Below are 56,893 nucleotides of genomic sequence, written 5' to 3' on the forward strand. Positions count from 1 at the left end.
AAAGTCGTACCAGGCGTTGTCTTCGGCCGGCTCGTCGTCGATGCGCTCGATCCACAGGATCGCCTTGACGAGAGACTCGGCTGCGCTGCGATCGTCCACGCCCTCGAAGAACGCGACCGGCTGGGCGTTGTACCAGCGCAACTCCGTCAGGGTCAGCGTCTTGCCGTGCCAGTCGGACGACTCGGGCACCTGCAGCGAGAAGCTTGCCCCCGGGGTGAAGCGTCGCTCCGGCGCATCGGTATACAGCTCGAGCTTGAGGGCGCCCTTGAGGCCGTGGGCCTTCACGAGCCGACCCACCCGAAGTTGCGGACTCTCTGCGGCGGGCGCGTTCACTGATCGGTGTCGACGACGTCGACGCGCACCCGGCGGCCGTCGGCCAGCGACGAGATCACCGTGCGCAGAGCCTTGGCGGTGCGACCGCCGCGGCCGATCACGCGGCCGAGGTCCTCGGGGTGCACACGCCCCTCGAGGACCTCGCCGCGCGCAGAGCTCTGCGCGACGACCTCGACATCGTCCGGGTGATCGACGATCCCCTTGACGAGGTGTTCGAGAGTGTCAGCGAGCACGAGTCACTAGGCCTTGTCGGCCTCGGCCGCGGGGGCCTCCTCGGCGGGAGCCTCTGCGGGAGCATCCTCAGTCTTGGGCTCCTCAGCCTTGGGCTCCTCAGCGGGAGCGTCGGCAGCGGGAGCATCCTCAGCGGGCGCTTCAGCGGCCGGAGCCTCCTCCTTGGCAGGCTTCTCGGCCTTCGGCTTGAGCACCGGCTTTTTCTTCTCGTCGACGCTGAAGGCCTCCTTGGGCTCGGCGGTGCGAACGGTGCTCGTCGCACCCTTCTCGCCCTTGAAGGTGCCCCAGTCGCCGGTGAGCTTGAGGATCGCGAGCACCTGCGGGCTCGGCTGGGCGCCGACGCTCAACCAGTACTGCGCTCGCTCAGACTGCACCTCGATGAACGAGGGCTCCTCGGTGGGGTGATACTTGCCGATCTCCTCGATCACGCGACCGTCGCGCTTCTTGCGCGAGTCGGCCACGACGATGCGGTAGAACGGTGCACGGATCTTGCCCATGCGCTTGAGACGAATCTTGACAGCCACGTTTCTCCGAAATGTGTGAAGGAAGTGAGTCGCAGCCGGGTGTGTGGGGCACTCCCGACGCGGAAGCTCGTGAGGGTTGCGCGCAGCGCCAGATTAGAGGGTCGGGCGCGCGAGCACTCGACCGCCTATTCTGGCAGATTTTCGCAGACTCCGTGACCGCGCCCGGATGCTCAGCGCTGGTCGTCCCGCCAGGCGAGCCACTCGCGCACCTTCGCGAGGTCGTACCCCGGCCCCGTGATGCCCAGCGTAAAGAGCGTGGCACCCGCGGCGCGCAGCTCGTCGGCCTCCGCAGTCGTGCGGTTGCGCAGCTCGACCGAGATCTCGATCTCGCTCGTGTCCCGGCCCACGGCGCGCCCGTGCTCGGCGAGGACGCCGAGCTTGCGCTCGAGGGTCGGCACGTCGCTGAACGAGTGCCAGATGTCAGCGTGCTCGGCGACGATGCGCAGGGTCTTCTTCTCGCCACCCCCGCCGATGAGAATGGGGATCTCGCGCGTCGGCCTCGGGTTCAGAGCCTGCCAGCGCGACCGGATGATCGGCAGATCGCGGGCCAGAGCATCCAGTCGCTGCCCCGCCGTGCCGAACTCGTAGCCGTACTCGACGTAGTCGCGCTCGAACCACCCCGATCCCGTGCCGAACAGGAACCGGCCAGTGCCGCCTTTCGCGCTGATGTGGTCGATCGTGCGGGCCATATCGGCCTGCAGGCTCGGGTTGCGGTAGCTGTTGCAGTTGACGAGCGCACCGAGCTCGACCCGGCTCGTCTGCTCGGCGAGCGCGGCGAGCATGGTCCACGACTCGACGTGCAGGCCGTCGGGATCCCCGCTGAGCGGGAAGAAGTGATCCCAGTTGAAGATGATGTCGACGCCGAGCTCCTCGAGCTCGGTCGCGGTGTCGCGGATCAGCTCATACGGCGCATGCTGCGGTGCCAGCTGCACGCCCAGGCGCACGGGTCGTGTTGTCATGCTCACCACCCTACGTCGAGGCGCGCCAGCCGTCAGCGGCCGAGGAACTTCTGCAGCGCCTCGAGCTCCTCAGGCGTCGGCTGCTTCTCGCCCGTCGCGGCACCGCCACCGCCGAGCCCGAAACTGCTCCCGGATGCGCCCGCCCCCGCGCCAGAGCTCATGCCCTGCGCGCGTGCGGCCTCCTCAGCGGCTCGTTTCGCGGGATTGCCCGAACGCGACTTGCCCTTGCCCTTCTTCTTCGCCGCGGCCTTGCGCGCCGTCGCCGCACCGCCGCCGCCTCCCATGCCCGGCATCGGGCCCATCCCGGGCATCTGCGGCATGCCGCCCTTGGCCATCGTCTTCATCATCTTCGCCGCCTGCTCGAAGCGGTTCACGAGGGCGTTGACCTCGGTGACCGTGGTGCCCGAACCGCGGGCGATGCGCAGACGACGCGAACCGTTGAGCAGCTTGGGCAACCGGCGCTCGGTCGGCGTCATCGACTGGATGATCGCCTCCGTGCGGGTCAGCTCGCCCTCGTCGAAGTTCTCCAGCTGCTCCCTCATGCCGCGCGCGCCGGGCAGCATGCCCAGCATGCCCTTGAGCGAGCCCATCTGCTTGAGCTGCTGCATCTGCGCAAGGAAGTCCTCCAGCGTGAAGCTGTCGGTCGCGAACTTCTCGGCCGTGCGCTTCGCGTCCTCCTCGTCGAACGACTTCTGCGCCTGCTCGATGAGGGTCAGAATGTCGCCCAGGTCGAGGATGCGGCTCGCCATGCGATCGGGGTGGAACGGCTCGAAGTCGTCGAGACCCTCGCCGGTGGAGGCGAACATGATCGGCCGCCCCGTGATGCTCGCGACGCTGAGCGCGGCGCCGCCGCGCGCGTCGCCATCCAGCTTCGACAGCACGACCCCGGTGAAGTCGACGCCCTCCTGGAAAGCCTTCGCCGTGCTCACCGCGTCCTGACCGATCATCGCGTCGATGACGAACAGCACCTCGTCAGGGTCAACCGCCTTGCGGATGTTCGCGGCCTGCTTCATCAGCTCGGCGTCGACGCCGAGACGGCCAGCCGTGTCGACGATGACGACATCGTGCTGCTTGTCGCGCGCATGCTTCAGGGCGTTCTTCGCAACCTTCACCGGGTCGCCGACGCCATTTCCCGGCTCAGGCGCGAAGACGGCGACGCCCGCCTGCTCGCCGACCACCTGCAGCTGCTGCACGGCATTGGGGCGCTGCAGGTCGGCCGCGACGAGGATCGGCGTGTGACCGTCGGCCTTCAGCCACTTCGCCAGCTTGCCCGCAAGAGTCGTCTTGCCCGCGCCCTGCAAGCCGGCGAGCATGATCACCGTCGGCGGGGTCTTCGCGAACTGCAGACGCCGCTGCTCGCCGCCGAGAATGCCCACGAGCTCGTCGTTGACGATCTGCACGACCTGCTGCGCCGGGTTCAACGCCTTGTTGACCTCATCGCCGAGGGCGCGCTCGCGCACCGCCGCCGTGAAGTCCTTCACGACCGCCAGCGCGACATCCGCGTCGAGCAGGGCACGGCGAATCTCGCGCACCGTGCCGTCGACGTCGGCCGGGCTGAGCTTGCCCTTCGTGCGCAGGGCGCTGAAGGTCGAGGTGAGCCGGTCGGAGAGCGTGCCGAAAGTTGCCATGGTGCCCCCATTGTAGGTGCGGCGACTCTGCTTGACTGGGGCTGTCGTCGTGCGCACCGCGCGCCGGCCGCACCGCAGTCGAGGAGGACCCATGCGCCGCACGATCTTCGGCCACACGCCTGAGGTAGCCCCCACCGCGTTCGTCGCCGACAACGCTACCCTCATCGGAGACGTGCACGTGCACGCGCACGCCGTCGTCATGTACGGCGCCGTGCTGCGCGCCGACCGCGATCGCATCGAGCTCGGCGAGGGCTCCAACCTGCAGGACACCGTGACGGTGCACGGCGACCCGGGCCGCCCCACGATCATCGGCCGCGGCGTGAGCGTCGGGCACGCCGCCATGCTGCACGGCTGCACGATCGAGGACGACTGCCTCATCGGCATGAGCGCGACCGTGCTCAACGGGGCCGTCATCGGCCGCGAATCGCTCGTCGCCGCCGGTACCGTCGTGCTCGAAGGCACGGTCGTGCCGCCGCGGTCGCTCGTCGCCGGCGTACCCGGCAAGGTGCGGCGCGAGCTCACGGATGACGAGGTGGCGGGCATCCGCACCAATGCCGAGACGTACCGGATGCTCGGAGCCGAGCACGCGGCGGCGCGCGACGAGTAGTGCGCCGCGCCGCTCCCCGCCGCTCCGCTTTGTGTCAGATCTGACCCGAATGGGCGTTGGCGCGGGACGCGAACGCCCTTTCGTGTCAGATCTGACCGAAAGTGAGGCTTAGGGGACGAGGCTCGCCGCGAAGACGTGAGGCGTGAAACCCGTCAAGTCGCCGATGCCCTCACCCTGGCCGATGAGCTTGATCGGGATGCCCGTCTGCTGCTGCACGCGCAGCACGAAGCCGCCCTTCGCCGAGCCGTCGAGCTTCGTCACCACGAGCCCCGTGACACCCGCATGCTCGATGAACGCCTGTGCTTGGGCGACGCCGTTCTGACCGGTCGTTCCGTCGAGCACGAGAAGCACCTCGGCCACCGGGCCGAGCTTCTCGACCACGCGGCGCACCTTCGCCAGCTCATCCATGAGGCCCGACTTGGTCTGCAACCGGCCCGCCGTATCGATGATCGCGATCTCGGTGCCGGTGCGCGTCGCGTGATCGACGGTCTGGTAGGCGACGCTCGCCGGATCCTGGCCCGGCTGCTGCGGCCGCACCACCTCCGCGCCGGCGCGCTCAGCCCACGTGGCGAGCTGGTCGACGGCCGCGGCGCGGAACGTGTCCGCAGCGCCCACGACGACACTGCGCCCGTGGTTGGTGAGGAACTTCGCGAACTTGCCAATCGTCGTCGTCTTGCCGACGCCGTTCACGCCCACGACGAGCACGACAGCGGGGCGATCGCTGAGCGTGAGCGTGGGGTCGAAAGCGGCGAGGCGCTCCTCGAGAGCCTCGCGGAGCATCCTCTTGAGGTCTGTCGGGTCGGTCGTGCGGAACCGGTTGACCTGCTCCTGCAACTGGTCGAGGATCTCGTCGGTCACGTCGGGGCCGAAGTCGGCGCCGATGAGCGCCGTCTCGAGGTCGTCCCATGTGCCCTCGTCGATGGTCGGGCGCGTGAAGAGCCCGCGCATCGCTCCCCCGAGCCGCCAGCCCCCCGCACTCTCCGCCATGCGTCCAGCCTACCGACCCGCCCGCGCCGCGCCGGGCGGCGCAGATCTGACGCACATGGGCGTTGCGCGCAAGTGATAGCGCCCGTTCGCGTCAGATCTGGGCTCGAAGGAGGCGCATCAGGGGAGAGCGAGAGGGTGATGGGGTGGGCGCGGTGGCCGTGACGGTCGCCAGCCGCGCTGCCGGAGCCGGCGCGCGAGCGTGGCGACCAGCCGACGAGAGTTCGAGTAGAGGTCGTTCTTGACCGCGCGGACCGCCGACCACCCGGCGTCGGTGAACGCGTCGAACCGCGCGAGATCGGAGGCGAACTGCCGAGCATCAGTGCGATGGCGTTCGCCCTCATACTCGACCAGCACGCCGAACTGCGGCCACGCGAGGTCAGGATGCAGCACCCCCAGCGGCGTGCGCACGGGAGGCGCCACGTCGACCTCGGGCAGCCCCGCCGCGGCGAGCGTCAGACGGAGGTGCGTCTCGGCGCGAGAACGCACCCCCGAGGCGGACAGCGCGACAGCTCGACGCAGTGCCGAGGCGCCGGCGCGACGGGAGCTGCGCTCGAGCATCCGGTCGATGTCTTCCGTCGCCCCCACGTCATCGACCAGCCGGAGCGCGTCGATGACCGCGACAACGTCGGCGATCGAAAGCTGACAGGCGACGGTGAGTGCAAGCGCGCCGGGCGCGGCGACCCGCAACGGAACGAGCTCGCCAGCGCTGGTCGGCAGCATCAGGCGCTCGAACGCCGGGTCGGCAAGATCCCGTTGATGACCGACCACCCCCTGTCGGCGGAGGGCGCGGAGCTCCCGTGGGACAGCGACATGCAGCGGGCCGCCCTCGAGCGCGCGCGGAAGCGGCAGGGCGCGCAGTTGCGCGGCGGTGGAGTGCGAGAACCAGGCCTCCTCAGGCAGAACGTGCGCGAGCGCCCAGGCCCGGTCGACGATCGTTCGGGGCGGTGGGCCTGTGACGACGACGCCGTGGTGGGGATGATGCAGGTCGGCGCGGCGGGCGCGGTCGGCGCTCAGGCCGAGCCGGCGGGCGGCAGCCGTGGAGAGGGTCTGGTTGCGGAGGCTGTCGGGCAGTGGCTGGGCTGGTCGGGTCATGGCCGCCACTGTGCTCAGTGATCGCACAGCCGTACGCCGTTGGCGCAATCCCGTCAGAATGGGCGAAGAAGTGCGGAACTGGGGAGGGAGAGCGCCCCTTCTCGCCAGATCTGGCGCGCGGCGCGTGGCGGTTGGGGGGGTTACGCGTCGCGCAGGCGCTCGTAGATCTTCTTGCACTCCGGGCAGACGGGGAACTTCTCGGGGTCGCGCCCGGGAGTCCACTTCTTTCCGCACAGCGCGCGCACCGGCTTGCCGGTCAGCGCCGATTCGAGAATCTTGTCCTTCGGCACGTAGTGCGAGAAGCGCTCGTGGTCGCCGTCGTCGAGCTGCCGGTCCTCCAGCAGCTTCTCGAGCTCGCGGTCGAGCACATCGGTGCCGCCGCCCTGGCCGGGCTCGTCGAGTGTCGCCATACGCGTCAGTCTACGACGGCGGGACGGGAGCCGCTCAGGTGCGCATGAGGAGGCCGAGGAGCTCCGGCGCGCGGCGGCGGAAGACGACACCCCCGACGAGGATGCCCAGCACGAGCATCCCGAACCCTGTGGCCCCGGCGGCCCACCCCGCCATCTCGAGCATCTCAGCATCCTCCGCCAGCAGGCCCATGACCGCCAGGGTGAGGGAGGGCGCCATGAAGGCGAGGATCGCGAGCAGCGTGAACGACTGGGTCCACCCCGCGGCCGCGCCGAGGAGCGGCGGCTGATCCCACGGGCCCGCCCCGGGGCGCGCGGCCGGGTACGGTGCGAGTGCTGAGGAGACGCTGGAGACTCCGAGTCCGGTCGAGAGAAGGCCGATGCCGGTGCCGACCACCGCGGGGTAGACCTCCGGCACTCCCGACCACAGTGCGGCGAGCGGCGAGGCGAGCAGGATGAGCGGCGTGCCGATGAGCAGGGGCGGCACCACCCGGCCCCAGCGGTCTGAGAACCCGCGAATCGGTGCGGCCACGTGCATCCACATCGCCGAATGGTCGTAGGCAACGTCGTTGTGGGCGAACCAGCCCAGGAAGAGAGCGAACACCGGCACGGGGATCAGCCACAGCAGCGGGACGGGAGCCCCCGCGACGGCGAGCGCCACCATCATGAGCGCGGGGGCGACGGGCAGGGCGATGATGACTGCGCGGTACCGCGCATCCCTCGTCCAGTAGAGCACGCTGCGCGCCGCGATCGCCGCCGACGGCGTCGCCGGCACCAGGTCGAACCAGCCGAGACCGCGGATCGCGGGGGCAGACCGGATGCGTTGCGGCGCCTCCACGATGCGGCGCACCACCCAGGGCCACGCTGCCACCAGAACGGCGACCGCGACGGCACCCCCGAACAAGCGCCAGGCGATCTCGGTGTCGGAGCCTGCTGGCGCCGCCCACAGGAAGCCTAGGGGCGTGCTCGCCAGCACGGCGGCAACGTCCACGAGGCCATCCGGATCATCCCCGCTCTGCACGAGGAGCACGGCCGTCACCGCTGCGGCGAGGGCGAGGGCGATCGTGAGTCGAGCGGCAGCGGTGAGCGCGCGCACGGCCGCACCCGTGACGGCGAGCTGCGCCGTGACGGCGACGAGGTACTGGGAGGACATGATGACGAGGATCGCGCCGATCACCCCGGCGACGATCGCGAGACCAGCCTGCTCGGTGCCCGCCCAGGCGATCTCGACGGCGATGCCGAGCGTCACCGCGAGTGCCCCGGGCACCCCGACCGCGCCCGCGAGCATCAGGCCGAGAGCCAGCTCGCCCCGGCGCACAGGGAAGGCCGCGAAGCGCCGCGGCTCGAGTGCCGACCCGAGCCCCGCGCTCAGGGGTGCGACCACGATGCCGAGTGCGATCGACGAAGCCACCACCACGAGCGCGGCCTGATGGTCGCCGCGCTCCACGCGCACCTCCTGAGCGAGGAGGATCAAGGCTGTTCCGACGGCTCCTGCGAGCAGGAGGACGAGGAGTGCGCGCACAGCACTCGCTGCACCCCGGAACGCCGAGGCGAGCAGTGCGAGCTTCAGTCGGAGAATGTGGTCAACCACTCGAGACCCTCCACGGCGGATCGACCGCCCGCGAGCTCGACGAAGCGTTCCTCGAGAGACCGTCCGCCGCGCACCTGGTCGAGCGTCCCGATCGCGAGCACCGAGCCGTCCACGATCACCGCGACGCTGTCGCACACCCGCTCGACGAGAGCCATGTTGTGGCTCGACAGCAGAACGGTGCCGCCGCTGGCCGTGTACCGCTGCAGCAACTCGATAGCCTGCGCGGTCGAGACGGGGTCGACCGATTCGAAGGGCTCATCGAGCACGAGCACGCGGGGAGAGTGGATCATCGCCGCAGCGAGCGAGATCTTCTTCACCATCCCGATCGAGTAGTCGCGCACCGGTCGGTTCAGCGAGCCTTCGATGCCGAGCGCGACACCGAGATCCTCGGTGCGGGAGGAGGCCGTCGAGCGGTCGAGGCCGTGCAGCATTCCGCAGTAGTACAAGAGCTGCGCCCCGGTGAGGCGATCGAAGAGCCTCATGCGATCGGGCAGCACCCCGGTGACCCGCTTCGCGGCGAGAGGATCGAGCCAGACGTCGGAACCGGCGACGAGCACGGTGCCGGAGTCGGGCCGCAGCAGCCCCGTGATCATCGAGAGCGTGGTGGTCTTTCCCGCACCGTTGGGCCCCACGACCCCGAACATGGAGCCGCGGCGCACCGTCAGATCGATGTCGTCAACGGCGACCGTAGAGCCGTACGTCTTGCGCAGTGCTACGACCTCGACCACCACCGGCGGTGCGTCGGGCTGCGCTCGCGGCGTGCGCGGCGGTTTCGCCGCTGGGGTCACTGAGGAGGACGCTGCTGTGGCGCGAGGCGTGACGCGGGCTGTCTTCTTGGCGCTGGGCTTCACAACCTCGGGCTTCTCCGTGCGCCGTGTGGCAGGTTTCGCGAGCTGTCGCGGCTTTGCGGGCTTGCGGGACGCGCTTGAGCCCGAGGCAGCCGACGACGAGGAATTCACGACCCCACGCTACCAACGCGGCGCCACCCCCTCACACCCTCCCATCAGGTGAAAATCATTCGCCACTCCCGTCACGATTGGGAAACAAAGGGTGAATTCAGAGTGACGGCTGAGTGTCGCGCCGGTAGCATCGTGAGTTGCACAACGGTGTGTCTTCGTCCACCACACCAGGAGCATTCTTCATGACCACTCAGATCGTCATTCTTGCCGCGGGCATGGGCAGCCGCCTCGGCCGCGAGCTTCCGAAGCCGCTGACCGAGCTCAGCGACGGCCGCACCATCATGCGCCAGCAGCACGACAACGTTCGTGCAGCGTTCGGCACCGACGTGACCATCACCACGGTCGTCGGCTACAAGCTCGAGCACATCATCGACGCATTCCCCGACGTCGAGTACGTCTACAACGAGCAGTACGACCAGACCAACACCTCCAAGAGCCTGCTGCGCGCCCTCAAGGCCACCGGCAAGCACGGCGTGCTGTGGATGAACGGCGACGTCGTCTTCGACCCTCAGGCGCTCGTGCGCTCGGCCGAGCTCGTGCACGCCGACCGTTCCTTCGTGAGCGTCAACACCTCCACCGTGAGCGACGAAGAGGTCAAGTACACAGTCGACGCCGAAGGCTTCATCGACAAGCTCTCCAAGACCGTCGTCGGCGGGCTCGGTGAGGCCGTGGGCATCAACTACATCTCGAGCCGTGACAAGGCCGCGCTCGTGCATCACCTCACCCGATGCGCCGACCAGGACTACTTCGAGCGCGGCATCGAGCTCGCCATCGAGCACGACCGCGTGCGCATCGAGCCGGTCGACATCAGCGACCTGTACGCCGTCGAGGTCGACTTCGCCGAAGATCTCGAGCGGGCGAACTTCTTCGTCTGAGCACCTCGCGCCACCGGGGTCGCCGCCCCGAGTGTCGGCCTTCGCCGTTGCACGGGGCGGTGCGACTACCGTTGACCGCGTGACCACCGCACTCCCCCCGCGTCGCGCGCGCTCGCGCTCCGAGGCATACCGCCAGTCGCTCTGGCTTCTCACCAGCCGCGACCTGCGCGTGCGGTACTCGACATCCTTCCTCGGCTACTTCTGGTCGGTGCTCGAGCCGCTCGTCATGGCCGTCATCTACTGGTTCGTCTTCACCCAGATCGTGCAGCGCACGATCGGCGCAGAACCGTACATCGTCTTCCTGCTGGCGGGTCTTCTGCCGTGGATGTGGTTCAACGGCGCGGTCGGCGATGCCACGCGCGCCTTCATCAAGGACGCCAAGCTCGTGCGCTCGACGCGCATCCCCCGCACGGTGTGGATCAACCGCATCGTGCTCGCCAAGGGCATCGAGTTCCTCGCGAGCATCCCCGTCATCGTCATCTTCGCCCTCATCTTCGGCGCGGCGCCCACGTGGGGCGTGCTCTGGCTGCCGCTCGCGGTGCTGCTGCAGACCGTGCTCACCGTCGGGCTGGCCATGATGATCGCCCCGCTCGTGGTGTTCTTCCGCGACCTCGAGCGCGCGGTCAAGCTCATCCTGCGCTTCCTGTTCTACGGCTCGCCCATCATCTACGGGCTCTCCGACCTGCCGGACGGCCTCGAGCTCTGGGCCTCCTTCAATCCGCTCGCGGGCATCATCTCGCTCTACCGGGCGAGCTTCTTCCCCGACCAAGTCGAGCCGATCGCAGTGATCATCGCGGCCGGGATGAGTCTCCTCTTCCTCTGCGCGGGCATCCTCGTCTTCCGACGCATGGTGCGCTCGGTGCTCAAGGAGATCTGATGGAGACGACCGAGTCAACGAGCGCGCCCGTCATCCAGGCCCGAGGCGCGGGAATCCGCTTCCGCCGCAACCGCACGGGGCGGCGATCGTTCAAGGACCTGTTCGCGGGCCGCAACCGCCGCTCCCGCCCCGGCGAGTTCTGGGCGCTGCGCGACGTCGATGTCACCGTGCACGAAGGCGAGGCGATCGGCGTGGTCGGCCGCAACGGGCAGGGCAAGTCGACCCTTTTGAAGCTCGTGGCGGGCGTGATACTGCCCGACGAGGGCATTGTCGAGGTGCGCGGGGGCGTCGCACCGCTCATCGAGATCACGGGCGGCTTCGTCGAAGACCTGACGGTGCGCGAGAACGTCTACCTCACGGCGGGGCTGCACGGGATGCCCAGGGCCGAGATCGTGGCCCGCTACGACGAGATCATCGACTTCGCCGAGCTGCGCGACTTCGTCGGCACCCCGTACAAGCACCTGTCGAGCGGTATGAAGGTGCGGCTCGCCTTCGCCGTCATCTCCCGCCTCGAGGAGCCGATCCTGCTCGTGGACGAGGTGCTCGCCGTGGGTGACAAGGCTTTCCGCGCGAAGTGCTACCGCCGCATCGACGAGTTGCTCTCGGCGGGCCGCACGCTCTTCTTCGTCTCCCACAACGAGCGCGATCTGACGCGGTTCTGCACCCGCGGGCTCTACCTCGACAAGGGAGCGCTCAAACTCGACGGCCCGATCGGCGAGGTACTCGCCGCGTACGACGCCGACTACGGGAGCGTGACGTGAGCCTCGAGCCGCAGCTTGACGGGCGCCCCGACCCCGCACTCATCCGTGGACTGCGCGCGGCGATGTCGGCGCAGCGCCCCGTGGTGCTCGCGCACATCCGCAGCATTCGCCGTCAGCATCCGACGGCCTCGCCCGAGCAGGTGGTGCGGATTCTCGAGAAGCGGTTCCTCGCGAGCGTCACCCTCAGCGGCGCCGGTAGCGGGGGCGCCGCGGTCATCCCCGGTGTCGGTACGGCGATCACCCTCACCGTCATTGGCGCCGAGACCGTGCTCTTCTTCGAGATGACCGCGCTCTTCGCCCAGTCCGTCGCCGAGATCCACGGCATCGTGGTGGACGACGAGGAGCGCGCGCACACCCTCGTCATGGCGCTGCTGCTGGGCGGGCCGGGCAAGGAGCTCGTGGAGCAGTTCCTGCGCCAGGCCGGTACGCGCAGCGCCGACCGCAGCGAGTACTGGGGCGAGACCATCACCGCGACCCTGCCGAAGGCGGTCGCGAGCTACCTCAACAGGACGCTGCGCGAGCAATTCGCCAAGCGCTTCGCTGTGGCCCAGGGGGCCGGAATGGCCGGCCGCCTCATCCCGTTCGGGATCGGAGCCGTCATCGGCGGCACGAGCAACCGCGTCATCGGCGGCCGCGTCGTGACCGCGACCCGGCAGGCGTTCGGGCCGGCGCCGCTCACCTGGGCCGCCGACCTCGACCCGGTCAGTCCTCGCCGGGAACGGCGTCCTCGTCGTCCACGTCGTCGAGGGGGTCGGACTCGCTCGTGATCGGATCGGCGGCGTGTGCGGCCGCCGCCCGCTCCCATTCGTCGATGAGCGCCTGCACTGCGGCATGGAACCGCGCAGTTGCCGCACCGGGGGTGGTGTCGCCGAAGTAGCGCGTGACCCACGTGGTGAGGGCGTCGTGCGCCTCGGTGCTCGTGAGAACGTGGTCGACGAGCGGCACGATCTGGTCGGCCTGGTCGGCGGTCAGCCACTCGCACGCGCTCAGATAGCCGGTCTCGTCGATCTCGGCCTCGTCGGAGGCGGGCCGCGCGACGATGAGCGGCTTGCCGGTCGCGAGCCGGTCGTAGACCATCGCGGAGATGTCGGTGACGGCGACATCGGCGGCGACGAGCTGCCAGCCGAGCGATGATCCCGAGTCGTAGAGATGGTGGGCGCCCGGATCGGCGGCGTTGGCCTGGGCGAGGGCCGCGACGATGCGGCGATGCGCCGCGCGATACCCCCGGTCGACGACGCCGCTGCGCGGGTGCGGGCGGTAGATGACGCGATGGCGGCCGGTGGCGAGAAGAGCATCCACGAGCCTCTCGCCGTGGCTGGCGATCGAACCGTATGCGGCAGCCGGCCGGTCGCCCTCCCACGTGGGGGCGTAGAGCACGACGGTGCGATCGTCGGGCGTGTACGGCAGCTCGCCGGCGAAGTGGTCGGCCTGCGGCCGCCCGATCTCGAGCACGCGCCGGTCGAGGTCGTAATTCCACAGCTTGCGCGCGAGGCGGTCTTTGGCGGCCTGACCTGCCACGAAGGCGTAGTCGTATGCCTTGTACTGGTTCGTGGTCATGTACATCTTGTCGGACTCGCCGTGGTTGATGAACACGTGCCACATGCGGCTGTAGCGGAACATCTGGAAGTTCTTCGTGTTCTGGTTGACGTAGAGCACGAGGCGCAGCGGCTGCTCGGCGACGAAGCGCTCGAGGTCGGTCACGCGGCGCAGGTAGATGGCGGGAACAGGCGCCTCGTCGAGGAGCGTCATCATCGTGCCGGGGCTGCGGCTGATGATGGCGACCGGATGCTCGCGCGCGAGCTCGGCGAGAGGCGCGTACCACTGCCGGATCTGGTACAGGTTCACCCGCGTGTCGGCGAAGTACACGGCGATCTCGATCGAGCCGGGGGCGGGAGGCGTCACGCCCTGGAGCCGCTCGGCGAGCAGCGCGCGGTTGCGGCGCGAGCGCAGAAGGTTGCGCGCGATGCGCCGCGCTGCCTTCGCCTGCCCCCAGAGCCCCATGCGTCCATCCTCCCAGCGCCTCAGGAGCGCCCCCGACGATTCGGTCACACCGTTACCGACTTGTTCGCATCCGCGCGCGTGTGTGTTGCCCGTTCAGGAAGCCGCACTGCGGAATGAGCGACACGCCGCACTCGAGCGGCCACAGTGGGCATCCCGCGCTGTGCTTCCTGAACGGGCAACACGGCGCGAGCGCGAGGTGACAGAATCTCTCGAGATGGCCCGCTTCACGTTCAGCGCCGGCAACGCGCGCGTGCTCGCCCGCGCCCCGCTCTACGCGCTCGGGGCGCTCGCGGGTGTTCTCGTGCCGCGCAGCCCCCGGCAATGGGTGCTCGGCTCGGGCACCGGTCTCGGCGAGGGGGCGCTCGCGCTGCACGACCTCGCGCGGGAGCGCGAACCCGAATGCCGGCTCACGTGGCTGGCGTCGAGCAGCGCCGAGCTGCAGGCTGCGCGGGCGCGGGGCATGCGCGCCCTGCCCAAGCGGGGGCTGCGCGGCCTGTGGGCCACTCTGCGGGCGGGTGTTGCGGTCGTCACGCACGGCTTCGGCGACGTCAACCGCTTCGGGGTGAGCGGCGCGCGCGTGGTGCAGCTGTGGCACGGCATCCCGCTCAAGAGGCTCCACCTCGATTCGGCGTCCGTTCTGCGCCTGCCGCTCGTCGGCTCGCTGCCCGGAGTCGGGCGCCTCATGCGCGTGCTCTACCGTCGAGCCGGGGCGCAGATCGCGCTCTTCCCGGTCGCGTCGGCGCTCGTGGCGGGCCGCATCCGCAGCGCGTTCGGGCTCGATGCTTCGCGCATCCTCGTCTCGGGTGACCCGCGTGACGACGTGCTGCTGCGCGGCACAGCGGAGGCGCGTCGTCGGCGCGCCCGCGCGGCGATCTCAGACGCGGTCGGCGCTCTTCCTGACGCGGGTCCGGTCGTGCTCTACGCACCGACGTGGCGCGACGGCGACAAGGATGCCGCGATACCGAGCGCTGACGAGTGGCAGGCCATCACGGCCTGGGCCGACCGTGCCGGAGCCGTGCTGCTGATCCGCTCCCACCCGCTCGGGGCGGGCTCGTACGCGGCGGGGGCAGAGAGGTCTGCGCGCATCCGTCTGCTCGGCAGGGACCTGCTGGCTGACGTGACCCCCGTTCTGCCCGGCGTCGACGCGGTCGTGACCGACTACTCGTCGATCGCCTTCGACGCGGCGATCGCCGGCGTGCCGACCGTGTTCTTCGCTCCCGATCTCGCGCGCTACCTGGCCACGCGCGGTCTATACACGCCGTACCGCGAGTTCAGCGGAGGCGAGCCGGCCACGACCTGGGCGGAGGCGATCGAGCGGGTCGACGACGCGCTCGGGGAGGGTCGGCCCGCGGCGCTCGCCCACGCGGCCTGGCTGCGCGACGAGCACGTCGATCTGCTCGACGGGCGCGCGACAGAGCGGGTGCTCGACGCAGTGCTGGCGCTGCTCGGCGAGCGCACCACCGTGCCCCCCTCGCCCGCGTCGTCGTCGGGGCACCGCATCGTGATCGAGGAGGCTGCGTTCGTCGACGACGACGGCGTGCCGAGCGTTCGGGTGCGCGGCCGGGCATCGGTGCGGATGCTCGAGCTGAGCCTGACCGGGCCACGACTGACCCTGCAGGGCCGGCTCGAGCAGCACGGCGACGAGTTCACGGCAACCGTCCCGCTGCTCGGCGAGCGCTGGGGCGCCGCGGGCCTCCCGCCGCGGTCGGGCGACTATCGGCTCGAGTCGGTGCTCGAGGGCTCGCCGCGCACAGCACGTGCGGCGGTGCGCGCGGAGCCGGGCAGGCCGCTGGAGTCGGTCCTGCTACACGCACGACTCGTCGCCCAGGACGGCTCTCTGCTGCTGCGCGTCGAGCCTCCGCTGGCGGACGACGAGCGCGGAGCATCCGGGCAGAGGCGGCTCGAGCGCGCCTACCGCCGCCGCACCGCCAACCCTGAGCGGGCAGTCTTCTTCGAGAGCTTCTACAGTCAGACAGCGGCCTGCAATCCGCTCGCGATCGACCGCGAGCTGGCCCGCGTGCGGCCGGACGTGACGCGGTACTGGTCGGTCGTCGACCGCTCGATCGCCGTGCCCGAGGGGGCGGTGCCGATCGTCGAAGGCTCCGCCGAGTGGTGGCAGGTGCGCGCCGACGCGCGCCTCCTGGTCGTGAACGACTGGTTGCGCAAACGGTGGAAGCGTCGATCACATCAGACGGTGCTGCAGACCTGGCACGGCACGATGCTCAAACGGCTCGCGCTCGACCGGGACGGCGTCGGTCTGCGCACGCGCATCGCCGTGCGGCGCGAAAGCGCACGGTGGCAGCTGCTGCTCGCGCAGAACGAGTATGCGGCGGGCATCCTGCGCCGGGCGTACGCCTACCGCGGGCCGCTGTGGGTGGAGGGTTACCCGCGCAGCGACACGTTCGTGGCCGGCGACCGCGAGGCGGTGCGGGCCCGGTTGGGTCTGCGGGCTCAGCAGCGCGCGGTGCTGTACGCGCCCACGTGGCGCGACGACCGCACGGAGCTGGTCGACTACCTGGACCTGCCGAGCTTCGCCGCTGAGCTGCGGCAACGCGACCCGCACGCTGTGCTGGTCGTGCGGGGTCACAGCCGCACCCTGCGTTTCGGCCGCGACCTGGAGGGGCCGGGTGTCGTCGACGCGACGACCTACCCCGATGTCGCCGACCTGCTGCTCGCAGCGGATGTGGTCGTCACCGACTACTCGTCGATCATGTTCGACCTGGCGGCGACGGACACGCCGGTGATCCTCTTCACACCGGACCTCGACCGCTATGCGGACGAGCTGCGGGGCTTCTACTTCGACGTGACGGCCGACTCTCCCGGCCCGATCGTCTCGTCTCGGGATGCTCTGCTCGACGCGATCGCGGTGGCCGGCTCGGCTCCGCTCCCCCCGCAGCGCGCGGCGTGGCGCGAGCGCTTCACACCGCACGACGACGGCCGCGCGGGTGAGCGGGTCGTGGCGCGCATCCTCGCGGAGGGCCTGCTCGACTGACGTCGTCTGCGGGCGAGTACCGCGACGCCGCCGTTCGTGGCAGTCGCCGTGACCTGTTCTGCGACGTGTGCCAGACGCGGCGGCGCGGGGCCGTGCTGCCGCCGCTACGACTCGATGCGAGAGCGGTCGACGGCGTCGCGCGCACCGAACAGCACTCCACGCAGGAAGCCCGCGCCCCAGCTGAAGTGCATGACGGCGATGACGGCGGCGAAGGTCGCGCGGTCGCGCAGTCGCTCGCCGCTGGAGCGGAGCAGCAGCAGGGTCATGAGCAGTACCGCGTAGAGCACCGGCGCGAGGTAGACGAGGGAGAGGACGAGGGCGAGGGGCCCGGTGATGACCCCGGTGAGTTCGAGCACGAGCAGCACGAGGCTCACCGTGCTGGCCACGAGGAGCGCCGGCGGTGCGAAGTACCGCAGTGGGTGGCGCCCTCCGGCGCGACGCACGAGCTCGCCCCGCCAGATGCCGGTGGCGGTGAACTGCCGGGCGAGCTTCGCCCACGTGTCGCGGGGCCAGTAGACGACCTGCAGCTGCGGGTCGAGCCACACGAGCTGGTCGGCGCGGCGCAGGCGCAAGTTGAGCTCCCAGTCCTCCCCGCGTTTGAGACCTTCGTCGTAGAGCCCGACGGCTTCGAGCGGTTCGCGCCGCATCACTCCGAGGTAGGCGCTTTCGGCGGGGCCTTCGGAGGCGCCGCCGTGGTAGGGCCCGCCGCCGAGGCCGAGGCGGCTGTTGTAGGCGCGGGCGATCGCCGACTGCAGCCGCCCGCGGCCGGTCGCGACCATGACCCCGCCGACGCTGGCGGCGCGCGTGCGCTGCAGTGTGGCGACACCCATCGCGGGGTAGTGAGGGTCGAGCTCGGTGTGCGCGTCGACGCGCACGATGATGTCGTGGCTGGCGGCGCGGATGGCGCGGTTGAGACCGATGGGGATGGCCATCTGGGGGTTGTCGACGATGCGGATGCGGGCATCCTGCTCGGCGAGGGCGCGCACCCGCTCGTTCGTGCCGTCCGTCGACGGGCCGAGCGCGATGACGAGCTCCTGCTCGCCCTCGTACCTCTGGGCGAGCACGCTCGTCACCGCGTCGTCGATGTAGGCCGCCTCGTTGTACACCGGCATGACGTAGCTCACGCCGGGGTGTGCGGTGTCGGGGGGCGCCATAGCACCCGAGGCTAGCGCGTCAGCCGAGCTCGCCGAGCGTGACGGTCACCTCGTCGGCGACGCCGTCGCGCACGTACACGAGCGTCGTGGTCTCGCCTCCGGCGAGCACGCGCACTTGCGCTGTGAGGTCGATCTGGTCGGTGATGGGCACGCCGTTGAAGACCGTGATCACATCTCCGGAACGTAGCCCGGCGAGATCGGCGGCCCCTCCCGGAGACACTGCGTCGATGAGCGCACCGACGACGGTGCTGTCGGAGGCCGTGGCAGCGCTGGTCACGGTGGCACCGAGAAGACCGTGGCTGGCGGTGCCGGTGGCGATCAGCTCGGCGGCGATGCGCTGCGCGTAGTTGGCGGGAATGGAGAAGCCCACGCCGATGCTGCCCGCTTGTCCACCCGAGCCGCCAGCGGTGGCGATGGCGACGTTGATGCCGATCAGCTGGCCGTCGTCGTTGAGCAGCGCGCCTCCGGAGTTGCCGGGGTTGATGGCGGCGTCGGTCTGGATGACCGGCAGGGAGATCGTGGACGACCGTCGCTGCTGCGGCTGGCCTTGGGCGTCGGGGTCGCGCGGGCTGTCGAAGTTCCAGAAGTCGAACGGTGCCTCCCCGCCGTCGGGGAGCGGGTCGTTGGGTGTCTGCGGAACGGCCGAGGACTGCACGGTGATGGAGCGGTTGAGTGCGGAGATGATGCCGTTGGTGACGGTGTTGGAGAGGCCGAGCGGCGCTCCGATCGCGATCGCGTTGTCGCCCACATTGAGGGCGTCGGAGTCGGCGAACTCGATCGGCACGAGTGCGTCGGTCTCGGCGACCTGGATGACGGCGAGGTCGGCAAGCGGGTCGGCGCCGACGAGCGTCGCGTCGACGATGCGGCCGTCACTGAAGGTGACCCGCAGGTCGGGGTCTGAGGTGGCGCCGTCGAGCGTGGCCACGTGGGAGTTGGTGATGATGTAGCCCTCATCGCTGAAGACGACGCCCGATCCGCTGCCGCTGGCGCCGCCACCGGAGACTTGGATGGTCACGATCGAGGGCAGTGCTGTGGCGGCGACGCTCGTCACGAGTGTCGCGTTGCCCGGGTCGTTGACGCTGATGCTCAGGGGCGTGCCGGTCACACCCGAGACGACGGTGGGCGTGTTCGACATGACGGCAGCGACGACCCCGCCGCCAGCGGCACCGCCGATGAGGGCGCCCACGGCGAGCGCTGCAATGAGTGGCCCCGTGGAGCGCGTGCGCCCGCCCGGCTCGTGCGCGGCTGACGCAGCGGTCGGCATAGCCGCGGCGGTGGGCTCGGGGGCGGCGGTGGGCTCGGCCGCAGAAGGCGCTGCAGAGGGCACGGGCTCGGTCTCGCGGGCGTCGGCCTCGTGGCGGTCGTCGGGCGTGCTCGGTTCGGCGCCGGAGGGCGTGGTGTTCATGAGCTAGATCCTTTCAGCTGGGCCCAGCGTGCTCCGCCAACCTGTGCGTCGTATTTGCGCGGCCTGAACGCGACCCGGCGCTTCGCACTGCGGCGCCACAGCACTCGGGTCGCCGCCGTCAGCGGGGTGGGGTTTCAGCAGCCGGGCCCGCTCGGCGCGGTGGCGCAGTCGCGATCGACGAGCACCGTCACGGCGTCTCCCGCCGTCGCGATCAGCCGGTTGGCGGGCAGTCGCAACGCGCCGTTGATGCGCGTCCACGCTCCGTCACGGATGCGGTACTCGGCCGTGTAGTCGACGTCGAGGTCGATGACGTAGGTGCCGGATGCTCGAAAGACGTGGCTCGTCGCGGTCGTGTCGAACTCCCGCAGGCCCAGGGCGCGCCAGGTCGCCCCGCGTGTCGCCAGCACTGCGGTCGTGCCGTCGCCGTAGTTCCATCGATAGGTGACCGGGGTGAAGCGCACCGCGGCTGGCAGCCCGAGCAGCTCGCCGTTCACCGTGTGGGAGGCCGTCGTCGTGTAGAAGTTGGTCGGCAGCCCGACCACCATCCAGCCGTCCGGTTGCATGAACTGCACGGGGTTCGTGGGGCGGAACGCTTCGATGTCGCTGAGTGTGATCGGGTCGACTTCGTTCGCCGGCTCACCGGGATCTCCCGGCCGGATACCCGCGCAGAAGCCCTCGAAGATGTCGATACAGGGCTCGTAGAGGCCCGGAGTGCTCGGCACATGAATGCCCGGAGAGCCCCCAGCGCCGGCGCCGCCACCTGCGTCGTTGCCGCCGCCGGGGACGTCCAGGTCGCCGATCAGGAGGGCTTCGTCATCGCCGAGCTCGCCGCCGATGTTCGGACACCCGCCAACGAGCTGACTATCGTGATCGCAGGAAGAGGCAAGTGCAGGTTCGGCAAGCGTCAAGACACTACAGAGAGAAACGACGGCTACGAGCACAACAACTAGGCGAGGCATATCTCTTCCGAAGGCCAAAGAGATCGCGTGTGCAAGACGCCCGTCTCCGGCTCTTCGAAGCGGAGAATGAGCTCGAAAGATGTGAGTTCTTCCCGTTCATCGGCGACTTGGGATTCTCCGCCCTCGTCAATCACGTCAGTTCCCTCAGTCGTCTCGCAGACGTAGATGGAAACCTCCGCGATTCCGGAAAGGTGGTTCACTTGCTGGAGCGTCGAGTTCAACACTTGCCGAGAACCCAGCAGTCTCCAACGGCGCTCGCGAAAGCTCTCGATCGAATCTTGGGCCTCGAGCAATGCGTCTCCTGAGGCCAATCTCTCAAGAGTGCTCTGAGACCCCGAAGGATCAGCCAAGACTGCGTCCAGCGCGGCGAGGAACTCTTCATACGCCTCCGTCGCCGCGGCGAGCGCCTCCTCGTCGCTCGCGAAGAGTGGCGCCTCCTCGCTCGGTGCGCCCGCGGGTGGGAGGACGGTGGTCGGGGTGCAACCCACCACGGCGAGCACGAGCAGCGACGTGACCAGGGCGAGGGGGCGTCTCGACATGGCGCTCACGGTAGGCGTGGGCGGAGCATCCGGCTGGATGTTCTCCACAGCGGCGCACCTGAACGGGGTACACGCACCTTTCTGTCGCTCGACGTAGACTCAGCATAAGCTGAACGTCGCATCACCGTCCTGATCCTTCCCCCGACCCGTGATGAGTACTCGATGCCCCACCCCCCTGTCACCGATGTTGACCCGATCCTTTCCTCCGCCGCAGACCTGATCATCGCCGGCGGGTACGACGCTGTCACCTTCGACGCGATCGCCGAACGCTGCGGCGTGAGCGCGGAGGAGGTGCAGAGCCTCTTCGACACCCCCAACGATGTGCTCGTGAGCATGCTGAACCGCGAGTTCAGCCGCATGTACGCAGGCATCGTCGACCATGTGGAGCGTGACCCGCGTGGCGGGCTGCTCTCACGCATGTACACCTACATCCTCTCGTCGGTGTACGAGCGCCCGCTCGCCCGCACCCTGTTCGTCATCGACCGGGATGCCCTGCACGAGATCATGCGCAATGCCAACGGCTTCCTCTACCTGCCGAACATCGGAGTGCGTGCCGACCTCATCGAGAACCTGCAGAAGGCGGGCATGGTACGGCCCGATGTCGATGCGCGCATGGTGTCAAGCGTGCTCTCCGTCTGCTCGGCGGGGCTCGCCATTACGGCGCCCCACGACGACCTCGACACGACGATTCGCGCGATCGCCGATCTGTTGCACCGCTCGGTGGACGCCGACGTCGCCGACACCTCCCAGGGCAAGAGCGCCTTCTACGCGTGGGCGACGAGTCTCACTCTGCCGAAGACCACCGCCTGAGGGCGCCAGCGCTGCCCCGCCTCGGCCTCCCACCGGTGGTTAGGGTGGAACGATGAGCACCCCACCCCCGTGGCTGCGCACCGTCGACGCGGCCGGCCTCGTCGACGCGGCCGGCACGGTGCGCTCCACGATCTTCGCCGAGATCTCCGCCCTCGCGACCGTGCACGGCGCGGTGAACCTGGGGCAGGGATTCCCTGACGAGGATGCCCCGCGCGAGGTGCTCGACGCCGCCATCGAGGCGATCAATGCCGGAGTCAACCAGTACCCGCCCGGCAGGGGCATGCCCGTGCTACGTCAGGCGATCGCCGACCACCGCGAGCGCTTCTGGGGCGACACCGTCAACCCCGACACCGAGGTGATCGCGACGACGGGCGCCACGGAGGGCATCGCCGTCGCACTCTTGGCCCTCGCCGGCGTCGGCGACGAGGTCGTGACCCTTGAGCCGTACTACGACTCTTACGCGGCCATAATCGGCCTGAGCGGCGCCACGCACCGCACCATCCCGCTGAGCGGCGAGGACTTTCAGCCGAAGCCGGCCGACATCGACGCCGCCATCGGACCCCGCACCCGGGTCGTGCTGCTCAACAACCCGCACAATCCGACCGGCTCGGTGATCCGGCCCGAGCTGCTCGAGCGCATCGTCGCCCGCGCCGCCGCCCATGACGCCGTCATCGTGAGCGACGAGGTGTACGAGCACCTCGTCTACGACGACGCGCCGTTCACGCCGGCGGCGCGCATCCCCGGAGCCCGGGAGCGAACGCTGACGATCTCGAGCGCGGCAAAGACCTTTCGCGTCACAGGCTGGAAGATCGGGTGGATGACCGGCCCCAGCCGCCTCATCGAGCACGTGCTCGCCGTCAAACAGTTCACGACCTACGTCAACGGCGCCCCCTTCCAGCCCGCCATTGCGGTGGGCCTCGCGCTGCCGGACAGCTACTTCGACGACCAGCGCCGCTCGCTGCAGGCGCGCCGCGACCTGCTCAGCGACGGTTTGCGTGCCGCCGGCTTCCACGTGAGCCCGTCGAGCGGCTCCTACTTCATCGTCGCCGACGCGGGCCCACTCGGCATTGCCGACGGAGCCGTCGCCGCCCGCGAGCTGACCATCGATCCGGGTGTCGCCTCGATTCCCCTGCAGTCTTTCGCCCCGCGGTCGACCGACCCGGTCGTGCGATCGTCGCTGCGCTTCGCCTTCTGCCGCACCGAAGCGGCGATCGCGGATGCGTGCGAGCGGCTGCGGACCTTCGCCGAGCGGTAGCGCGAAGGGCGTCGGCGCTCGCGCCGGTGAGACTCGCACCGTTCAGAGCGGCGAGACTCCGAATCGCCGCAACTGCAGTGCGGGGTTGATGCGGCGCACCTCGTCGAGGTGGTCGCGATCGGGCGAGGCGAGTGCCACATCCACCTCGTCATCAAGGTAGGCCAGCCTCTCGCCCATCGGGTCGACGATGAGGCTCGCCCCCACCCCGATGGGCGGCGGGTGGTCGGCGGCGGCGAGGTACACGGTGTTCTCGATGGCGCGGGCCGTGGCGAGCGTCACCCAGGCGTGCCGCTTGCCGGGGCCGGCAACCCATTCGGCCGGCACAAGCACCAGGTCGGCCCCCGCGTCGGCCAGACGCCGCGTCACCTCCGGAAACCGCAGGTCGTAACAGGTCTGGATGCCCACCCGAAGCCCCGCGAAGTCGAACAGCTGAGGCACGCCGATCTCGCCGGGCTCCACCCACCGAGATTCCTGCGCGCCGAACGCGTCGTACAGGTGCAGCTTGGGAGACGTGGCGAGGAGGGAACCGTCTGCGCCGACGGCGACGATCGTGTTGCGGCATCGGTCGGGCTGCGACGACACCTCCAGGAAGCCCGCGACGATGATGACCCCGAGCTCCGCGGCGATCGCGGAGAGGCCGGAGACAAACGGACCGTTGAGAGCCTCCGCGTTGGCGATCCAGCCCTCGTCAGGTTTCGGTGTGAAGTAGCCGGAGTACTCGGGGAACACGACGAGCCCAGCACCGTGTTTGACGGCCCTTTTCGCCAGTTCACGCAGCTCGGCCAGATTCACCTCACGATCGGCGCCCGGGCCCCACTGGGCCACGGCGACGGCGGTGCGGGAGCTCATGCCCCCACACTACGGCCCGCCGCTCTGCGGGACGCAGTGCCAGACTGGGCGGCATGCGCGACCCGTCCACTCCTCCTGCCGGCACCGCCCCCACCGATCCGGTCACGCCGCGACCACCCGGCACATCCTGGCCACAGCGGCTGGCCCGCTGGTTGCTCGGCGCCGCTCTCCTGCTCGCCGGGCTCGGCCATCTCACCGTCGGGCGCGAAGAGTTCCTCGCGCAGGTGCCGCCCTGGCTACCTCTGGAGGGTGACTTTGTCGTTGTCGCCTCCGGCGTCGTCGAGATCGCGCTCGGCCTCGCGCTTCTCGTGCTGGGTCGCTGGCGCGTACCCGTCGGGTGGGTCGTCGCGCTGTTCTTCCTCGCGATCTTCCCCGGCAACATCGCGCAGTTCACGGAGGGGCGGGACGGCTTCGGCCTCACGACGGACGCAGCCCGGGGCATCCGTCTGCTGTTCCAGCCTCTGCTCGTCGCCTGGGCCCTGTGGTCGACGGGCGCGTGGGGGGCCTACCGCTCGTGGCGCACCGCTCGCCGTCGCGACCGCTCTGGCACGATGAGGGGATGACCGCAACGCTGATCGTCCTCGGCTCGGCCAACACCGATTTCACGGTGCTCGTCGAGCGTCACCCGCAGCCCGGCGAGACGCTCATGGGCGGGGACCTCGTGACGGCGACGGGCGGCAAGGGCGCCAACCAGGCGCTCGCGGCCGCGCGTTCGGGCGCACTGCCGGTCTTTCTCGGTGCGGTCGGCCCGGACGCGAACGGCCGCGCCATGCTCGACACGCTTGGCGCGGGCGGCGTGGATGTCTCCAGCACGCTAACCCTCGAGGATGCGCCCACCGGCGTGGCGCTCATCACCGTTTCGCGCGACGGCGAGAACACCATCGTCGTGGCACCGGGCGCCAACGGCCACCTCAGCGTCGACGCGATCCTGCCGACCGTGCGCGAGCTTGCCGGCCCGCGCACCGTCCTGCTCGCGCAGCTCGAGATACCACTCGAGGTGGTCGTCGCCGCCGCCGACGCGGTCGAGCGGGCCGGCGGTCGGGTCGTGCTCAACCTCTCCCCCAGCCGCGAGATACCTGAAGCCCTCCTGGCGCTGTGCGACCCGCTCGTGGTCAACGAGTCCGAGGCGCACGACCTCGCAGGTCTCGCCGTCGACTCGGTGGACGAGGCGAGCGCTGCCGCGAGTGCGCTGCTCGAGCGCTGCCGCAGCGTCGTGATCACGCTCGGCGGCGACGGCGCCGTGCACGCGAGCCCGAGCGGCAGCGGGCACGTACCGGCACCACGCGTCACCGTGGTCGACACGACCGGTGCCGGAGACGCCTTCGTCGGCGCCGTGTGCGCCGAGTTGGCCGAGGGCGCTGACCTGGATGCGGCGGTGGAACGCGGTGTCGCCGCGGGTGCCGCTGCCGTGCAGTGGCTCGGGGCTCAGCCGCCGCGCGACTGACTGCCGGGCTCCGTCGCGCGCCGATCTCGCAGGGCGAGGGCGAGCACGACGACGGCAGGCCACAGTGACTCGAGGTAGGCGGCGACGCGCTCGGCGAGGCCGACGAGCGCCGGGTCAGGGGACGCCTCGATCCACGCGAACGCCACACAGGCCGCGCCGACGGCGAGCGTGCTCAGGGTCGCGCCGAGCGGGCGCACGAGCCACGGGTACCGACGCGACAAGCGCATGCTCAGCACGGGCCAGAGAGCGAGCAGCACGAAGCCGGCCATCGCCGAGTACCGGTGCTCGGGGCTCGACTGCCCTACTGCGGGCAGGGGGAAGGCGGCGACCGCGAACAGGGCGACACCGGCGAGCGCGAGGGCGGCGCGGCCGGGCCACGCGAGCCCCCGCGCGAACACCGCGGTGACGAGGTGGCACACACCGGTGAGCACGAACATGAGCGTCATGAAGACCCGCGTGGGGGCATCCCCGGCGGCAAGCTCACTGATCGTCATCGCGACCGGATCGAACCCCGGCCAGGCGAGCTCAGCCGCAACCGTGCCGCCGATGAAGAAGACCGGGGCCAGAAGCGAGGAGATGAGCGCCGGGCCCGCCACGAGGGGGCGCTCGAGACGCAGATCGGCTGTCACGTGCCCACCGTACCGGGCGCGGATGCGCGGCACCCTGCTACCGTCAAGCAACAGCCCGCCACAGCCCGAAGGAGCGCCCCATGGCGAAGAAGACCTACACGCCCGAGCAGCAGATCGACCGGCTCCGCATCTACAACATCATCGCCGGCAGCCTGCACCTGCTGCAGGCCATCGGGTTCGGCATCGTGCTGACGATGCTCAGCACCCAGGTTCTGTTCGCCGTGACCGCCGACTACCTGGCCGGCCCTCCCGGCGTGCCGATCCCGCCCGAGCGCGTCACCCTGTTCGAGGTCAACATCGGCATCGGCGTCGTCGCGTTCCTCGCGCTCAGCGCCTTCTTCCACTTCCTCATCTCCAGCCCGTGGTTCTTCGGCCGCTACAAGGGCGGGCTGCTGCAGAACCGCAACTACTTCCGCTGGACGGAGTACTCGCTCAGCTCGTCGATCATGATCTGGCTGATCCTCGCCATCAACGGCGTCACCGACATCGGTGCGCTGTTCGCGATCTTCGCCGTCAACGCCGCCATGATCCTGTTCGGCGCTCTGCAGGAGAAGTACGAGCAGCCCGGATCAGGCGGTCTGCTGCCGTTCATCTTCGGCTCGATGGTCGGCATCGTGCCCTGGATCCTCGTGCTCATCTACTTCCTGCGGCCCGGCAGCGAGAGCGAGGCTGCCCCTCCCGAGTTCGTCGTGGGCATCGTCATCTCCCTCTTCATCTTCTTCAACACCTTCGCCATCAACCAGTGGCTGCAGTACAAGCAGGTCGGCAAGTGGAAGAGCTACCTGCAGGGTGAGCGCAGCTACATCACGCTCAGCCTCGTGGCCAAGACGGCACTCGCGTGGCAGGTGTTCTCCGGAGCGATCATCCCGGCGATCGCGAGCTAGCTCGCGCTATCGATGGCCGATGGGTGGCCGATGTTCAGGCAGAACCCGAATCCGTCTGAACATCGGCCGGCCAGGGTACTGACGACACAGGATCCTGAAGGGGGGCGTCGTCAGCGGAGGCGGGCCCTCGTGCCCCGGCATCACCATGCTGTCGTACGGTGAGCCCTCTGTCACAACGGCGACACTCCAGCGTGTGCGCAATGCGAACGCACTGCGCCGAACGGAACGTCTGCTGCGTCGTGGTGGGCGCCCCGCACGACGAATCCCCGGCCTCACGAGAGGACCGGGGATTCGTCGAGATGGTTGCGGGGGCAGGATTTGAACCTACGACCTCTGGGTTATGAGCCCAGCGAGCTACCGAACTGCTCCACCCCGCGGCGAAGCCACCAGTCTAGCAGTCGCCCTTCTCGCGGTCGAATCGAGCGCGGCATGGCGACGTCGAGCCCGCCGGCACGGTACCTCACGCGGGCGTAGCGAGGAGCTCCGCGGATTTCTCGAGCGACGACGCCGGGGCGTCCTGATGTCCCCCACGAGCTCCCTCGGAGAAGATCGCCCCCCAGATGGTGCTCTGAGCGGCTGTCGCAAGCTTGCGCAACACCGAGAGATCAGTCGGAGTCGTGACGTTGCGCGGGCGCGAATCGACCACGCACAGGGCACCGAAGTATCGGCCCTGCGGATCCTGCAGCGGCATGCCCGCGTAGTAGCGGATGCCGTCCACCATCGTCACGAGAGGGTTGTCCGCGAAGCGCGGATCGTGAGGCGCATCCGGAACGACGAGGGTCTCCTCGTTGCGCACGGCGATCGCGCAGAACGACTGCTCGAGAGGCACCCCCTCGAGGTCGAGGCCGTAGCGCGCCACATGCCACTGCCGATCCGGCCCGAGAACGGTCAATACGGCCGTCGGCGCGTGGAGCGCCGCCGCCGCCATCGTGACGATCTTGTCGAGAGACGCCTGCGCGCCGTGCAGCCGCTTCACGAGCTCCGGAGCATCGGCGATGCCCGAGGTCATGCGGTCCACCGCCCGCATGCGACGTCGGCCCTCGATCGAGTCGTGCTCCGAGTACGCCAGATCGAGCGGGGCCGCCAGCTCATGGGCGATGACGGCCGCCCATGACGCATAGTCGGCGGGTGTGTGCCGACCCGACGCGCCTTCGGGGCTCGGCACGGCGGGAAGCGGAAGCGTACGCACGGTGGGCAACGGGTCGGCCAACCGGTCGGTGATGTCATTGAAGCGGCGTACCAGCAGATCGGCAAGCCACCCGCCCCCTCCGACGAACGTCGGAATGGTCGTGATCGACGTCGCGCCGACAAGGAGCAGAAGGTTGCCCTGCGCGACCCTGTTGCGCCAGACCTCCAGAGCGAGGTGCATGTTGCGCCGCCACGCCCGCATCGACGTGCCCGTCAGCGCATCATTGATGCCGACCGTGGTGACGATCGCGTCGTAATCGCTCAAGCGCGCGCCGCCGATAATCGGGGCGAGGTTGGCCGACGTCATCTGCGGGGTCGCAATGACGTCGACGATGACGCCCCGTCCGGTCAGCGAACGCAGCGCACGAGCGAGCGAACCGGCGAGGGCGAGGTCGTGCGACGCGACCCCCCAGCCCACGGCGGGGCCGGAGCCGACGATGAGAATGCGGTCGGCCGACGGACCGTCGGCGACGGCGTGGGGTGCGCCCGTAGGGCGCGGCATCCAGGACAGATCCTGCTGACGCCACGACGCCCACAGTCGCATGAACGGCCTGGCGATGAACACTGCAGCGGCGAGAAGAACCGACACCTTGGGCTTCCTTCCAAGCCCCCCTTCATCGAGCGAGCCTAGAACCGCCTCACACTGCTCGCTATCCCCCGAGTGTGGGAACCTCGCTCGGGGGACAGACGAGAGTGTCTACGTGCGGTCGGAGCTCCCTCAGTCGCTCAGAGCGATCGCGCGCTCGATGGCCGCCTGCAGCCGCTCGTCAGCTTCAGCGGCCGCAACGAGGTCGTTCGCTGCGTAGGCCGCCTGACGGTCTTGCAGGGCCTGACGGGCATCCTCCAGTGCAGCCTGCAGGTCGTCCGAGGGCGGCGTTGTCGGCTGGGTCGGCTCCTCAGGGGCGTCCGGGTCCGTCGGCTCCGCAGGATCGGGCAGCGTCGGGTCGACGTCGCCGTCGCCCGCGTCGGCGCCGGAGTCGCCGCCGAAGAGCGAGTCGAGCGCCTGGTCGAGGGTGTCCTCGAAGGCGATCGAGTCGCCGAACGACACGAGCACCTTGCGCAGCAACGGGTAGCTCGTCTCACCCGTCGACTGTACGTAGACCGGTTGCACGTAGAGGAAGCCGCCGCCGACCGGGAGGGTCAGCAGGTTGCCGCGCAGCACCTCGGTCTCACCGCGCTGCAGCAGCGCGAGCTGGTTCGCCACCTCGGTATCCGAATTGAACTGGTTCTGCACCTGGCCGGGGCCGGGAATCGTCTGCGACGGCAGAGTGAGCAGAGTCAGCTTGCCGTAGTCCTCACCCGGGTCGGAGTTCGCCGCGAGGTAGCCGGTGAGCACGTTGCGCTCGTTGTCGCTCGCGGTGCGCGGGATGAAGGTCGAGTACAGCGTGAAGCCGGGCTCATCCTCGCCGGGCACCTGCATGGTGAGGTAGTACGGCGGCTGCGTCGTCGGTGCGGCGGCCGACGAGATCGGGTCGTTGGGCGTGACCCACTCGTCGTCGGTCGAGAAGAACGAGCCGGGGTCGGTCACGTGGTAGGCGCCGAGGATGTTGCGCTGCACCTTGAACAGGTCGGAGGGGTAGCGCACGTGGTCGAGCAGCTGCTGGCTCATGTCGTCCACCGAGCGCAGCGTCGACGGGAAGACCTTCTGCCAGGTCTGCAGAATCGGGTCCTCCTCGTCCCAGGCGTAGAGGATCACCTCGCCGTCGTAGGCGTTCACGGTCGCCTTCACCGAGTTGCGGATGTAGTTGATGTCGTCCACCGGGAACTGAGGCGACGGCGTGTAGGTGTCAGCGACCGCGGCCGAGAGCGGAACGGAGGTCGAGTACGGGTAGCTCGAGGTCGTCGTGTAGCCGTCGACGATCCACACGATCTCACCGTCCACGACGGCCGGGTACGGGTCGGAGTCGAGCCGCAGGTACGGCGCCGCCTTCTGCACGCGGTCGAGCGGGTTGCGGTCGTAGAGGATCTGCGAATCGTCGGTCACGGCCTCGGAGAGGAAGATCTGCTCAGACTGGAACTTGATCGCGTAGAGCAGCCGCTTGAACACGTTGTCGAGCGCGGGCCCGCCGTCGCCCTGGAACGTGTAGGTCGCGTTTCCGGCCGCGTCCTCACCCGCGCCATCGGACGGGAAGTCGAGCTCGAGGTTCTCACCACCGCCGACGATCGAGTACAGGGGCGAGAACTCGCCGAAGTAGACCCGCGGCTCGTACTCTCCGAGCGCCTCGGTGAGGGCGCCGTCAACGGGGATGCCCGACTCGAGGAACAGCGGCTGACCATCGTCGGCGCGCTGGTTGCCGTAGGCAGCGACGACGCCGTAGCCGTGCGTGAACACGATGGTGTTGTTGTACCAGTTCTGCGAGGTCTGACCGTCGGGGTTCAGCTCGCGCAGCGACAGCACGGTGTCTTGCGTCTGCCCGTCGATCACGTAGCGATCCACATCGAGGAAGTTCGGGAACTGGTAGTACTGCCGGAACTGCTCGAGCTGCGCAAAAGCCTCGCTCACGAGCGCCGGGTCGATGAGGCGGATGTTCGCCGTCGTCTCCGCATCCGCGCGCAACGCGCCCGCGGTGGCATCGGTCTCCGCGTCATAGGAGATCTCGACGAGATCGGCCACGCCGTACGCGGCGCGGGTCGCCTCAATGTTGCGTTCGATGAAGGGCGCCTCGATGGTGCGCGCGCTCGGGTCGACCTGGAAGCGCTGCACGATCCACGGGTAGACGCTGCCGATGAGCAGGCCGCTCACCAACAGTAGAGCGGTACCGACGATCGGCAGGCGCCAGCGGCCGATGATCGCCGTGATGATGAACAGCACGGCGACCAGCGCGGCGATGCCCGCGAGAATCGCGCGGCTCGGAATCGTGGCGTTGACCTCGGCGAAACCAGCACCGGCGGGCAGGAAGCCCTCGCTGGGGTCGATGACTGCCGCGTACTGGTCGAACCAGATGCTGACACCCTGGAGGGCGATGTACACCGCGCCCGTGAGGGCGAGCTGGATGCGCGCGGTGCGGGAGATGCGGATCTCGCGACCGTTGACGCGCAGCGCCCCGTACAGGTAGCTCGTCGCGAGGGCCGCGAGCAGGGAGAGAAGGACGGCCGCGGAGGCGAACGCGATGATGCCCCGGTAGAAGGGCAGCTCGTACACGAAGAACCCGATGTCGAAACCGAACTGCGCGTCGGTCGCACCGAAGGGGGTTCGGTTGAAGAACTGCAGCACCTGCGTCCACTGCGCCGAGGTGGTGACGCCAGCGAACAGTCCGAGCACGGCCGGGATGCCGATCATGGCGGCGCGACGCAGTGGCTCGATGGCCTCCTGGTAGCGGTCGAGCTGCGAGTTGAGCTTCGCGTACACCGGCCGGGAGCGGTAGGCGATCTGAAGGCTCGCCCACACCGGCAGGAACATGCCGACGAATCCGATGAGGAACATGACGCCGGTGGCGATCCACTGCGTTGCGAGCACGGGAAGGTACCCGAGCTGGTCGAACCAGAGGATGTCGGTGTAGACGTTCGCGAAGACGAAGAACAGAGCTACGAGAACACCCACGACGATGGCGGTGATGATGAGGGCTGAGCGCGATCGGTTGGTCGGCTGCGAGGTGGTGGTCGACACTGAAATGGCTCCTGAGGTCGTCGGGGCGAACTTTCCCAGACTAGCGGGCCGCGCCTGGCATCGCGCCGCTCGCACCCCTAACGTTCGCCGCAAGCGGAGTCGCGGCGCTGGCCGAGTCCCCGCTCAGCTCGCGAGCTCGTCGGGGTTCTGCACGCGCTGCCCGACCACAGCGCTCACGCCGTCCTGCCTCATGCTGACCCCGTAGAGGGCATCCGCGATCTCCATCGTGCGCTTCTGGTGGGTGATGATGATGAGCTGGGATGCCGCTCTCAGGTCGCGGAAGATCGTCAGAAGGCGGCCGAGGTTGGCGTCGTCGAGCGCTGCCTCGACCTCGTCCATGATGTAGAACGGGCTCGGCCGCGCTTTGAAGATCGCGATCAGCAGTGCCACCGCGGCGAGGGAGCGCTCGCCGCCGCTGAGGAGGCTGAGCCGCTCGATCTTCTTGCCCGCCGGCTTCACCGTGACCTCGATACCGGTCGTGAGCATGTTCTCAGGCTCGGTGAGGTGCAAGCTGCCCGTGCCCCCGGGGAACAGGATCGGGAACACCGTGTCGAAGGCCGCCTGCGTGTCGGCGAACGCGGCGGCGAAGATGTGCTGCATTGTCTCGTCGAGCTCGTCGATGATCGTCAGCAGGTCGCGGCGGGTGTTCGCGAGGTCGGTCAGCTGCTCGGTGAGGAACTTGTGCCGCTGCTCGAGCGCCGCGAACTCTTCGAGGGCGAGCGGGTTGACACGGCCGAGTTGGCCGAGCTTGCGCTCGGCGCGCGCGAGCCGCGCCTGCTGCTCGGCCCGGTCGAACAGCATGCCGGCGGGGCCGCCCGAACTCGCCCCTTGTGTTGCCCGTTCAGGAAGACCGCGCCCGCCGTCGGCGATCAGCGCTGCGACACGCCGTTCGTCGGCCTGCGCGGCCGCGCCGTCCTGATCCGCGAACGTCGGCGCGGCCTCGGCGCTGGGGTCGGGGGCCGGTTCGACGTCGGGCGCCTCGGGGTCGGGGTCGACGCGCGCGGCGGCCTGCGCCGCGATCGCATCGGCCGCCGCTCGGGCGGCCTCGGTGAGCGCTTCGTCGTCAGGCACGGGTACTTGCGGGCCGTACTCGTCGACGAGGACGTGCTCGACGAGCCCGAGCTCCTCCCCCGCCCGCTCGAGCAGCTGACCGAGGTGGAGCTTCTTCTCGTAGATCTGCAGCTCGAGCCCGTGCACATTCTCGGTGATGCCGGCGAGCCGCTCGCGCAAGGCTGACTCGCTGCGGCGCAGCTCGAGCAGCTCCTCGTTCTGCGCCGTGCGCTCAGCCTCGGCATGCGCGAGGGAGACGCGGGCCTCGGCCACCGAGGCGTCCACGACGGCCAGCACGTGGGGCAAGGATGCGGCGACCCGGGTCGCCCGCTCCACCTGGCGCTGCCGCAGCACGGCGCGACGGGCGGCCTCGTCGGCGGCGGCGCGCTCGGCCTGACGTCGGCGTTCGAGCTGCTCGGCACCCTCCCGTGCGGCGCGTACCCGCTCGCGGACTGTCTCCAGCTCGATGCGGCGCTCGAGCTCGGCGGCACGCGCGGCCTCGAGCTCGCTCAGCAGCTGGTCGCGCGCGGAAGCGTCGAGCATGGGACGCGGGCGACCCGCGAAGTCGGCGTGCTCAGCCTCGGCGCGCTCCACCGCGCGCTCCGCCTCGGCCACGGACTCTTCGGCGCGCTCGAGGGCGGTTGTCAGGCGCGCGGCCTCAGCCTCGGCCGCCTCGGCCTGCGCGCGGGCGCGGGAGACCTGCTCGCTGCGGGCCGCGCGCTGAGCATCCTGATCGCGCACCGCAGCGAGGGCCGTCGTCGCCGCGACCTTCGCCTCGGCGAGCGCGGCGCGCGACTCGTCCAGGGCGAAGCGAGCGCGCTCGATGCCCGTCGTGACGTCGCTCAAGCGATCGCGCGCCGCATCGCGTTCGGCCGCGAGCTCGAGACGGCTGCGGCCCTCGCCCGAGCCGCCGCGCAGCACGGAGCGCGTGAGCACCTCCCCCTGCCGGGTCACGATGCTCAGACTCGCGGCACCGTCTCCCCGCTCCTCGAGCGCGGGCCAGGCGGCGCGCGCCGCATCGAGGTCGTCGGCAATGAGCGTGCGTGCCAGCAGGTCGAGCACCCCGGCGGGGGCGGTGACCACGTCAACCGCCGGCGTCAGACCCCGACCAGCCGGCAGGTCGCTCGCCGCAGGGCTCGCGCCGGAGAGCTCGGCGAGCACGACCTCCACGCGGCCGGCGTCGCTGCCGCGGGCGCTCTCGAGGGCACGCAACCCGGCGTCGAGGTCGTCGGCGAGCGCGGCCTCTGCGAGCGTGCCGAGCGCGGCGGCGATCGCCGCCTCGAACCCCGACCGCACCTGCAGATGATCGGCGACGAGCCCGCGCACGCCGACGGTGCCCAGAAGGCCGGATGCCCCGACTCCCGCATCGACCGCCTGCGAGAGCGCGCTGACGCGGGCCGCGAGGGCGTCGCGCTCGCGCTCGAGGGCGTGCAGGGCATCCCGCTCGCCGTCGATGCGCGCGGTGGTCTCCACGACCACCGCGTCGGCCGCCTCGAGAGCACCGTCGAGCTCCGCGTCGCGACCGGAAGCTTCCTCCAGCGCGGGCAGCGCCTCGAGCTCGGCCCGCGTGCTCGACTGCCGCTGGCGTGCAGACTCGAGCGCCGACTGCTGCCTCAGCAGCTCGCCTCGCGCGGCGGCGAGGGTCGACTGGGCGACCTCGACACGGCCGGCGAGCGCAGCACGCTGAAGGTCGTGCTGAGAGACGAGGGCGCTCTGCGCCGCGATCTCCTCGTCGAGCGCGTCGAGCGCAGCGCGTGCGGTCGCAGTGCGGGCGGCGGCCTCCCCGACCGTGCGTTCGGCGGCCTCGACCTCGGCGCCGAGCGACTCGGCCTCGGCGCGGGCCTCCGCCACCTGCGCCTGCGTGATCGTCGACGACAGGCCGGGCAGTTCGGACTGCTGACTGAGCAGGGTGAGCTTCTGCTGCGCGAGCGAGTAGAGGCTGCGCAGGCGCTCCTGCACCTGCTCGAGCTCGAACGCGAGGCGGCGGGCGCCGTCGACCGCGTCACCGACCTGCTCCGCCTCGAGACGCTGCACGCGCACGCGGGCCTGGTCGAGCTGGCTCTGCAGCACGAGCCGCTCGCTCGAGCGCTCAGACTCGGTGCGCTGATGATCGGCGAGGCTCTCGCGCAGGGCGACCACGTCGTCGGCGAGAAGTCGAGCCCGGGCATCCCGCACGATCGCGGCGATCGTCTGCGCTTCGCGCGCGATCTCCGCCTGGCGGCCCAGCGGAGTCAACTGACGGCGAATCTCGCCGGCGAGATCGCCCAGGCGCGTCAGGTTCGCCTGCATGGCCTCGAGCTTGCGCACCGTCTTCTCCTTGCGGCGACGATGTTTGAGGATTCCCGCGGCCTCCTCGATGAACCCGCGACGCTCGTCCGGGCTCGCGTGCAGCACCGCGTCGAGCTGGCCCTGGCCGACGATCACGTGCATCTCGCGTCCGAGGCCGCTGTCGCTCAGCAGCTCCTGCACGTCGAGCAGGCGGCACGCGGTGCCGTTGATGGCGTACTCGCTGCCCCCGTTGCGGAACAGAGTGCGAGAGATCGTGACCTCGGCGTACTCGATCGGCAGCATGCCGTCCGCGTTGTCGATCGTCAGCTGCACTTCGGCACGGCCGAGCGGGCCGCGCGTCGCCGTGCCCGCGAAGATCACATCAGACATCGTGCCGCCGCGCAGCGTCTTGGCACCCTGCTCGCCCATGACCCAGGCCAGGGCATCCACCACATTCGACTTGCCCGAGCCGTTCGGCCCGACTACGCACGTGACCCCCGGCTCGAACTGGAACGTGGTGGGCTGCGCGAACGACTTGAAGCCCTTGAGGGTGAGCGACTTAAGATGCACGCGCTGCCCTTCCTCGGCTGTCGCGCGGGCCTCCGCGCGGTCTGATCGGTCAGGGCTACCGTACCGGGTGGCGCGAGCGTATTCTGGCGGGCTGGCCTGCGAACGAGGAGCCGTCATGGATGGGGTCGAGAAGGGCGGGGTCGAGATCACCGAGGTCTCCATTCCGGAGCGCCTCGACGCGCCCGATGCGGGCGACTTCGTGGCCGCGATCGACGTGCGCAATACGGTCAACGCCCACGACTCGGGCACGCGGGACGACGTCCGGCCCGCCGACGAGCTTCTGCCGGGGTGGCGCAAGCAGGAGTTCGAGCCGAAGAGGATGCTCGTCGCGCGGCTCGACGGCCGCATCGTGTGCCGCGGGGTTGCCGAGTTCCGGCTCGGGGAGGCCACCGACACCGCTTGGCTGCACGTGGAGGTGCTGCCCGAGGTGCGCGGTCGCGGGGTCGGGCGCGCGATGGCCGAGCAGCTCGAGCAGCTCGCTCGCGATGAGGGCCGCACCAAGGCCATCGTGTACGCGCCGTCGTGGCGTGCCGGGGGCGAGCGCCTGACCGCCCCGACCGGGTTCGGGCACGTGCCAGCCGACTCCAGGGAGACGCGGCTTCTGCTCTCGCTCGGCTACCGGCTCGAGCAGGTCGAGCGCGGCAGCCGCCTCCGCCTGCCCGTCGCGCCATCACTCCTTGATGCGCTGCTCGAGGACGCGAGCGCGGCCGCTGGCGCCGACTACCGCGTGCACCTGTGGGGTGCGTACACGCCCGCCGAGTGGCGGGAGGACATCTGCCACCTGCTCACCCGGATGAGCATCGATGCGCCGAGCGCGGGGCTCGAGGAGGCCGAGGACCCGTGGACGGTCGAACGGCTGCTCGCCGACGAGCGAGAGGAAGCCGACGGCCCTCGCACTCCGTTCGTCGCCGCGGTCGAGCACGTGCCCTCCGGGCGCCTCGCGGGCTTCACCGAGCTCATCGCGCCCGCCGAGCGCGACCGACCCGTCGACCAGGAGGACACCATCGTGCTCGTCGAGCATCGCGGGCGCCGACTGGGCATGCTGCTGAAGGCCGCGAACCTCGCGCAGCTCGAGCGACTGCGGCCCGGGCATCCCGCCGTTCTCACCTACAACGCCGAGGAGAACCGGCACATGCTCGCCGTCAACAAGGCTCTCGGCTTCACGCCGTTCGTGTACGAGGGAGCGTGGCGGAAGGACCTCTCCTAGAGGCGTAGGCGGCCTCGACGCCGATCTGCCCTCTCGTGCGACGCGCCGCCGTCTGTCGTCTCATCGCGGCGCGCCGTGGCACGAGTGCGATCGGCGTCGAGTTCCGACGCACGCGGTCCGGGCGAACCCACCGGACCGAGTTCGGGCGACTACCCCTCGACGCCGGGTCGAGGTGCCCCCGCGCGCGGCACGCGGATGCGCTGGCACCGCGGGCAGAAGTGCGAGCCGCGGTTCATGAACTGCACGCGCACGATCGATCGACCGCAGCGCTCGCACGGCCGACCCTGCTGCCCGTACGCCCGCAAGGAGTGGCTGAAGTACCCGCTCGCGCCGTTGACGTTGACGTACTGCGCGTCGAACGAGGTACCGCCCTCGTCGAGCGCTCGCCGCAGCACCGTGCGCACCTCGGCGAGGAGGGTGCGCGCGCGCCGAGGGCCGAGGTGCTCGGTCGGCTGGTCGTAGTGCACGCGCGCCGCCCACAGCGCTTCGTCGGCGTAGATGTTGCCGATGCCGCTCACGAGCGTCTGGTCGAGCAGCGCCCTCTTGACGGTGGTGCGTCGCGCCGCCAGTCGTCGCAGGAAGAGACGCTCATCGAAGGCGGGATCGAGCGGGTCGCGCGCGATGTGCGACACCTGAGACGGGATGCTCGGCTGTGCGCTGCCGAATCCTCCAGCAGCGCCGTCCGGCGTCGGCAGCAGCGCATCGATCGCCATCGAGCCGAAGATGCGCTGGTCGACGAAGTTGACTCGCAGCGGTCCGTGCTCCGGGTGAGTGATCTCGAAGCGGAGGCGCGTGAGCGACCCGTCGTCGACGCCACGCTCGCGCAGCAGCACCTGCCCGCTCATGCCGAGGTGCACGACGATCGCCTCGCGCGGGTCGGCGAGGGCATCCGCGATCGGAAGCCACAGGAACTTGCCGCGCCGCACAGCGGAGTCGATGCGCGCGCCGGTGACGCGTTCGATGAAGTCTTCCGCCGGACCGTCGTGGCGCCGCAAGGAGCGCTCATCGTAGACCTCGACCGACTCGATCACTGCGCCGGTGATGGCGGGGGCGAGGCCGTGCCGCACGACCTCGACTTCGGGCAGCTCGGGCACCGCTAGTGCCGACGCCCCTGCTGCAAAACCGTCCATGCCTCGAGCGCGGCACCCATCTCGGCGTGCTTCTTGCTCGTGCCCTCGCCGGTGGCGATCGGCTCGCCGTCGAGGACGACGATGGCGGTGAAGACCTTCGAGTGGTCGGGGCCGACATCGCTGATCTCGTAGCTGGGGAGCCCCATGCCGAGGCGCGCGGCGAGTTCCTGCAAGGAGGTCTTGGGGTCCATGGCCGCCCCGAATCGATCGGGGTCGGCGAGCAGCGGTGCGATGAGGCGCAGCACGAGGGCCGTCGCCTCGTCGGCGCCGCGGTCGAGGTAGGCCGCGCCGATGAGGGCCTCGACCGTGTCGGCCAGGATCGACGACTTCTCGCGGCCGCCCGTGAGCTCCTCCCCCTTGCCGAGCTTGACGTGCTGGCCGAGGTCGATCGTGGCGGCGACCTCGGCGAGGGCCACGGCGGAGACGAGGGAGGCTCGCCGCTTGGCGAGATCGCCTTCGCTCAGGTCAGGGTGGGTCGTGTAGAGCATGACCGTCACCGCCTGGCCGAGAATCGAGTCACCGAGGAACTCGAGCCGCTCGTTGGTCGGCCCTCCCCCGTTCTCGTAGGCCCACGATCGGTGGGTGAGGGCCAGGTCGAGCAACTCGGGTTCGATCACCACGCCGAGGGCGCGCAGGAGCGAGGAGCGATCAGCTCCCGTCGGGCTGACGCCCGGCCCGGGAGCCGCGCCCGACCCTGCCGCAGAGGTGGTCATCGGCTCGTGAGCCGACAGCTCAGACGTCGGCGACCTTGCGGCCCTTGTACTCCATGTACAAAGCCGTGCCGGCGGAGTCCTCGACGACCTTGGCACGGTGCGGGAGGCTGTAGACGACCTTGCCGTTCTCGATCGTCTTGACCAGCGTGGGAACCTGCGCCTTCCACTGCGACCGGCGCGAGTGGGTGTTGGAGCGGGACTTCTTCCGCTTGGGAACAGCCATGGTGTGTCTTCTCTCTCTCGGGTCGCAGCGCGTGCACGCGCTGCAAGCTCAGTGCGGGGTGTCGTCGTCGGTGAGCAGGCCCTCAAGCGCCGCCCAGCGGGGATCGATCTCGTCGCGGGGCTCTCGCTCGGGTTGATCGGCCAGCTTCTCGCCCGTCTCGGGGTCGAGACCAGGGCAGTCAGCACGACAGACCGGTTGGAACGGCAGTGCGAGCACCACCGCATCCCGAACTACAGGTTCACAATCCACGTGATCATCGTGAACCGTGTAGTCGACAGCGTCCTCAGGAGAATACGCGAAAAGCTCCTGGAATTCGAGTTCGAGCGGCTGCGTGACGGCGTCGAGGCAGCGCACGCACTCACCGGAGGCCACGGTGCGCACGTCGGCCGAGATGAGGATGCCGTCGTGCAGGCCCTCGAGCCGCAGGTCGAGCTCGAGCGGCGCGCCTTGCTCGACCACCATCGCGGCCGCGCCGAGCTGCTCGGGCACGGCGAACGACAGAGTCTTCTCGCGCATCTCGCCGGGGCGGTGCACGAGATCGCGAACGTTCACGCGGTAGGGGGAGATCGACGCAGGCATAGCGTGCGAGTCTACGCCGTCGCGACCGCCGTGAACGCCGCGTCGTAGGCCTCGAGCGCGGTGCTGACCTGCTCCGGGGTCACGATGCACGGGGGCACGACGTGAATGCGGTTGTCGGCAGCGAACGGGATGACGCCGCGGGCGAGCAGTTCGCTCTTGAGCGCGCCGATCACGGCTGGGCCGACGGGTTCGCGGGTGCCCGCATCGGTCACGAGATCAAGAGCCCAGAACACTCCGAGCCCGCGCACCTCACCGATCATGGGGTGCTTCTCGGCGAGCGCCCTCAGGCCGGGCCCCAGGTGGTCGGCCCCGATCATCGCGGCGTTGTCGATGATGCCCTCCTCGGTCATGGCGTCGATCGAGGCGACGATGGAGGCCATGGCCAGCGGATGACCGGAATAGGTCAGGCCGCCCGGGAAGACGCGCTCGTCGAACTCGGCGGCGATGCGCGGTGACATGACGACGCCGCCCGCGGGCACGTAACCCGAGTTGACGCCCTTGGCGAAAGCGATGAGGTCGGGTGTGGCACGCCCGGGGTTGAGCGATTCGCTCTGCCAGGCGAACCAGTCGCCCGTGCGGCCGAAGCCCGCCATTACCTCGTCAGCGATCCACATGATGTCGAACTCGTCCGCGATCGCGCGGACTCCTTCGAGATAGCCGGGCGGAGGTGTCAGCACACCCGCGGTGCCGGGAACGCTCTCGAGCAGAATCGCGGCGATCGTGCCGGGGCCTTCCGCCTGGATCGTGCGGCGCAGGTGGTGCAGGGCGCGCTCGGTCTCCTGCTCAGGAGTATCAGAGTGAAACTCGCTGCGGTAGAGGAACGGGCCGAAGAAGTGGACATGCCCGTACGCGTACTCGTTGGGCATGCGCCGCCAGTCGCCGGTCGCGGCGATCGCGGAGCCCGTGTTGCCGTGGTAGCTGCGGTAGGTGGAGAGCACTTTGTGCTTGTGCGTCGTGAGGCGGGCCATCCGAATGGCGTTCTCGATCGCGTCGGCGCCGCCATTGGTGAAGAAGACCTTCGAGAAGCCGTCCCCGGCGCGCTCGACGATGCGCTGGGCGGCCTCGCCGCGCGCCAGGTTGGCCGTCGACGGAGCGACCGTGGCGAGTTCGGCGGCCTGCCGCTGGATCGCCTCGACGATGCGCGGGTGCGAGTGGCCGATGTTGGTGTTGACGAGCTGGCACGAGAAGTCGAGCCATCGGTTGCCCTCGTAGTCCCACACTTCAGAGCCGGCGCCACCGGCGACCACGAGCGGCTGCAGTGCCGCTTGCGCGCTCCAGGAATGGAAGACGTACTGCTTGTCGAGCTCGCGCGCCCGCACGCCGTCGGCAGGGTCGAGAGCAGCGGGCGTGGTGTGTGACCGGGTCTGGGTGTCGGTCATGGCTATCAGTCCTTGATGAGCAGGGATGGGATGCCACCCATTATCGCGCCTACGGGCCCCTCCGTTGCTCGCGCAGAAGTGCAGGGATCCGTTCGCGGAACGGGAAGAACCCGCGGGTGGCGTGCGGCCAGGCATGGGCATCCCAGGGGCGCAGCAGACGGGTGACGGTGATGCCGTCCACGGCGAGGTCATGCTCGAGCCGGTCGAGGCGGTCGCGTGCCGGGCCGGTGGGCGCGTAGGGGGTCACGATCGCGGTGAGCTCGTGCTCGCGCAACCACTCGCGAACCGCGGATGCGGTGATCCCGTCGAGTGCGCACGCTGCTGCCCCGTAGTGGGCCCCGGCTCGTGCGCGGCCGTCGGCGAGCGCCGCCTCGGTGAACCCCGCCACGAGCGGGGCAGTCGGATCACCGACCGTCGATGCCGGCAGGGGCGATCGCGGCTCGCCCGTCGTCGGGCTCGCGACCGCGACGACGTGCGCGTCCGCTGCGCCGAGCGCAGCCGCGTGGCTCTCGGCGTGCAGGTCATCCTCGTGCAGCAGCAGCGCGACCGGGCCGGCGGGGATCTGCTCGGGCAGCGGAGCATCTCCGGGCGGGGGGACGGCCGTGTCGTCCTCGGGCGGGATCGCCTCCGTCGCGAGACCGGTCGGGCGAAACCTGCCGTCGGTGTACCGCTCGATGTTGTCCGCTGTCGCGAGGTAGGTCTTGCCGCGCGTCTGCAGTCCGGCGACCCACCGCCACGAGAGCGTGTTCGAGGCCGGGTCGCCGTCGAGCAGGTGGCGCAGGAAGAAGTCGGCACCGAGCTGCCAGGGCAGGCGCAGCGTGAAGATCCAGATGCTCGCGAACCACATGCGCGCGTGGTTGTGCAGGTAGCCGAGCTCGACGAGCTCGCGCGCCCAATCGTCGAAGCCCTCGATGCCGGTTCTGCCCGCAACCGCGTCGTCGTAGCTCGCGCGCTCGGCGGCGCTCAGGTCGTCGAGCGCGTGAGGCACGCTCGCCGCGTAGCGCGTCCACACGCTCGGCCGCAGTTCGAGCCAACCCTTCCAGTAGGTGCGCCAGTAGACCTCCTGCACGAACTTGCCTGCCGCGTCGAGAGAGTGCCGCTGCAGCACAGCCTCGACGACCTCGCGCTCGGTGACGAGCCGGTGCCGCACCCAGGGCGACAGAGTCGACACGTTCGAGCGGTCCCCCGACCCGTGGTCGGCGTTGCGCTCAGCCGCGTAGGGGCGCCCGGCTCGCGGGACGAAGTCGGCGAGCCGGGCGAGCCCGGCTGCGCGCGTCGGAGCTGCACCAGAGCGTTCGGCCGTCATGCCCTCATCGTGCGGCAGGCAGGCTGTGAGGCGTCGGGATGCTCGCGGGGAGCATCCCGACGGTCACACGCGGGCGGTCTTGCTGCCCTTGATCGCCGGAATGACGTGCTCGCCGTACACGCGCAGCGTCTCTTCCTTGTTGTCGTGCTGGAGATAACCGGCGAACTGGTCGACGCCGAGCTCACGCAGGGCCTCGAGCTTCTCGATGTGGTCTTTGCCGTCACCCAGCACGCAGAAGCGGTCGACGATCTCGTCGGGCACGAAGTCGACATGGTCGTTGCCCGCCTTGCCGTGGGTGTTGTAGTCGTAGCCCTGGCGACCGGCGATGTAGTCGGTGAGGGCTTTCGGCACGTCACTGTTCTCTCCGTGCTTCGCCACGATGTCGGCGACATGGTTGCCGACCATGCCGCCGAACCAGCGCACCTGGTTGCGCATGTGGTCCCAGTCGGTGCCGATGTACATCGGGGCGGCGACGCAGAAGGTCACGCTCATCGGGTCACGCCCGGCGTTGTCGGCCGCCGTGCGTACGGTCTCGATCATCCACTTCGCAATGTCGAGGTCAGCCAGCTGCAGGATGAATCCGTCACCGACCTCACCGGTGAGCTTCAGGGCGAGCGGTCCGTACGCGGCCACCCACACCTCGAGCTCGCTGCCGTGGCTCCAGGGAAGCTGCAGGGTCGAGCCGTTGTACTCGACGGCCCGCGAGTTGCCGAGCTCGCGGATCACGTGAATCGCGTCGCGCAGCTCGGCCAGCGTCGTCGGCTTGCCGTTCGTCACGCGCACCGCCGAGTCGCCGCGGCCGATGCCGCAAATCGTGCGATTGCCGTACAGCTCGTTGAGGGTCGCGAAGACGCTCGCCGTCACCGTCCAGTCCCGCGTCGCAGGGTTCGTCACGAACGGCCCGACCGTGATGCGGTGCGTCTCAGCGAGGATCTTCGAGTAGATGACGTACGGCTCTTGCCACAGGATGTGGCTGTCGAAGGTCCAGACATGGCTGAACCCGTACTGCTCCGCCAGCTTGGCGAGGTGCACCGTGCGGCTCGCGGGCGGGTTGGTCTGCAGAACTGCGCCGAAATCCATGGATGCTCGTCTCTTGTCGTTCGTCCGTTGCCGGCAGTGCTCAGACCAGGTACTGGCTGAGTCCGCGGCGCAGGTACTGCCCGTGCCCGGCCCGCCCGTGGAACTCGTCGTTCTGGATGACCACCGAACCGCGGCTGATGACCGTGTCGACCTTGCCGTCGATCTCGAAGCCCTCCCATGCGGCGTGGTCCATGTTCATGTGGTGCTTCTTGCCGGTCGGGTTGCCGTTCTCGTCGACGGGCATGCCGATCGAGGTGTGGCCGTTCGGGTCGTAGACCACGATGTCGGCGTCGGCTCCGGGAGCGATGACGCCCTTCGTGCCGTAAAGGCCGAACATGCGCGCGGGGGTCGTCGAGGTGATCTCGACCCAGCGCTCCAGGGTGAGCTCTCCGGTGACGACGCCCTGATACATCAGGTCCATGCGGTGTTCGATCGAGCCGATGCCGTTGGGAATCTTGGAGAAGTCGCCCAGACCGAGCTCTTTCTGGTCTTTCATGCAGAACGGGCAGTGGTCGGTCGAGACCATCTGCAGATCGTTGGTGCGCAGGCTCTGCCACATGTGGTCTTGGTGCCCTTCGGCGCGCGACCGCAGCGGCGTCGAGCACACCCACTTGGCGCCCTCGAAGGCTCCGTACTTTTCGCTGACCGCCCCGAGCTGCTCTTCGAGCGAGAGGTAGAGGTACTGCGGGCACGTCTCACCGAACACGTTCTGACCGCGATCGCGCGCGGCGGCGAGCTGCTCGACGGCCTGCTTGGCGCTCACGTGCACGACGTAGAGCGGGGCGCCGGTGAGGTGCGCGAGCATGATCGCCCGATGCGTGGCCTCCTCCTCCATCTGCCAGGCGCGGGCGACCCCGTGGTAGTAGGGGTCGGTCTTGCCCTTGGCGAGCAGCTGCGCCACGAGCACGTCGATGGCGGGGCCGTTCTCGGCGTGCATCATCGTCATGAGCCCGTGCTCGGCGGCCACCTGCATCGCGCGGAGGATCTGCGCGTCGTCGGCGTAGAAGACGCCCGGATACGCCATGAACATCTTGTAGCTCGTGATGCCCTCATCGATGAGCTTCGGTAGAGCATCCAGTGAATCGTCGTCGACGCCGCCCACGATCTGATGGAACCCGTAGTCGATCGCGCAGTTGCCGCCCGCCTTGTCGTGCCAGGCGGCGAGCCCGTCGAAGACTTTCTGGCCCGCGGTCTGCACGGCGAAGTCGATGATGCTCGTGGTGCCGCCCCACGCGGCCGCGATGGTGCCCGTCTCGAAGGTGTCAATGGCGGCGGTGCCGCCGAACGGCAGCTCCATGTGGGTGTGCGCGTCGATGCCACCGGGAATGACGTACTTTCCTGAGGCGTCGATGACCGTGTCGACGGATGCCGCCAGGTCGTGGCCGAGCAGGGTCGAGCCGGGCGCGAGCACGGCGACGATCGTCTCGCCGTCGACGAGCACGTCGGCCGCGCCGCGGCCGGTGGCGGAGACGACGGTTCCGCCGCGGATGAGCATGGTGGACATGGCGTGTCTCTTCTCTCTCGCTGTGACCTAGGGCTTCACCGTCGCGGTGTACGACTCGGGCCGGCGGTCGCGGTAGAACTGCCAGCTGTTGCGCACCTCGCGGATGAGCCCCATGTCGAGGTCGCGGATGACGATCTCGGTCTGGTCTTGGCTCGCGACGTCGCCGACGTAGTTGCCGCGCGGGTCGACGAAGTAGCTCGACCCGTAGAAGGTGACAGCGAGGTCGCCGAACTCGTCGCTCTCGGTGCCGATGCGGTTGTTGGCGCCGATGAAGTACTGGTTTGCGGCGGCCGCGGCGGGCTGCTCGAGCTCCCACAGCCGGTTCGAGAGGCCGGGCTTGGTCGCGCTCGGGTTGAAGACGAGCTCGGCGCCGCCCAGGCCCAGCTCGCGCCATCCTTCTGGGAAGTGCCGGTCGTAGCAGATGTACACGCCGACCTTGCCCACGGCGGTGTCGAACACGGGGTAGCCGAGGTTGCCGGGGCGGAAGTAGAACTTCTCCCAGAACCGGTCGAGGTTCGGAATGTGGTGCTTGCGGTACTTGCCGAGAATCGTGCCGTCAGCATCCACCACCACAGCGGTGTTGTAGTACACGCCGGGCATGTCTTCTTCGTAGATCGGCAGCACCATGACCATCTTCAGTTCTTTCGCGAGCTTCGCGAAGCGCTGCACGATCGGCCCGTCGGCGGGCTCGGCGTAGTCGTAGTACTTCGGGTCTTCGGTGATGCCGAAGTAGGGCCCGTAGAACAGCTCTTGGAAGCAGATGATCTGAGCTCCGTCAGCGGCGGCGTCTCGGGCGAACTGCTCATGCTTGTCGAGCATCGACTCTGTGTCGCCCGTCCAGGTGGTCTGGGTGATGGCGGCGCGGATCGTGGTCATGGGTGGTGGTATCCCCTCTGCAACGGTGAATAGGGGCCAGTGTGCGCTCGCGCTGTTTCCGGCGCGTTTCGCCCAATGACGTACTGCTGACACGCTATGACGCATCTGCGCAGATCAACAGGTTTGCGCGCACATGAGCACCATGGAGGCGGTGCGCTAGAACAGCACGACGTCTCGCTGCTGGAGCAAGCGCTTCGCCTCGCGCACGCCCGAGGCGTAGGCACCGTCGACGAGCGCCATCAGCTCACCGGCTGTTGCCTCGCCTGCAAAGAGCACACGACCGACCGGTTTCGCCAACTCGCGCAGCGCACGCACCGCGTTCCACAGCCCGAGACCGCGCGGCACGTAGGTGTAGCTGCCGCGCGTATACGGATCGTTCGCCCAGTCAGTTGCCACCGTATCGATGGGCTCCATTGTGCGACCCGAGGCCTCGTTCGCCAGCTGCACGACTTCGCTGATGCGCTCCTCCGCACTCAGCCGGGCCACCCGACGCGCATGGTCCCCGATGGTGAGCGCCACGAGCGCGGGCGGCGCCGACCACTGTTGAAGATCGAGCACGAGCGGCCATCCTCGCTCGTCATCGTCCATGACGACGATCGGCGTAGGCTCGAAATCAGCACGCAACGGCTCGTCGAACGAGAGTGCGACTTTCTCAAACCGGCCGACTCCGAGGCTCGCCATGGCGATTCGACGAGCGCGAGGCAGCTCTGGCGTGAACGCGATCGAATCCGAACGCAGAACCGCTAGGGGCACCGTGACGATGACATGCGAGCCGCGCTCCTCGCCCTCCGACGTTGAGACAGCCACGCCTGTGTCGTCGTGGTGGATGCTGTGCACCACCTGCCCGAACCGAATCGGCAGGCCCGCCGCGAGAGGGGAGACGAGTGTGCGGTAGCCGCCCTCGAGAAACACATCGTCATAGCCGGAACCACCACCGAAGTAGAAGCTGCCGAACGTGCCGAAGCCCGTGCGGTGGGGCGACTCCGACTCATACACCGACAGCAGATCAGCCATTGTTCGCTGCACGGCCGGCGACGCCTGAGGAACACTGCGCCTGATGCCTTCGACGAGAGAAAGCCGGTCGCGCGAGCGCCGAGCAAGGGCGCCCCCCACGCGATCGAATCGCGCGAAGGCGGCGTGCAACGCGTCTTCCTGCTCGGTGTCTGGGTATCGCTGGGCAACCCGGTCAAGCACCCGCGCTCGGAACGCCAGTTCGGTGGCGCGGGAGGACTGCATCGACGCGCCCAGGTGCCGAACGAGCGGGAGCAGCACCGAGTCTTGGCCGTCGTGAATCCAGGCCCCACCCAGGTCGACCGAGGTCGAGGCACCACCCGCCGAAACCAGATCGATCGTGTGCAGTCGACCGCCCACGCGCTCGCGCGCCTCGAGCACCACGACGTCGACACCGGCGTTCTTGAGGCTGCGGGCCGCCGTGAGACCGGCCATGCCCGCACCGATCACGATGACGCGCCCGACTTCTCCCGGAGCACGGCGCGGGATCCGAGCGCTGACCCCCTCGGTCGTGAAGGTCGTGGCGTGTGCAACGCCCTGACTGTCAGTCTGCCTGTCGCCGTTTTTATTCATCATCATGATGAAGAATATAGCATCGACGTATGTCAACGCCTAGTCCTTCTCGTGGTCGCCCCTCCCTGGCGGTTACTCGTCGACGGGAGGCCATTGCAGCGTTCCTCTCACTCATCGCCGAACGCGGTCTCGATACGGTCACCCTCGACGACGTAGCTCACCGGGCGGGAATGCAACGCAGCGTGATTCGTCACTACGTCGGCAATCGCAGCGAGTTGATTGTGGCGGCGCTCGACGAGCTCGTCGACGGCTATCGGGGCTCGGTCGTCGAGACCATCGGCGAATCCCCCTCCACCGAGGTGCTGCTCGACTACTTGTTCGGTTCGCACTGGTACCGCGACCAATCGACCGCCGATCGCGCTCTCGACGTGCTCTTTCGCGAAGCGTCACGCTCTGAAGCCATGCGCGATCGTCTGAAGATGGCGTACGAGTCTTTCGTGACCGTCGTCGCTGAAGCGCTGCTGCGCGATGCTCGCGAGCACTCCACTCACCTGACCGTCGAGCAAGCTCTGGCGACGGCCTATGCGATCGTGTGTCTGGCTGAACACAACGTCGACCTGCAGTCGCTGGGTTTCGACGCGCACCAGGCCGACAGCGCACACCGTGCAGCGCGGATGTTGGCCACTCACGCCGCCACAGAGTGGCCGTCATCGTGACCCGACGAATCGTGGTGCTCGCGGGTGGCGTCGGCGGAGCACGGTTTGTACGCGGGGTGCGCGAGGCGGTTCGGCGCGCTGCGGAGGCACCGTCGACGAGCGCGGATGCTGAGCTCGCGCACGCGCAGATCGACGTCGTCGTCAACACGGGCGACGACTGGTGGCTCGCCGGGCTGCGCATCGCCCCCGATCACGATTCGCTGCTCTACACGCTGAGTGGCCAGAACGACGAGGTGCGCGGATGGGGACGCCTGGGCGAGACCGAGCGGGTCTCGGCCGAGTTGCAGGCGCACGGCGTGACGCCTGACTGGTTCACGCTCGGTGACCTCGACCTCGGAACGCACATCGCCCGCACAGCCTGGTTGCGGGCGGGGCTCACCCCATCAGAGGTGTCAGCGCGGCTGCAGGCTCGGTGGCCACTCGGCGTCACCCTGCATCCCGCGACCGATGATGAGGTCGACACCTCCGTCGTGACGACGGCTGGTGACCGCCTGCACTTTCAGGAGTGGTGGACGCGGCACCGCGCTGCGATGCCCGCCGCGCGCTTCGAGCAGGAGGGCATCGCCGACGCGCGGCCCTCCCCCGGCACGCGTGCGGCTCTTGCCGCCGCCGACATGGTGCTTCTGGCCCCGTCGAACCCGGTCGTGTCGATCGGCACGATTCTGAGCATCCCCGGCATGCGCGATGCCGTGCTCAATGCTGGCGCAGGAGCCGCGCCGATCGTCGGCGTGTCACCGATCATCGCCGGAGCAGCAGTGCGCGGCATGGCCGATGCGTGCTTGACGGCGATCGGCGTCGAGACGGATGCCGCCGCGGTCGCTCGGCACTACGGGGCGCGGTCGGCGGGCGGCCTGCTCGACGCCTGGCTCGTCGGCGTCGAAGACGAGCCGCTCGTCGCCGGACTGCGCGCGGACGGCGTCGCCGCCGCTGCGGTGCCGCTCTGGATGCGCGACCTCGACAGCTCGGCTGCCCTCGCTGCCGCCGCCCTTGCCGCTGGGCTCGAGCACCCTCGAGCTTGACGCAGCGCCACCGACGGCGCCACCGCCTGACGAGTGCCCGAGTACCGGTCAGCAGTGCTCCAGTGCACGACGAGGTCAGCGGGGGCATGGCGCCCGACGTGACCGTCGGCGGGCAGGGCGATGTGCAGAGCGTGCTGGTCAGCGCCTTCCTGCGGGGGGAGCGTGCCGTTGAACGCGAGGGCGCTGACGCACGCGAGCGGCCCGCCTGCGATCCACGCCGCCCGCGCGTTGGCTGGCAGGTCGCTCGCCGCGTACCAGCCGATGCGGATGCGATCGAGTTCGCCGTAGCGCCAGGCGAACCAGAGATCGGTCTCGCTCCACCCGGCTCGCCTCAACTCGCGCCGCGACGCGATACCGCCGAGTCGACGGATGACGGGATCGAACCCCGAGAAGCCGGCCATGCAGTGAGCGTGCCGTGCCGGTCACACGCCGACGGCGCAACGCGGCCAACGCCGGTGCGATACCCGCTCGTCCGCGACTGTGGAGGACGGGCATCCTGGGTCACTCACGCGGGCAGCACCCCCCTCCGCGCCGCCCTCGCGCGACCCCGCCCAGCTCCAGGCGCACCTCCCCTCCTACCTCGACAGCAGCGCCGCGCAGCTCCCCGCCTGTCTCGCCCCCCCCACCGGCGCTTCGGCGCTAGTTCTCCTCCGCGCACTTCAGCGGATTCGGAGCATCGTGACTCCGATTCGCGTGCTTCCGCATCCGTTGAAGTGTTGGGGAACGCCTGCGCGCCGGGAGATGTGGTGCTGCGTCACGGACCGGTCGAGCCGAGGCTCGAGCTCGACACGCTCAGCACGCTCGACACGCTCGACGCGCTCGACACGCTCGACGCGCTCAGGTGAGCGGCGTAGCGTCAGACCATGAGCTCGTCGACGACACTGCGCAGCGGCACTGCACCCGAGGGCACTCGCCCCGTCGGGCTCGACGGGCGCTTCGCTCGCGAGCTTCCTGAGCTGGGCATCCCGTGGTCGGCGGAGGTCGCGCCCGCTCCCCGCCTTCTCGGGCTCAACGAACCGCTCGCCAGCGAATTGGGAATCGATCCGACGTGGCTTCGCAGCGACGAGGGCATCGCGATGTTGGCGGGTTCAGCTGCGCCGGACGGTGCGACGCCCGTCGCCCAGGCCTACGCCGGGCACCAGTTCGGCGGCTTCAGCCCGCGACTCGGTGACGGCCGCGCGCTGCTGCTGGGTGAGCTGACCGACGTCGACGGCACACTCCGCGACCTTCACCTCAAGGGGTCAGGCCCGACGCCCTTCGCGCGCGGCGGCGACGGCTACGCCGCGGTCGGGCCCATGCTGCGCGAGTACCTCGTGAGCGAGGCCATGCACGCGCTCGGAGTTCCGACCACGCGCGCTCTGGCCGTCGTGGCAACCGGGCGACCAGTACGCCGAGAGACAGTGCTGCCCGGGGCGGTGCTCGCCCGCATCGCGAGCAGCCACCTCCGGGTCGGCACCTTCCAGTACGCCGCCACGCAGGACGACCGCGGCCTGCTGGAACGTCTGACCGCATCCGCGATCGCCCGGCACGCACCCGAGGCGGCGACGACCGAGCGCCCGGCGATGGCCCTGCTCGACGCGGTGATCGAAGCCCAGGCTACGACCGTCGCGCAGTGGATGAGCATCGGCTTCGTGCACGGCGTCATGAACACCGACAACATGACCATCTCGGGCGAGACGATCGACTACGGCCCCTGCGCGTTCCTCGACACCTACGACCCAGCCGCCGTCTACAGCTCGATCGACCACGGCGGACGGTACGCCTACCGCAACCAGCCGATCGTCGCCGAGTGGAACCTCGCCCGCTTCGCCGAGACGCTGCTGCCGCTCATCGACGAGAATCTCGAACGCGCGATCGAGCTCGCGACCGCCGCACTCGACCGGTTCAGCGCGCACTACGCAGAAGCATGGCTCGCGCTCATGCGCGCGAAACTGGGGCTCGGCGAAGCAGTCTCCGACGAGATCACGGCTGCGCTCGCCACCGACGTGCTCGACCTCATGCAGCACGAACGCGCCGACTACACGTCCACGTTCCGCGAGCTCGCGACTCTCGCGCGCGGTTCCGCACGACCCGCCGCGCTGGAGGGCGCCGCCGGCGAGACATGGGCCGAGCATTGGCTCGCGCTCCGGCCCGACGCTGAGGCGATGGACCGCGTCAACCCGGTGTACATCCCGCGCAACCACCTTGTCGAAGAGGCACTGCAGGCCGCGGCCGACGGTGACCTCGCGCCATTCGAACGGCTGCTCGAGGCCCTCGCCCACCCGTTCGGCGAGCGCCCGGGGCTCGAGCGCTACGCCGTGGCCGCGCCCGACACCTTCGGGCCGTACACGACCTACTGCGGCACCTGAGCCCCCGCCCGAGCCGGGTCCGGCTCAGGGGCACGCGCGCGGCGGGCGTAGGCTGAGCGCACTGTGACGGGGTTCGACTTCACCCCGACGAAGTGCTCACCCCCGACGATCTCCTGCGCTCCCGCTGAGCAGCGCGCGGGTGCGCACACCCAGAACAAGGGATGCCGCGGCCTCGAGCTGCTCGCGCGTGTCGATGTCGCGGCGCAGCCCGCTGAGCCGAGCGAACTCCAGCTCGACGTAGCCCTCCGCTCGGTGCCGCGCCGCGGAGGCCGGCCCGAACCGCGGTGCGTGCGGCACACCGGCGCGCGCCACGATGAGGGTCGATCCGGTGCCTTCGGTATCCGGCACGAAGGCGCGATCGTGCTCAGCCGCCACCGCGAAGGCCGTCGCGAGCTCCTCGGGCTTGAGCGCCGGCAGGTCACCGAGCATCACTGCACTCGGGCAGCCGGGGTCCAGCAGGGCGAGCCCCGCGTCGACCGCGCCGCTCAACCCTCCTCCCGGATCGTCGATGACGCGCACCCCCGCGACCGGCGAGAACAGGCTGCCGACGACGACGAGTTCGCCGACCGCGTCGCTCTCACGCGCGGCGACGACGGTGTCGAGGGCGATGGCACGGGCGAGCGCCGCGCGGCTCGCGGCGTCGCCGACGAGTCGACTCTTGGCACCGGCACCGGCCTTCACCGGGATGACGAGAGAGGTGAGAGCGGGCACCGCTCCAGACTAGGCTCGCGCACCGTCGACTGCGGAGCGCGGCCGCCCTTCACCATCAGCCGCTCGATCGAGCAGCGAGAGCGGCAGCACGATCGCCGCAGCGCGTCGCCACCATGGCACCGAGTCGCGCAGTCGACGAAGCACCTCCCCGAACGCGGGAGGTTCGATGTCGTCCCCCTGCTGACGCGTGTACGCCCGCTTCTCCACGGCCTCAAGCAATGGCGCGAGGGAGGCATCCAGGTCGGCAACGGCAGCGCTCCACAGAGCGGCGAGTGCGCGCGGAGTGCGCGTCGTCTCGGCCGGCAGTCCCAGGTCGCGAGCCGTGTCGCGCACCTCGCGCCAGCGTTCCACCGGGTCGCGCGAGCGCCGCCGGCGTGCGCGTCGGGCAGCTCGCCACACCCCGGGCGCGATGAGCGCGAGCGCGAGCAAGCCGAGGGCGGCCAGAGTGAGAGATCGAGCATCCACCAGGATGCCGGCCGGGGAGGCGGCCCCACCCTGCCCGTCATCGCCGCCGTCGATGAGGTCGGGGATGCCCGCTGGCGGCTCGTCGGCGATCCCGGCATCGACCTGCTCCTCGTCGACGGGTGCGGGCTGCTCATCCTCGGCCGGCGCGTCCTCCGGCTGCCCGGCATCCACGCCCTCGACGGGCGCGGTCGGGTCCGCGTAGCCGGGAGACTCCCCTCGCGACGGCGTCGGTTCGAAGCGCACCCAGCCGATGCCGTCGAAATGCAGCTCAGGCCACGCGTGCAGGTCGTCGGAACTGACGACGTACTCGCCCGGCGCGTCCGCGCTCGCCACCCCCGGCTGAAAGCCCACAGCGATGCGGGCGGGAATGCCGAGCGTGCGCGCCATGAGCGTCATGGCGCTCGCGAAGTGCACGCAGTAGCCGGCGCGCACGTCGAGGAACGTCGCGACGATGTCGGCACCGGAACCGTCGTACCCACCCTCGACCGGTGCGTCCTCCGAATAGGCGAACTCGCCGCCGGTGAAGAACCGCTGCAGCGCGAGCGCCTGCGCATAGGGCGAGGTCGCGTCGGCTGCGTCGACCACCTCGCGAGCGGTCTCCTCGACCGTCGCATCAAGATCGGGCAGAGCGCGGTACGCCTCGAGGCCGGTCGCACTCACCCCCGCCCCCTCCAGCTGAGCCGCCGACGGCTGGGCGTCGAGACTCCGCACCGTGTACACGCCCTCTCTCAGCACCCCCTCCGGCGACTGCACCGTGATGCCGTCGTCGGCGACGAGCCACTCGCCCGCGAGCCCGGCGAGCGACACGGGCGCACTCGGAAGCGGCACCCACCTGGTCCGCACGTTCTCGAGCTCGATCCGCGTGGAGACCTCCGAGCGCTCGACTCCGGCGCCGAGCCACGACGGCGGGCCGATGTCGTCGAGTGCGCGCGACTCGCCCCCTGTCACCGGCTGCACCGTCTGGCCGTCGAACTCGTCCAGATGCGCGAGAGTCAGGTAAAGACCCGTGGTCTGGTCGGTCGAGTACCGCAGAACCGTCACAGCGGTCGGCCTGCGTAGATCGTCGCCCAGCTCGAGCACGGGATTGATGCCCGCCGACAGCCCAGCGATACCCCCACCTGGCACCATTGCTCCCGCCACGACGGGCGGCAGAACGGGCGGCACAACCAGTGCTGCGATGAGCACGCTGGCGCCGACGACGGCGGCGCGTCTGGCCCCCGCCAGCCCCCCGTTGGCGGCCGGGCGATGCAGTGCGAGCACCGCGAGGTACGCCGTCGCGGTGGCCAGGAGCGAGGCCAGCGGCAGGGCACCGGGGGCCACGATGACGGGAATCGCGAGGATGCCCAGCAGCGGCAGCGCGATGAGCGCGGGGCGACGGCTGGCGTTCGCGACCCCATCGCAAAGGAGGGCGATGATGCCCGCGCCGGCGGCGATGAGGAAGCGCAGACCTGCGTCGGCCTCGGCGGGAACCGCCTGCTCCGCGATCGACACCTCGCCTGCCCGGATGAGCTCTGTCACACGCTCGAGAGTGCCCGCGAGAGGCACAACACCGAGCAGAGCCGTGTCGGCCGCGAACTGCAGCTGCAGGCTGAGAACGCCCGCTGCCGCCGCCGCCAGGAGAGACCACAGCGGTCGCCAGACCTGCACACGATGGCGCGCGACGGCGCCCGCCGAGATCACCGCGGCGACTGTCAGGAGAGCCGAGAGCAGCCAGCCGCCCTCCTCAAGCACGACGGAGAACGAGGTGAGCGCGGCAGTGATCGCGAGCAGCACGGCGACAGACAGTGCGAGCCCCGATGCCGGTCGTGACCGCACGCGCTTCGCGTCACGCATCGCGCACCACCGTCGTGGGCTCACGCGTCGCAGAGGCGCCCAGCGCATCGAGCTTCACACCGGCGAGCGCGTGCCAGGCCTCCGCTGGCGTGGCTGAGGGCGGCACACGTGCGACGATCCAGCCGGCCCGGGCGAACGCCTGCGCGGCGGTCTCACTGGCGGCATCGTCATCGCGTCGCGCAGTCGCCGACACAGTCGTGGCCGGGAGGAGGAGCGCCGGATCGTCGTCCACGAGCACCGCGAGAGCGGGAGCCGCTGCCGACGACGAGGTGCGATGGCCGAGCATCCAGCTCACCGTCGCTGCGTCGGGGCGCGCCGCGACGACGACGACGGGGAGGGTGCCCCCCGTTGCGGAGAGCTCGCGGTGCGGGTCGTCGGCGCCGAGCTCGAGGAGAGCGAGCTCCCCGAGCGCGGCACCCGCCGGACCGTCAGCGTGCGGGGCATCGACGGGCCCGGGCGCGGGTGTCGCGAGATCGACCGCGTATCCGCGCTCGTCCAGGTGCACGGCGACGGAGGCGGCGAAGCGCACCGCCCACTCGAACATGCTGCTCGACAGCGCGCTGCGCCCGGAGGTGTCCGGGTACCCGGAGCGCTGGGTGTCGATGATGATCCGGCTGCGCGGCCCGGCCTGCGGCTCGTCCTGGCGCACCATGAGCTCCCCCTGGCGCGCGGTCACCCGCCAGTGGACACGCCGCAGGGCGTCCCCGTCGCGGTACTCGCGGGTGACGACGTCGTCGTCGCTGCGCGTGCGGGACCGCGCACTGCGGGTGCCCGTCACGCTCACGGGAGCCGGAACCGGCCCGACCGGAAGAGGCATGACGGAAGGCAGTACGAGCTGCGGGGTCACCGTTCTCGTGTCAGTGACACGCACCGCGAGAGCGAACGGGTCGCGATCCTCGATGAGCAGGGGCCCCACCTCGACGAGCCCTCGGCGCTCAGGCCAGTAGCGATAGCCGAACTGGGCGGGGCGCGTGAGACGCACGTCAGCGAGGCGCCCCGGCCCGGCGAAACCGGGCGGCATGGGTACGCGTTCGACCCACTCGGCCGAGCGAGACCGGCCCGCGACCGTGGTCGTCACCCGCACGACCTCGTCCTGTACAGCCACCGACGGCTCGAAGCGGCGAGAGACGACGACGTTCGGGCGCGTGCTCGCGACGACGAGGAGGCCGACAAGCGGTGCGGCGACAGCGATGGCACCAGCCGGCAGCAGTTCGGGCCGCTCGACCGCATAGGAGAGAGCGAGCAGGCCGACACCGACGACGAGGAAGATCCCGCCGCGAGCGGTCAGCCGCGGCATCGGCTCAGCCCCCGGCGATCGGCACCGGCACGGTCGTCGCGGCGACGATGCGGTCGACAACCTCGTCGACGCTGCGCGCGGGTCGGCCGTCGGGGTGCTGGGCTCTCGGCACGAGCAGCATGCGGTGAGACAGCACGGTCGTCGCGAGGGCGTCGATGTCGTCGGGCAGCACGAAGTCCCGCGCGTCCATGGCGGCGCGGGCTCGGGCCGCGCGTACGAGCTGCAGGGTGGCGCGGGGGCTCGCGCCGAGCCGCAGAGCGGGGTCGTCGCGGGTGGCCTGCACGATCGCGACTGCGTAGTGCTCGACAGCGGGGCTCACGTAGACCTCTCGGACCGTCGCGATCATGCGCCTCAGCGCCGCAATGTCGACGACGGGCGCGAGGCGCTCAAGAGGGCTGCCGTGCTCGCGATCCCGCACCATGAGGGCCTCGCTCTCTGGATCGGGGTATCCAATAGAGATGCGGGCCATGAACCGGTCGCGCTGGGCCTCGGGCAGGGCGTAGGTGCCTTCCATCTCGATCGGGTTCTGCGTCGCGACGACGAGGAAGGGGGCGGAGAGCGCGTGGGTGTGCCCGTCGACTGTGACCTGCCCCTCTTCCATGCACTCCAGGAGCGCCGACTGCGTCTTGGGGCTCGCCCGGTTGATCTCGTCGCCGATGACGATGTGGGCGAAGATCGGGCCGGGCGTGAACTCGAACGTGCCGAGCTGCTGGCGGTAGACGCTCACCCCGGTGATGTCGGCGGGCAGCAGATCGGGGGTGAACTGGATGCGGTTGACTTTGCCGTCGATGCACCGCGCGAGAGCGCGGGCGAGCATGGTCTTGCCCACGCCGGGAACGTCTTCGATGAGCAGGTGGCCTTCTGCGAGCAGCACGGCGAGCGCCGTGTCGACGGCGTCCGGCTTGCCGTCCATGACCCCGTTCATGGCGAGTCGGATGCTCGACGCGAGCTCTCCGAACTCCTCGGGGCTCATCGGCGCGTCGGCGGAGGGCTCGCTCGCCGAGGGGGTCGGCGCGGGCGCGGTGCTCGTCGACGTCGTCACGCGGTGAAGTCTGCCACGGGGAGGTGACGAATCCGCCGAGAGTTCTCGGCCCGCCAACTGAGCGCGGTCTCTGCGCCGTGTCAGCGCACTCGGGCGAAGTCGAGACGCACGTCGAACCCTCCGACGGTCGTCGTGATGCTCAATGCGTCTCCGGAGCAGGCCACGGAGGCCCCCGTGATCGGGTTGACCGTCACCGGCCGCAGGAAGAGCTCGTCGACGCTGCTGCGCTGACCCTGATCGACGTCGACGAGGGCGAGATCGTCCCGCTCCTCGGCGGCCTCGAGCATCCCGTCGACGATCCTGTAGGAACCCTCGCTCTCCCCCACGAACGAGGCGAGGCTCTCCTCCCCGCGGTTCTGCCACGTGATGCCGACGCGGGGTTCGACGTAGTAGCGATCGACGGTGAAGCCGAGGGTGAGATGGCCGCCGACCTCGACATCGGTGCCGGGGCCGAAAGCGCGCAGGTAGTCGCGCAGCGGCTCCCCGGCGACGCGCCACCCGCCGAC

At 69.7% G+C, this 56,893-nt stretch carries 51 protein-coding genes and 1 tRNA gene (2 of these 52 cut by a window edge); 16 read left to right on the forward strand and 36 right to left on the reverse strand.

Going from position 1 to position 56,893, the window contains the following annotated elements; all coding sequences use genetic code 11:
- The 5 genes from rimM to ffh form a co-directional block, all read right to left on the reverse strand.
- On the reverse strand, window positions 1–333 hold the 5' portion of the coding sequence (rimM, locus tag RJQ01_RS03705; RefSeq protein ID WP_350475363.1) for a ribosome maturation factor RimM. Its footprint begins 264 nt before the window's first position; 333 of the gene's 597 nt are visible here — the first part of the coding sequence; its start codon is at window positions 331–333; the stop codon falls past the left edge of the window.
- Window positions 330–566 (reverse strand): RNA-binding protein, encoded by a 237-nt coding sequence (locus RJQ01_RS03710; RefSeq protein ID WP_350475364.1) that lies wholly within the window; start codon window positions 564–566, stop codon window positions 330–332. The genes rimM and RJQ01_RS03710 overlap by 4 nt, the downstream gene beginning before the upstream one ends.
- 6 nt (window positions 567–572) lie before the next feature.
- The gene (gene rpsP / locus RJQ01_RS03715) at window positions 573–1,088 is read right to left on the reverse strand and encodes a 30S ribosomal protein S16 (RefSeq protein WP_350475365.1); all 516 of its coding nucleotides are present in this window, start codon (window positions 1,086–1,088) and stop codon (window positions 573–575) included.
- A gap of 170 nt (window positions 1,089–1,258) precedes the next feature.
- Window positions 1,259–2,047 carry an LLM class F420-dependent oxidoreductase gene (locus RJQ01_RS03720; protein ID WP_350475366.1) on the reverse strand — a complete coding sequence of 263 codons (789 nt, stop codon included), beginning with the start codon at window positions 2,045–2,047 and terminating at the stop codon, window positions 1,259–1,261.
- A 32-nt stretch (window positions 2,048–2,079) separates the two neighbouring features.
- Window positions 2,080–3,675 carry a signal recognition particle protein gene (gene ffh, locus RJQ01_RS03725; RefSeq protein WP_350475367.1) on the reverse strand — a complete coding sequence of 532 codons (1,596 nt, stop codon included), beginning with the start codon at window positions 3,673–3,675 and terminating at the stop codon, window positions 2,080–2,082.
- 91 nt (window positions 3,676–3,766) lie between these two features.
- On the opposite strand from ffh, the gene RJQ01_RS03730 reads away from it, so the two are divergent.
- The gene (locus tag RJQ01_RS03730) at window positions 3,767–4,282 is read left to right on the forward strand and encodes a gamma carbonic anhydrase family protein (RefSeq protein ID WP_350475368.1); all 516 of its coding nucleotides are present in this window, start codon (window positions 3,767–3,769) and stop codon (window positions 4,280–4,282) included.
- Window positions 4,283–4,390: 108 nt separating this feature from the next.
- Here RJQ01_RS03730 and ftsY read toward each other — a convergent pair whose 3' ends face one another.
- The 5 genes from ftsY to RJQ01_RS03755 all read right to left on the reverse strand — a co-directional run bounded on the left by ftsY (window position 4,391) and on the right by RJQ01_RS03755 (window position 9,147).
- Window positions 4,391–5,269, reverse strand: coding sequence for a signal recognition particle-docking protein FtsY (gene ftsY, locus RJQ01_RS03735; RefSeq protein ID WP_350475369.1), 879 nt, complete (start codon window positions 5,267–5,269; stop codon window positions 4,391–4,393).
- Between the two features lie 117 nt (window positions 5,270–5,386).
- Window positions 5,387–6,361: a putative endonuclease domain-containing protein gene (locus RJQ01_RS03740; protein ID WP_350475370.1), complete on the reverse strand. Its 975-nt coding sequence runs from the start codon at window positions 6,359–6,361 to the stop codon at window positions 5,387–5,389.
- Window positions 6,362–6,501: 140 nt separating this feature from the next.
- On the reverse strand, window positions 6,502–6,771 hold the full coding sequence (locus RJQ01_RS03745) for a DUF3039 domain-containing protein (RefSeq protein WP_350475371.1): 270 nt from the start codon (window positions 6,769–6,771) through the stop codon (window positions 6,502–6,504).
- Between the two features lie 34 nt (window positions 6,772–6,805).
- Entirely contained in the window at window positions 6,806–8,359 is a 1,554-nt protein-coding gene (locus RJQ01_RS03750) for a hypothetical protein (RefSeq protein WP_350475372.1), read from the reverse strand.
- Window positions 8,335–9,147 carry an ABC transporter ATP-binding protein gene (locus RJQ01_RS03755; protein ID WP_350475373.1) on the reverse strand — a complete coding sequence of 271 codons (813 nt, stop codon included), beginning with the start codon at window positions 9,145–9,147 and terminating at the stop codon, window positions 8,335–8,337. The genes RJQ01_RS03750 and RJQ01_RS03755 overlap by 25 nt, the downstream gene beginning before the upstream one ends.
- Window positions 9,148–9,500: 353 nt before the next feature.
- Here RJQ01_RS03755 and RJQ01_RS03760 point away from each other — a divergent pair, with 353 nt between their 5' ends.
- The 4 genes from RJQ01_RS03760 (at window position 9,501) to RJQ01_RS03775 (ending at window position 12,598) form a co-directional block, all read left to right on the forward strand.
- Window positions 9,501–10,193: a phosphocholine cytidylyltransferase family protein gene (locus RJQ01_RS03760; protein WP_350475374.1), complete on the forward strand. Its 693-nt coding sequence runs from the start codon at window positions 9,501–9,503 to the stop codon at window positions 10,191–10,193.
- Between the two features lie 79 nt (window positions 10,194–10,272).
- On the forward strand, window positions 10,273–11,070 hold the full coding sequence (locus tag RJQ01_RS03765) for an ABC transporter permease (RefSeq protein WP_350475375.1): 798 nt from the start codon (window positions 10,273–10,275) through the stop codon (window positions 11,068–11,070).
- Window positions 11,070–11,831 carry an ABC transporter ATP-binding protein gene (locus tag RJQ01_RS03770; protein ID WP_350475376.1) on the forward strand — a complete coding sequence of 254 codons (762 nt, stop codon included), beginning with the start codon at window positions 11,070–11,072 and terminating at the stop codon, window positions 11,829–11,831. Before RJQ01_RS03765 ends, RJQ01_RS03770 begins: the two co-directional genes overlap by 1 nt.
- A complete protein-coding gene (locus RJQ01_RS03775) occupies window positions 11,828–12,598 on the forward strand; it encodes a hypothetical protein (protein WP_350475378.1) in 771 nt (256 codons plus the stop codon). Before RJQ01_RS03770 ends, RJQ01_RS03775 begins: the two co-directional genes overlap by 4 nt.
- On the opposite strand, the gene RJQ01_RS03780 is transcribed toward RJQ01_RS03775, so the two are convergent.
- Entirely contained in the window at window positions 12,534–13,832 is a 1,299-nt protein-coding gene (locus RJQ01_RS03780) for a CDP-glycerol glycerophosphotransferase family protein (RefSeq protein ID WP_350475379.1), read from the reverse strand. The genes RJQ01_RS03775 and RJQ01_RS03780 overlap by 65 nt on opposite strands.
- A gap of 214 nt (window positions 13,833–14,046) precedes the next feature.
- Here RJQ01_RS03780 and RJQ01_RS03785 point away from each other — a divergent pair, with 214 nt between their 5' ends.
- Complete coding sequence (locus tag RJQ01_RS03785) at window positions 14,047–16,824, forward strand: CDP-glycerol glycerophosphotransferase family protein (RefSeq protein ID WP_350475380.1); 2,778 nt, start codon at window positions 14,047–14,049, stop codon at window positions 16,822–16,824.
- A 104-nt stretch (window positions 16,825–16,928) separates the two neighbouring features.
- Here the strand turns inward: RJQ01_RS03785 and RJQ01_RS03790 are convergent, their stop codons facing one another.
- The 3 genes from RJQ01_RS03790 to RJQ01_RS03800 all read right to left on the reverse strand — a co-directional run bounded on the left by RJQ01_RS03790 (window position 16,929) and on the right by RJQ01_RS03800 (window position 20,105).
- A complete protein-coding gene (locus RJQ01_RS03790; protein WP_350475381.1) occupies window positions 16,929–17,978 on the reverse strand; it encodes a glycosyltransferase family 2 protein in 1,050 nt (349 codons plus the stop codon).
- Between the two features lie 19 nt (window positions 17,979–17,997).
- A complete protein-coding gene (locus RJQ01_RS03795) occupies window positions 17,998–19,383 on the reverse strand; it encodes a S1C family serine protease (protein WP_350475382.1) in 1,386 nt (461 codons plus the stop codon).
- Between the two features lie 134 nt (window positions 19,384–19,517).
- On the reverse strand, window positions 19,518–20,105 hold the full coding sequence (locus tag RJQ01_RS03800; protein ID WP_350475383.1) for a PKD domain-containing protein: 588 nt from the start codon (window positions 20,103–20,105) through the stop codon (window positions 19,518–19,520).
- On the opposite strand from RJQ01_RS03800, the gene RJQ01_RS03805 reads away from it, so the two are divergent.
- A complete protein-coding gene (locus RJQ01_RS03805) occupies window positions 20,106–20,333 on the forward strand; it encodes a hypothetical protein (protein ID WP_350475384.1) in 228 nt (75 codons plus the stop codon).
- On the opposite strand, the gene RJQ01_RS03810 is transcribed toward RJQ01_RS03805, so the two are convergent.
- Complete coding sequence (locus RJQ01_RS03810) at window positions 20,330–20,881, reverse strand: hypothetical protein (RefSeq protein ID WP_350475385.1); 552 nt, start codon at window positions 20,879–20,881, stop codon at window positions 20,330–20,332. The genes RJQ01_RS03805 and RJQ01_RS03810 overlap by 4 nt on opposite strands.
- 162 nt (window positions 20,882–21,043) lie before the next feature.
- On the opposite strand from RJQ01_RS03810, the gene RJQ01_RS03815 reads away from it, so the two are divergent.
- Together RJQ01_RS03815 and RJQ01_RS03820 are read left to right on the forward strand one after the other, a co-directional pair.
- A complete protein-coding gene (locus RJQ01_RS03815) occupies window positions 21,044–21,691 on the forward strand; it encodes a TetR/AcrR family transcriptional regulator (RefSeq protein WP_350475386.1) in 648 nt (215 codons plus the stop codon).
- A 52-nt stretch (window positions 21,692–21,743) separates the two neighbouring features.
- Entirely contained in the window at window positions 21,744–22,946 is a 1,203-nt protein-coding gene (locus RJQ01_RS03820; RefSeq protein WP_350475387.1) for an aminotransferase class I/II-fold pyridoxal phosphate-dependent enzyme, read from the forward strand.
- Window positions 22,947–22,988: 42 nt separating this feature from the next.
- Here RJQ01_RS03820 and RJQ01_RS03825 read toward each other — a convergent pair whose 3' ends face one another.
- Complete coding sequence (locus RJQ01_RS03825) at window positions 22,989–23,795, reverse strand: carbon-nitrogen hydrolase family protein (protein WP_350475388.1); 807 nt, start codon at window positions 23,793–23,795, stop codon at window positions 22,989–22,991.
- A 53-nt stretch (window positions 23,796–23,848) separates the two neighbouring features.
- Here RJQ01_RS03825 and RJQ01_RS03830 point away from each other — a divergent pair, with 53 nt between their 5' ends.
- Window positions 23,849–24,358, forward strand: coding sequence for a DoxX family protein (locus RJQ01_RS03830; RefSeq protein ID WP_350475389.1), 510 nt, complete (start codon window positions 23,849–23,851; stop codon window positions 24,356–24,358).
- On the forward strand, window positions 24,355–25,239 hold the full coding sequence (locus RJQ01_RS03835; protein WP_350475390.1) for a ribokinase: 885 nt from the start codon (window positions 24,355–24,357) through the stop codon (window positions 25,237–25,239). Before RJQ01_RS03830 ends, RJQ01_RS03835 begins: the two co-directional genes overlap by 4 nt.
- On the opposite strand, the gene RJQ01_RS03840 is transcribed toward RJQ01_RS03835, so the two are convergent.
- On the reverse strand, window positions 25,221–25,868 hold the full coding sequence (locus RJQ01_RS03840) for a DUF998 domain-containing protein (RefSeq protein WP_350475391.1): 648 nt from the start codon (window positions 25,866–25,868) through the stop codon (window positions 25,221–25,223). The two genes, RJQ01_RS03835 and RJQ01_RS03840, sit on opposite strands and share 19 nt — an antisense overlap.
- 80 nt (window positions 25,869–25,948) lie before the next feature.
- Here RJQ01_RS03840 and heR point away from each other — a divergent pair, with 80 nt between their 5' ends.
- Complete coding sequence (gene heR, locus RJQ01_RS03845) at window positions 25,949–26,752, forward strand: heliorhodopsin HeR (RefSeq protein ID WP_350475392.1); 804 nt, start codon at window positions 25,949–25,951, stop codon at window positions 26,750–26,752.
- Window positions 26,753–27,052: 300 nt separating this feature from the next.
- Here heR and RJQ01_RS03850 read toward each other — a convergent pair.
- The 4 genes from RJQ01_RS03850 to RJQ01_RS03865 form a co-directional block, all read right to left on the reverse strand.
- A tRNA-Met gene (locus RJQ01_RS03850) sits at window positions 27,053–27,129 on the reverse strand.
- 83 nt (window positions 27,130–27,212) lie between these two features.
- Window positions 27,213–28,529, reverse strand: coding sequence for a GAF domain-containing protein (locus tag RJQ01_RS03855; RefSeq protein WP_350475393.1), 1,317 nt, complete (start codon window positions 28,527–28,529; stop codon window positions 27,213–27,215).
- A gap of 129 nt (window positions 28,530–28,658) precedes the next feature.
- A complete protein-coding gene (locus RJQ01_RS03860) occupies window positions 28,659–31,547 on the reverse strand; it encodes a UPF0182 family membrane protein (protein WP_350475394.1) in 2,889 nt (962 codons plus the stop codon).
- Between the two features lie 123 nt (window positions 31,548–31,670).
- Window positions 31,671–35,597: an AAA family ATPase gene (locus tag RJQ01_RS03865; protein ID WP_502885218.1), complete on the reverse strand. Its 3,927-nt coding sequence runs from the start codon at window positions 35,595–35,597 to the stop codon at window positions 31,671–31,673.
- On the opposite strand from RJQ01_RS03865, the gene RJQ01_RS03870 reads away from it, so the two are divergent.
- Window positions 35,551–36,642 carry a GNAT family N-acetyltransferase gene (locus RJQ01_RS03870; RefSeq protein ID WP_350475396.1) on the forward strand — a complete coding sequence of 364 codons (1,092 nt, stop codon included), beginning with the start codon at window positions 35,551–35,553 and terminating at the stop codon, window positions 36,640–36,642. The two genes, RJQ01_RS03865 and RJQ01_RS03870, sit on opposite strands and share 47 nt — an antisense overlap.
- A 149-nt stretch (window positions 36,643–36,791) precedes the next feature.
- Here RJQ01_RS03870 and mutM read toward each other — a convergent pair whose 3' ends face one another.
- From mutM to RJQ01_RS03920, 10 genes are all read right to left on the reverse strand, one after another.
- Window positions 36,792–37,736: a bifunctional DNA-formamidopyrimidine glycosylase/DNA-(apurinic or apyrimidinic site) lyase gene (gene mutM / locus RJQ01_RS03875; RefSeq protein ID WP_350475434.1), complete on the reverse strand. Its 945-nt coding sequence runs from the start codon at window positions 37,734–37,736 to the stop codon at window positions 36,792–36,794.
- Between the two features lie 2 nt (window positions 37,737–37,738).
- A complete protein-coding gene (gene rnc / locus RJQ01_RS03880) occupies window positions 37,739–38,485 on the reverse strand; it encodes a ribonuclease III (protein WP_350475397.1) in 747 nt (248 codons plus the stop codon).
- A 19-nt stretch (window positions 38,486–38,504) separates the two neighbouring features.
- Window positions 38,505–38,708 carry a 50S ribosomal protein L32 gene (rpmF, locus tag RJQ01_RS03885; protein ID WP_350475399.1) on the reverse strand — a complete coding sequence of 68 codons (204 nt, stop codon included), beginning with the start codon at window positions 38,706–38,708 and terminating at the stop codon, window positions 38,505–38,507.
- Window positions 38,709–38,756: 48 nt separating this feature from the next.
- Window positions 38,757–39,287: a YceD family protein gene (locus RJQ01_RS03890; RefSeq protein ID WP_350475400.1), complete on the reverse strand. Its 531-nt coding sequence runs from the start codon at window positions 39,285–39,287 to the stop codon at window positions 38,757–38,759.
- An 11-nt stretch (window positions 39,288–39,298) separates the two neighbouring features.
- Window positions 39,299–40,666, reverse strand: a complete 1,368-nt coding sequence (locus RJQ01_RS03895; RefSeq protein WP_350475401.1) for an aspartate aminotransferase family protein — start codon at window positions 40,664–40,666, stop codon at window positions 39,299–39,301.
- Between the two features lie 49 nt (window positions 40,667–40,715).
- The gene (locus tag RJQ01_RS03900; RefSeq protein WP_350475402.1) at window positions 40,716–41,972 is read right to left on the reverse strand and encodes an FAD-binding domain-containing protein; all 1,257 of its coding nucleotides are present in this window, start codon (window positions 41,970–41,972) and stop codon (window positions 40,716–40,718) included.
- Between the two features lie 63 nt (window positions 41,973–42,035).
- A complete protein-coding gene (locus RJQ01_RS03905) occupies window positions 42,036–43,052 on the reverse strand; it encodes a TIGR03842 family LLM class F420-dependent oxidoreductase (RefSeq protein WP_350475403.1) in 1,017 nt (338 codons plus the stop codon).
- Window positions 43,053–43,092: 40 nt separating this feature from the next.
- A complete protein-coding gene (gene hydA / locus RJQ01_RS03910; RefSeq protein WP_350475404.1) occupies window positions 43,093–44,556 on the reverse strand; it encodes a dihydropyrimidinase in 1,464 nt (487 codons plus the stop codon).
- 27 nt (window positions 44,557–44,583) lie between these two features.
- Window positions 44,584–45,432, reverse strand: a complete 849-nt coding sequence (locus RJQ01_RS03915) for a nitrilase-related carbon-nitrogen hydrolase (protein WP_350475405.1) — start codon at window positions 45,430–45,432, stop codon at window positions 44,584–44,586.
- Window positions 45,433–45,588: 156 nt separating this feature from the next.
- Entirely contained in the window at window positions 45,589–47,022 is a 1,434-nt protein-coding gene (locus RJQ01_RS03920) for a flavin monoamine oxidase family protein (RefSeq protein ID WP_350475406.1), read from the reverse strand.
- A gap of 23 nt (window positions 47,023–47,045) precedes the next feature.
- On the opposite strand from RJQ01_RS03920, the gene RJQ01_RS03925 reads away from it, so the two are divergent.
- The 3 genes from RJQ01_RS03925 (at window position 47,046) to RJQ01_RS03935 (ending at window position 51,039) form a co-directional block, all read left to right on the forward strand.
- Entirely contained in the window at window positions 47,046–47,672 is a 627-nt protein-coding gene (locus RJQ01_RS03925; protein WP_350475407.1) for a TetR/AcrR family transcriptional regulator, read from the forward strand.
- On the forward strand, window positions 47,669–48,691 hold the full coding sequence (gene cofD / locus RJQ01_RS03930) for a 2-phospho-L-lactate transferase (RefSeq protein WP_350475408.1): 1,023 nt from the start codon (window positions 47,669–47,671) through the stop codon (window positions 48,689–48,691). The genes RJQ01_RS03925 and cofD overlap by 4 nt, the downstream gene beginning before the upstream one ends.
- Before the next feature lie 863 nt (window positions 48,692–49,554).
- Window positions 49,555–51,039, forward strand: coding sequence for a protein adenylyltransferase SelO (locus RJQ01_RS03935; RefSeq protein ID WP_350475409.1), 1,485 nt, complete (start codon window positions 49,555–49,557; stop codon window positions 51,037–51,039).
- A 96-nt stretch (window positions 51,040–51,135) separates the two neighbouring features.
- Here the strand turns inward: RJQ01_RS03935 and cofC are convergent, their stop codons facing one another.
- From cofC to RJQ01_RS03960, 5 genes are all read right to left on the reverse strand, one after another.
- The gene (gene cofC / locus RJQ01_RS03940; RefSeq protein ID WP_350475410.1) at window positions 51,136–51,750 is read right to left on the reverse strand and encodes a 2-phospho-L-lactate guanylyltransferase; all 615 of its coding nucleotides are present in this window, start codon (window positions 51,748–51,750) and stop codon (window positions 51,136–51,138) included.
- A 9-nt stretch (window positions 51,751–51,759) separates the two neighbouring features.
- Complete coding sequence (locus RJQ01_RS03945; RefSeq protein ID WP_350475411.1) at window positions 51,760–54,048, reverse strand: transglutaminase TgpA family protein; 2,289 nt, start codon at window positions 54,046–54,048, stop codon at window positions 51,760–51,762.
- The gene (locus RJQ01_RS03950; RefSeq protein WP_350475412.1) at window positions 54,041–55,345 is read right to left on the reverse strand and encodes a DUF58 domain-containing protein; all 1,305 of its coding nucleotides are present in this window, start codon (window positions 55,343–55,345) and stop codon (window positions 54,041–54,043) included. Before RJQ01_RS03950 ends, RJQ01_RS03945 begins: the two co-directional genes overlap by 8 nt.
- Before the next feature lie 4 nt (window positions 55,346–55,349).
- A complete protein-coding gene (locus RJQ01_RS03955; RefSeq protein ID WP_350475435.1) occupies window positions 55,350–56,318 on the reverse strand; it encodes an AAA family ATPase in 969 nt (322 codons plus the stop codon).
- Window positions 56,319–56,467: 149 nt separating this feature from the next.
- Window positions 56,468–56,893, reverse strand: the 3' portion of a protein-coding gene (locus tag RJQ01_RS03960; protein ID WP_350475413.1) for a hypothetical protein. It continues 177 nt past the right edge of the window; the window shows 426 of its 603 coding nt (coding positions 178–603); its start codon lies beyond the right edge, outside the window — the gene reads right to left on this strand; the stop codon is at window positions 56,468–56,470.

The sequence above is a fragment of the Microcella sp. genome, assembly GCF_040286215.1.
In the GTDB taxonomy this organism is placed as follows: domain Bacteria; phylum Actinomycetota; class Actinomycetes; order Actinomycetales; family Microbacteriaceae; genus Microcella.

Coding starts and splice junctions, on each gene's coding strand:
- RJQ01_RS03720 (WP_350475366.1), bottom strand. CDS start 2,047: ATGACAACACGACCCGTGCGCCTGGGCGTGCAGCTGGCACCGCAGCAT.
- ffh (WP_350475367.1), bottom strand. CDS start 3,675: ATGGCAACTTTCGGCACGCTCTCCGACCGGCTCACCTCGACCTTCAGC.
- RJQ01_RS03730 (WP_350475368.1), top strand. CDS start 3,767: ATGCGCCGCACGATCTTCGGCCACACGCCTGAGGTAGCCCCCACCGCG.
- ftsY (WP_350475369.1), bottom strand. CDS start 5,269: ATGGCGGAGAGTGCGGGGGGCTGGCGGCTCGGGGGAGCGATGCGCGGG.
- RJQ01_RS03740 (WP_350475370.1), bottom strand. CDS start 6,361: ATGACCCGACCAGCCCAGCCACTGCCCGACAGCCTCCGCAACCAGACC.
- RJQ01_RS03745 (WP_350475371.1), bottom strand. CDS start 6,771: ATGGCGACACTCGACGAGCCCGGCCAGGGCGGCGGCACCGATGTGCTC.
- RJQ01_RS03760 (WP_350475374.1), top strand. CDS start 9,501: ATGACCACTCAGATCGTCATTCTTGCCGCGGGCATGGGCAGCCGCCTC.
- RJQ01_RS03770 (WP_350475376.1), top strand. CDS start 11,070: ATGGAGACGACCGAGTCAACGAGCGCGCCCGTCATCCAGGCCCGAGGC.
- RJQ01_RS03780 (WP_350475379.1), bottom strand. CDS start 13,832: ATGGGGCTCTGGGGGCAGGCGAAGGCAGCGCGGCGCATCGCGCGCAAC.
- RJQ01_RS03785 (WP_350475380.1), top strand. CDS start 14,047: ATGGCCCGCTTCACGTTCAGCGCCGGCAACGCGCGCGTGCTCGCCCGC.
- RJQ01_RS03790 (WP_350475381.1), bottom strand. CDS start 17,978: ATGGCGCCCCCCGACACCGCACACCCCGGCGTGAGCTACGTCATGCCG.
- RJQ01_RS03795 (WP_350475382.1), bottom strand. CDS start 19,383: ATGAACACCACGCCCTCCGGCGCCGAACCGAGCACGCCCGACGACCGC.
- RJQ01_RS03805 (WP_350475384.1), top strand. CDS start 20,106: ATGAATGCCCGGAGAGCCCCCAGCGCCGGCGCCGCCACCTGCGTCGTT.
- RJQ01_RS03810 (WP_350475385.1), bottom strand. CDS start 20,881: ATGTCGAGACGCCCCCTCGCCCTGGTCACGTCGCTGCTCGTGCTCGCC.
- RJQ01_RS03815 (WP_350475386.1), top strand. CDS start 21,044: ATGCCCCACCCCCCTGTCACCGATGTTGACCCGATCCTTTCCTCCGCC.
- RJQ01_RS03820 (WP_350475387.1), top strand. CDS start 21,744: ATGAGCACCCCACCCCCGTGGCTGCGCACCGTCGACGCGGCCGGCCTC.
- RJQ01_RS03825 (WP_350475388.1), bottom strand. CDS start 23,795: ATGAGCTCCCGCACCGCCGTCGCCGTGGCCCAGTGGGGCCCGGGCGCC.
- RJQ01_RS03830 (WP_350475389.1), top strand. CDS start 23,849: ATGCGCGACCCGTCCACTCCTCCTGCCGGCACCGCCCCCACCGATCCG.
- RJQ01_RS03835 (WP_350475390.1), top strand. CDS start 24,355: ATGACCGCAACGCTGATCGTCCTCGGCTCGGCCAACACCGATTTCACG.
- heR (WP_350475392.1), top strand. CDS start 25,949: ATGGCGAAGAAGACCTACACGCCCGAGCAGCAGATCGACCGGCTCCGC.
- RJQ01_RS03870 (WP_350475396.1), top strand. CDS start 35,551: ATGGATGGGGTCGAGAAGGGCGGGGTCGAGATCACCGAGGTCTCCATT.
- RJQ01_RS03865 (WP_502885218.1), bottom strand. CDS start 35,597: ATGGAGACCTCGGTGATCTCGACCCCGCCCTTCTCGACCCCATCCATG.
- rnc (WP_350475397.1), bottom strand. CDS start 38,485: ATGACCACCTCTGCGGCAGGGTCGGGCGCGGCTCCCGGGCCGGGCGTC.
- rpmF (WP_350475399.1), bottom strand. CDS start 38,708: ATGGCTGTTCCCAAGCGGAAGAAGTCCCGCTCCAACACCCACTCGCGC.
- RJQ01_RS03890 (WP_350475400.1), bottom strand. CDS start 39,287: ATGCCTGCGTCGATCTCCCCCTACCGCGTGAACGTTCGCGATCTCGTG.
- RJQ01_RS03895 (WP_350475401.1), bottom strand. CDS start 40,666: ATGACCGACACCCAGACCCGGTCACACACCACGCCCGCTGCTCTCGAC.
- RJQ01_RS03900 (WP_350475402.1), bottom strand. CDS start 41,972: ATGACGGCCGAACGCTCTGGTGCAGCTCCGACGCGCGCAGCCGGGCTC.
- RJQ01_RS03905 (WP_350475403.1), bottom strand. CDS start 43,052: ATGGATTTCGGCGCAGTTCTGCAGACCAACCCGCCCGCGAGCCGCACG.
- hydA (WP_350475404.1), bottom strand. CDS start 44,556: ATGTCCACCATGCTCATCCGCGGCGGAACCGTCGTCTCCGCCACCGGC.
- RJQ01_RS03915 (WP_350475405.1), bottom strand. CDS start 45,432: ATGACCACGATCCGCGCCGCCATCACCCAGACCACCTGGACGGGCGAC.
- RJQ01_RS03920 (WP_350475406.1), bottom strand. CDS start 47,022: ATGATGATGAATAAAAACGGCGACAGGCAGACTGACAGTCAGGGCGTT.
- RJQ01_RS03925 (WP_350475407.1), top strand. CDS start 47,046: ATGTCAACGCCTAGTCCTTCTCGTGGTCGCCCCTCCCTGGCGGTTACT.
- RJQ01_RS03935 (WP_350475409.1), top strand. CDS start 49,555: ATGAGCTCGTCGACGACACTGCGCAGCGGCACTGCACCCGAGGGCACT.
- RJQ01_RS03945 (WP_350475411.1), bottom strand. CDS start 54,048: ATGCGTGACGCGAAGCGCGTGCGGTCACGACCGGCATCGGGGCTCGCA.
- RJQ01_RS03950 (WP_350475412.1), bottom strand. CDS start 55,345: ATGCCGCGGCTGACCGCTCGCGGCGGGATCTTCCTCGTCGTCGGTGTC.
- RJQ01_RS03955 (WP_350475435.1), bottom strand. CDS start 56,318: ATGAGCCCCGAGGAGTTCGGAGAGCTCGCGTCGAGCATCCGACTCGCC.